This window comes from Limnobaculum allomyrinae (genome assembly GCF_016649425.1).
GTDB classification, from domain to species: Bacteria; Pseudomonadota; Gammaproteobacteria; order Enterobacterales; family Enterobacteriaceae; genus Limnobaculum; species Limnobaculum allomyrinae.
Window position 1 is genome coordinate 173014 of the sequence record NZ_JADRCR010000009.1, and the last position, 44305, is coordinate 217318.

The 44305-nt window shown below is 43.4% G+C and carries 43 protein-coding genes, 1 other RNA gene and 1 riboswitch (1 of these 45 cut by a window edge); of the genes, 17 read left to right on the forward strand and 27 right to left on the reverse strand.

The annotated features are described in order from the left end of the window. The 6 genes from gspL to iagB all read left to right on the forward strand — a co-directional run. Nucleotides 1–507, forward strand: partial view of a type II secretion system protein GspL gene (gspL, locus tag I2494_RS16265; RefSeq protein ID WP_218467897.1) — the 3' portion only. 651 nt of this gene lie to the left of the window's left edge; the window shows 507 of its 1158 coding nt (coding positions 652–1158); its start codon lies beyond the left edge, outside the window; its stop codon occupies nucleotides 505–507. Then, entirely contained in the window at nucleotides 504–980 is a 477-nt protein-coding gene (gspM, locus tag I2494_RS16270; RefSeq protein ID WP_218467898.1) for a type II secretion system protein GspM, read from the forward strand. The genes gspL and gspM overlap by 4 nt, the downstream gene beginning before the upstream one ends. Next, entirely contained in the window at nucleotides 977–1792 is an 816-nt protein-coding gene (locus tag I2494_RS16275) for a prepilin peptidase (RefSeq protein ID WP_218467899.1), read from the forward strand. Before gspM ends, I2494_RS16275 begins: the two co-directional genes overlap by 4 nt. Before the next feature lie 503 nt (nucleotides 1793–2295). Beyond that, a complete protein-coding gene (locus I2494_RS16280; protein WP_218467900.1) occupies nucleotides 2296–5004 on the forward strand; it encodes a glycosyl hydrolase family 18 protein in 2709 nt (902 codons plus the stop codon). A 104-nt stretch (nucleotides 5005–5108) separates the two neighbouring features. Beyond that, nucleotides 5109–7685 carry a chitinase gene (locus I2494_RS16285; RefSeq protein WP_218467901.1) on the forward strand — a complete coding sequence of 859 codons (2577 nt, stop codon included), beginning with the start codon at nucleotides 5109–5111 and terminating at the stop codon, nucleotides 7683–7685. 76 nt (nucleotides 7686–7761) lie between these two features. Then, the gene (gene iagB, locus I2494_RS16295; protein ID WP_218467902.1) at nucleotides 7762–8196 is read left to right on the forward strand and encodes a type III secretion system invasion protein IagB; all 435 of its coding nucleotides are present in this window, start codon (nucleotides 7762–7764) and stop codon (nucleotides 8194–8196) included. Nucleotides 8197–8215: 19 nt separating this feature from the next. On the opposite strand, the gene I2494_RS16300 is transcribed toward iagB, so the two are convergent. The 5 genes from I2494_RS16300 to I2494_RS16320 all read right to left on the reverse strand — a co-directional run bounded on the left by I2494_RS16300 (nucleotide 8216) and on the right by I2494_RS16320 (nucleotide 12503). After that, the gene (locus I2494_RS16300) at nucleotides 8216–8869 is read right to left on the reverse strand and encodes a winged helix-turn-helix transcriptional regulator (RefSeq protein WP_218467903.1); all 654 of its coding nucleotides are present in this window, start codon (nucleotides 8867–8869) and stop codon (nucleotides 8216–8218) included. Between the two features lie 262 nt (nucleotides 8870–9131). Next, nucleotides 9132–9710, reverse strand: a complete 579-nt coding sequence (dolP, locus tag I2494_RS16305; protein WP_179038526.1) for a division/outer membrane stress-associated lipid-binding lipoprotein — start codon at nucleotides 9708–9710, stop codon at nucleotides 9132–9134. Between the two features lie 13 nt (nucleotides 9711–9723). Then, a complete protein-coding gene (gene diaA, locus I2494_RS16310; protein WP_218467904.1) occupies nucleotides 9724–10314 on the reverse strand; it encodes a DnaA initiator-associating protein DiaA in 591 nt (196 codons plus the stop codon). A gap of 45 nt (nucleotides 10315–10359) precedes the next feature. Continuing rightward, the gene (locus I2494_RS16315) at nucleotides 10360–10761 is read right to left on the reverse strand and encodes a YraN family protein (protein WP_130592686.1); all 402 of its coding nucleotides are present in this window, start codon (nucleotides 10759–10761) and stop codon (nucleotides 10360–10362) included. Then, nucleotides 10719–12503 carry a penicillin-binding protein activator gene (locus I2494_RS16320; RefSeq protein WP_218467905.1) on the reverse strand — a complete coding sequence of 595 codons (1785 nt, stop codon included), beginning with the start codon at nucleotides 12501–12503 and terminating at the stop codon, nucleotides 10719–10721. The genes I2494_RS16315 and I2494_RS16320 overlap by 43 nt, the downstream gene beginning before the upstream one ends. 63 nt (nucleotides 12504–12566) lie before the next feature. Here I2494_RS16320 and rsmI point away from each other — a divergent pair, with 63 nt between their 5' ends. From rsmI to I2494_RS16345, 5 genes are all read left to right on the forward strand, one after another. Continuing rightward, nucleotides 12567–13448, forward strand: coding sequence for a 16S rRNA (cytidine(1402)-2'-O)-methyltransferase (gene rsmI, locus I2494_RS16325; RefSeq protein ID WP_218467906.1), 882 nt, complete (start codon nucleotides 12567–12569; stop codon nucleotides 13446–13448). Between the two features lie 86 nt (nucleotides 13449–13534). Next, nucleotides 13535–13911, forward strand: an RNA gene (gene rnpB, locus I2494_RS16330) — RNase P RNA component class A. A gap of 289 nt (nucleotides 13912–14200) precedes the next feature. Further along, entirely contained in the window at nucleotides 14201–15625 is a 1425-nt protein-coding gene (locus tag I2494_RS16335) for a tyrosine-type recombinase/integrase (protein WP_218467907.1), read from the forward strand. Nucleotides 15626–15715: 90 nt separating this feature from the next. Beyond that, a complete protein-coding gene (locus I2494_RS16340) occupies nucleotides 15716–16321 on the forward strand; it encodes a hypothetical protein (protein WP_218467908.1) in 606 nt (201 codons plus the stop codon). After that, nucleotides 16318–17403 (forward strand): DUF262 domain-containing protein, encoded by a 1086-nt coding sequence (locus tag I2494_RS16345; protein ID WP_218467909.1) that lies wholly within the window; start codon nucleotides 16318–16320, stop codon nucleotides 17401–17403. Before I2494_RS16340 ends, I2494_RS16345 begins: the two co-directional genes overlap by 4 nt. Nucleotides 17404–17440: 37 nt before the next feature. Here I2494_RS16345 and I2494_RS16350 read toward each other — a convergent pair whose 3' ends face one another. Then, nucleotides 17441–18046 carry a recombinase family protein gene (locus I2494_RS16350; protein WP_218467910.1) on the reverse strand — a complete coding sequence of 202 codons (606 nt, stop codon included), beginning with the start codon at nucleotides 18044–18046 and terminating at the stop codon, nucleotides 17441–17443. Nucleotides 18047–18770: 724 nt separating this feature from the next. On the opposite strand from I2494_RS16350, the gene I2494_RS16355 reads away from it, so the two are divergent. Further along, nucleotides 18771–20036, forward strand: a complete 1266-nt coding sequence (locus I2494_RS16355; protein WP_218467911.1) for a hypothetical protein — start codon at nucleotides 18771–18773, stop codon at nucleotides 20034–20036. Nucleotides 20037–20863: 827 nt separating this feature from the next. On the opposite strand, the gene I2494_RS16360 is transcribed toward I2494_RS16355, so the two are convergent. Together I2494_RS16360 and I2494_RS16365 are read right to left on the reverse strand one after the other, a co-directional pair. Further along, nucleotides 20864–21013, reverse strand: a complete 150-nt coding sequence (locus I2494_RS16360; protein WP_218467912.1) for a hypothetical protein — start codon at nucleotides 21011–21013, stop codon at nucleotides 20864–20866. A 98-nt stretch (nucleotides 21014–21111) separates the two neighbouring features. Continuing rightward, a complete protein-coding gene (locus I2494_RS16365; protein ID WP_218467913.1) occupies nucleotides 21112–21333 on the reverse strand; it encodes a hypothetical protein in 222 nt (73 codons plus the stop codon). 493 nt (nucleotides 21334–21826) lie between these two features. On the opposite strand from I2494_RS16365, the gene I2494_RS16370 reads away from it, so the two are divergent. Then, complete coding sequence (locus I2494_RS16370) at nucleotides 21827–22189, forward strand: hypothetical protein (protein ID WP_218467914.1); 363 nt, start codon at nucleotides 21827–21829, stop codon at nucleotides 22187–22189. 155 nt (nucleotides 22190–22344) lie between these two features. Here the strand turns inward: I2494_RS16370 and I2494_RS16375 are convergent, their stop codons facing one another. After that, nucleotides 22345–22752: a hypothetical protein gene (locus I2494_RS16375; RefSeq protein ID WP_218467915.1), complete on the reverse strand. Its 408-nt coding sequence runs from the start codon at nucleotides 22750–22752 to the stop codon at nucleotides 22345–22347. Between the two features lie 44 nt (nucleotides 22753–22796). Next, nucleotides 22797–24269: a PstS family phosphate ABC transporter substrate-binding protein gene (locus I2494_RS16380; RefSeq protein WP_218467916.1), complete on the reverse strand. Its 1473-nt coding sequence runs from the start codon at nucleotides 24267–24269 to the stop codon at nucleotides 22797–22799. Nucleotides 24270–24796: 527 nt separating this feature from the next. On the opposite strand from I2494_RS16380, the gene I2494_RS16385 reads away from it, so the two are divergent. Continuing rightward, complete coding sequence (locus I2494_RS16385) at nucleotides 24797–25684, forward strand: DUF1266 domain-containing protein (RefSeq protein WP_218467917.1); 888 nt, start codon at nucleotides 24797–24799, stop codon at nucleotides 25682–25684. Between the two features lie 290 nt (nucleotides 25685–25974). On the opposite strand, the gene torA is transcribed toward I2494_RS16385, so the two are convergent. The 5 genes from torA to I2494_RS16410 form a co-directional block, all read right to left on the reverse strand. Then, entirely contained in the window at nucleotides 25975–28494 is a 2520-nt protein-coding gene (gene torA / locus I2494_RS16390) for a trimethylamine-N-oxide reductase TorA (RefSeq protein ID WP_407657919.1), read from the reverse strand. Between the two features lie 12 nt (nucleotides 28495–28506). Next, nucleotides 28507–29622: a NapC/NirT family cytochrome c gene (locus tag I2494_RS16395; RefSeq protein WP_228350994.1), complete on the reverse strand. Its 1116-nt coding sequence runs from the start codon at nucleotides 29620–29622 to the stop codon at nucleotides 28507–28509. A gap of 270 nt (nucleotides 29623–29892) precedes the next feature. Next, nucleotides 29893–30177 carry a heavy-metal-associated domain-containing protein gene (locus I2494_RS16400; protein WP_130592669.1) on the reverse strand — a complete coding sequence of 95 codons (285 nt, stop codon included), beginning with the start codon at nucleotides 30175–30177 and terminating at the stop codon, nucleotides 29893–29895. Beyond that, nucleotides 30174–30536, reverse strand: coding sequence for a mercuric transporter MerT family protein (locus I2494_RS16405; RefSeq protein WP_218467919.1), 363 nt, complete (start codon nucleotides 30534–30536; stop codon nucleotides 30174–30176). The genes I2494_RS16400 and I2494_RS16405 overlap by 4 nt, the downstream gene beginning before the upstream one ends. Further along, nucleotides 30508–31650 carry a transglutaminase-like domain-containing protein gene (locus I2494_RS16410; protein ID WP_218467920.1) on the reverse strand — a complete coding sequence of 381 codons (1143 nt, stop codon included), beginning with the start codon at nucleotides 31648–31650 and terminating at the stop codon, nucleotides 30508–30510. Before I2494_RS16410 ends, I2494_RS16405 begins: the two co-directional genes overlap by 29 nt. A gap of 239 nt (nucleotides 31651–31889) precedes the next feature. On the opposite strand from I2494_RS16410, the gene I2494_RS16415 reads away from it, so the two are divergent. Then, on the forward strand, nucleotides 31890–32549 hold the full coding sequence (locus tag I2494_RS16415) for a DUF4136 domain-containing protein (RefSeq protein ID WP_218467921.1): 660 nt from the start codon (nucleotides 31890–31892) through the stop codon (nucleotides 32547–32549). 67 nt (nucleotides 32550–32616) lie between these two features. Here I2494_RS16415 and I2494_RS16420 read toward each other — a convergent pair whose 3' ends face one another. The 3 genes from I2494_RS16420 to I2494_RS16430 are packed head-to-tail and all read right to left on the reverse strand — an operon-like array spanning nucleotide 32617 to nucleotide 35875. Continuing rightward, a complete protein-coding gene (locus I2494_RS16420; RefSeq protein WP_218467944.1) occupies nucleotides 32617–33771 on the reverse strand; it encodes an ABC transporter permease in 1155 nt (384 codons plus the stop codon). Between the two features lie 2 nt (nucleotides 33772–33773). Then, on the reverse strand, nucleotides 33774–34922 hold the full coding sequence (locus tag I2494_RS16425; protein WP_218467922.1) for an ABC transporter permease: 1149 nt from the start codon (nucleotides 34920–34922) through the stop codon (nucleotides 33774–33776). Further along, nucleotides 34904–35875 (reverse strand): HlyD family secretion protein, encoded by a 972-nt coding sequence (locus I2494_RS16430; RefSeq protein ID WP_218467923.1) that lies wholly within the window; start codon nucleotides 35873–35875, stop codon nucleotides 34904–34906. Before I2494_RS16430 ends, I2494_RS16425 begins: the two co-directional genes overlap by 19 nt. Before the next feature lie 549 nt (nucleotides 35876–36424). Between I2494_RS16430 and I2494_RS16435 the strand changes: the two genes are divergently transcribed. After that, nucleotides 36425–37318, forward strand: coding sequence for a LysR family transcriptional regulator (locus tag I2494_RS16435; protein ID WP_218467924.1), 894 nt, complete (start codon nucleotides 36425–36427; stop codon nucleotides 37316–37318). A gap of 39 nt (nucleotides 37319–37357) precedes the next feature. Beyond that, nucleotides 37358–38212 (forward strand): DMT family transporter, encoded by an 855-nt coding sequence (locus tag I2494_RS16440; RefSeq protein WP_218467925.1) that lies wholly within the window; start codon nucleotides 37358–37360, stop codon nucleotides 38210–38212. Between the two features lie 56 nt (nucleotides 38213–38268). On the opposite strand, the gene I2494_RS16445 is transcribed toward I2494_RS16440, so the two are convergent. The 9 genes from I2494_RS16445 to I2494_RS16485 all read right to left on the reverse strand — a co-directional run. Then, a complete protein-coding gene (locus I2494_RS16445; RefSeq protein WP_218467926.1) occupies nucleotides 38269–39126 on the reverse strand; it encodes a pirin family protein in 858 nt (285 codons plus the stop codon). A gap of 14 nt (nucleotides 39127–39140) precedes the next feature. Beyond that, nucleotides 39141–40130 carry a glutathione S-transferase family protein gene (locus I2494_RS16450; protein ID WP_218467927.1) on the reverse strand — a complete coding sequence of 330 codons (990 nt, stop codon included), beginning with the start codon at nucleotides 40128–40130 and terminating at the stop codon, nucleotides 39141–39143. Between the two features lie 141 nt (nucleotides 40131–40271). Continuing rightward, on the reverse strand, nucleotides 40272–40667 hold the full coding sequence (locus tag I2494_RS16455) for a DoxX family protein (RefSeq protein ID WP_218467928.1): 396 nt from the start codon (nucleotides 40665–40667) through the stop codon (nucleotides 40272–40274). 298 nt (nucleotides 40668–40965) lie between these two features. After that, complete coding sequence (locus I2494_RS16460; protein WP_218467929.1) at nucleotides 40966–41250, reverse strand: YqjK-like family protein; 285 nt, start codon at nucleotides 41248–41250, stop codon at nucleotides 40966–40968. Continuing rightward, nucleotides 41247–41642, reverse strand: coding sequence for a phage holin family protein (locus I2494_RS16465; protein WP_228350995.1), 396 nt, complete (start codon nucleotides 41640–41642; stop codon nucleotides 41247–41249). Before I2494_RS16465 ends, I2494_RS16460 begins: the two co-directional genes overlap by 4 nt. A gap of 2 nt (nucleotides 41643–41644) precedes the next feature. Beyond that, nucleotides 41645–41956, reverse strand: a complete 312-nt coding sequence (locus I2494_RS16470) for a DUF883 family protein (protein ID WP_130592659.1) — start codon at nucleotides 41954–41956, stop codon at nucleotides 41645–41647. Nucleotides 41957–42167: 211 nt separating this feature from the next. Further along, entirely contained in the window at nucleotides 42168–42842 is a 675-nt protein-coding gene (locus I2494_RS16475) for a DedA family protein (RefSeq protein ID WP_218467931.1), read from the reverse strand. Nucleotides 42843–43263: 421 nt separating this feature from the next. Continuing rightward, the gene (crcB, locus tag I2494_RS16480) at nucleotides 43264–43650 is read right to left on the reverse strand and encodes a fluoride efflux transporter CrcB (protein ID WP_218467932.1); all 387 of its coding nucleotides are present in this window, start codon (nucleotides 43648–43650) and stop codon (nucleotides 43264–43266) included. Nucleotides 43651–43779: 129 nt separating this feature from the next. Continuing rightward, nucleotides 43780–43862: riboswitch (Fluoride riboswitch) on the reverse strand. Between the two features lie 163 nt (nucleotides 43863–44025). Next, the coding region (locus I2494_RS16485; RefSeq protein WP_322091291.1) for a transketolase-like TK C-terminal-containing protein at nucleotides 44026–44305 on the reverse strand (280 nt) is incomplete at its 5' end.

Below are 44305 nucleotides of genomic sequence, written 5' to 3' on the forward strand. Positions count from 1 at the left end.
CTAAATGTACTGCATGGTGTGTTTAGTCAGACGGATAACCGCGCTGAGATTTTAAAACGCTGGAAAAAACCACTGATTTTTTCTGTGATTTTGGCTTTTTGTTTGAGTCTGTTTCCTCAGTTTGCCGTGTTGTGGAATGTTAAAAGCCGCCAGAACGATCTGGCTCAGGAAACTCAGCAAGTATATCAACGTTACCTCCCCGGAGAGGTGCCGCCCAGCAATCTTAAATATCACTTTGAAAAAGGCATCAATAAAGCGAAAAGTGGATTTTTTACTCAATTAGAACAGCTGGATATGATGAAACAAGCCTATCCGGATATTGAGGTACGATCGGTGAAATATGACGGTAAGAGTGGAGCATTGACGTTGGATGTCAGCTCAATGGAAAAAGATCGGATCTCCGCATTTGTTACCCAAACTCAACCGATCTTTGGTTTTACTTTACAGCCGGGTTCGACAAATCCGCCCTATACCGGCGTCCTGACTGGGGGAGATGTCGCAAAATGAAAGAGAAGCTAATAGCCTATTTTAATGCTAAAGCCCCGCGGGAACGGGTATTGATGGTTTTAGGTGTGATAACCCTGCTTTGGGGACTACTGTTTTATGGTTTATGGATCCCTCTGCAGAATGCAGTACAGGATGGCTGGCAGGCTATCTCTCGTTCTCAGGATACCATTACCTGGATGCAGGAGCAGGCGGAAGAGCGTGATTTACCTGCTTATCAACTGATTGCTGACGATCCTAAACAGGCAATTGAACAGAGCGCTGCTCAGGCGAAAGTGACGCTGGCACAAATGCAAATGGCTGCCAACAGTGCCGATATCATCATTGATAATTTGCCTTTTGCTTCGTTAAAAAGCTGGCTGACAACGTTAAACAGCACCGCGGGTATTCGAATTGAGAACATCACCATGGCACCGGCAGATAATGCTGGGGGGGTGAAAGTTCAATTGAAGTTAGCCTGGGGCCCAAGAGGATGAATTCCACTGAGCAGCTATTTTTTCTACTGCGAGGGGAATATTTATGGCTGTTTTGTCTGCTAAGTCTGGTGCTGGGTGCCATTGTCGGTAGTTTCTTGGGCGTAGTGATAGAGCGTTTACCCTTGATGCTTAACCATCAGGAAGGAGAACCGGAGTTAAACCTGGCTCTGCCTCGCTCCCATTGCGCGCAGTGTTTGCACGTGTTGTGTTGGTGGGAGAATGTTCCCATCGTTAGCTGGTTGGCATTACGTGGGCGTTGCAGCCAGTGTAATAGTGTCATACCCGCCCGATTATTATGGATAGAGGTAATAACGGCACTGTTATTTTGTCTGATGGCCATATTAATGCCATCGCCGGAACGATTGCTATCGGCGTGGATACTGGTCAGTTTTTTATTGGCGCTTAGTCTGATTGATTGGTGGCATATGCTATTGCCGGATGCATTAACTCAACCACTGCTTTGGCAGGGGTTGCTGATTAATGCTTGTAGTGGTGCGGTCAATTTGTCTGATGCGGTGTATGGTGCCGTTGCCGGCTATCTGTGCTTGTGGCTGGTTTACTGGTTGTTTCGGTGGCTGACGGGAAAAGAGGGGCTGGGATATGGTGATTTTAAATTGCTGGCTGCATTGGGAGCATGGCTGGGATGGCAGGCTCTACCCTTTTTATGCCTTATTGCTGCCCTGTTGGGCATGGTTATTGGTGGCTGGAAAACCTGGCGGGCAGGAAAACAGATACCATTCCCCTTTGGCCCCTATTTAAGTATTGCCGGAGCAATATTATTTATATTTTATAATTCGCATATATATCTTTAACTTAATAAAAATAACACTTTTATTTTTTAAGTTTCAGGAATAAACAGATATTCATTGCTATTGTTTTAAGACTGGTGGAATTATTTTTTTATTAATGAATAAGTATGAGGGAATTATTATTTGAGATAATTAATGGCATTTTATCTGATAGTTGATTTTCACTATTCTCGCATAATGGTCGGTGCTTTTGTTTAAAAAAAGTACCCTGCAAGAATATGTATTTTTTTTCTTCGGGTATTCCCGAGGCGGTTCTGTATTTTTCATGTAGCTGAAAAATAATCGTTTTAATGGTTATTGTGTCTCATAAAAATAATGAAGAAAATATATCTGACTATTTATTATGAGGAAATCGATGTTTAATTAATTTCAGAGGAGTCTTTTTAAGTCTTTTTGATTAATTGAGGTCTGCTTTTTAATGATTTTTTAAGATTTAATGAGTGCTTTTTGTGTTTTTATTTCAGCATAAGGCAAGGTGTTTATTTTACTGATAAAGGTATTCATAAATGAAATTAATGAAACCCAATATTTTGGCATTAATGATTGCCACTCTGGCCGCGCCTGCATGGGCTGCTGTCCCTGGCAAACCGTCATTAGATAGTGGTAATGATAAGTTTGCCATTATTGAAGTCGATCAGGCCGCTGCATCCTATAAGGATCTGGTGAAGGTTCACGATAGCGCTACTGTTACAGTCGCGTGGAATATCTGGAGTGGCGATACCGGAAAAACAGCTAAAGTGTTGTTTGACGGAAAGGAAGTTTGGAGCGGTTCTGCCGGTGGTAGTACTGGCAAAGCCACCTTTGCAGTAAAAAAAGGTGGTCGTTATCAGGAACAAGTTGAAATCTGTAATGACAGCGGTTGTACCAAAAGCGACAGCAAGCTAGTGATTATTGCAGATACCGACGGCAGTCATCTGCTGCCACTCACGCCAGCATTGAAAGAAAAGAATAAAGCCTTCAGTAAACATACCGATAAAGTCGTCGGTGCCTATTTTGCTGAATGGGGTGTTTATGGCCGCGAATTCACGGTAGATAAAATTCCCGCAGCGAACCTGAACCATATTCTGTATGGTTTTATTCCGATTTGTGGCGGAGATGGCATCAACGACAGTCTGAAAAGTATCAGCGGTAGCTTTGAAGCACTACAACGTGCTTGTGCTGGTCGTCAGGATTTTGAGGTAGCCATTCACGACCCTTGGGCGGCGATTCAAAAACCACAAGCCGGCGTTACTGGCTGGGATGACCCCTACAAAGGTAACTTTGGCCAGTTAATGGCGTTGAAACAAGCCTATCCAAATCTGAAAATATTGCCTTCCGTTGGTGGTTGGACGCTGTCTGACCCATTCTACAAGTTAGGTGACAAAGCAAAACGCGACCGTTTTGTTGCGTCAGTCAAGGAGTTCCTGAAAACCTGGAAATTCTTTGATGGTGTGGATATCGACTGGGAATTCCCTGGCGGTGGCGGTGAAAATGCCTCTCTGGGTAGTCCTGAAGATAAAGCAACCTATACCGCATTGATGCGTGATCTACGCGCTATGTTGAATAGTTTGAGTGCCGAAACAGGTCGTACTTATGAGTTAACTTCTGCCATTGGTGTTGGTGGCGATAAGATCGCAAATGTGGATTATGGTACTGCTCAACAGTACATGGATCACATTTTCATGATGAGCTATGACTTCTATGGTGGTTGGAGCATGACCGATCTGGGTCACCAGACTGCTTTATATGCGCCATCCTGGAAACCTGACACTAATTACACGGTGGATAACGGCCTGAAAGCGATGCTAGCCCAGGGTGCCGATCCGAAAAAACTGGTCATAGGTGCGGCAATGTATGGTCGTGGTTGGACTGGTGTGCATGGCTACACGGCGGGTAATCCGTTTACCGGTACAGGAACCAATAAAGTTAAAGGGACATGGGAAGCGGGCATTGTTGACTATCGTCAAATCGTTAATGAGTACAAAGGTTCTGGCTGGACTTATACCTATGATGCGACTGCCGAAGCGCCTTATATCTTCAACGCTTCAACTGGCGATCTGATCACTTATGATGATGAACGTTCAGTTAAAGCGAAAGGGCAGTATGTTCTGGATAAAAATCTGGGCGGTCTGTTTGCCTGGGAAATTGATGCCGATAACGGCGATATCCTTAACGCAATGAATGAAGGTTTGCTGGGTACCAGCTCTGGCGGCGGCGGCGGTGGTGAAGTTACACCTCCGGCTCCGGTTAACCAACCTCCGGTAGCAACAGCAACCGACCAAAATGTAACCGGCCCGGTACAGGTTACTCTGGATGGCTCAGCCTCTATGGACCCTGAAGGAGGCAAGTTAACCTATCTGTGGAGCAAAGTGTCTGGCCCAACAGTCACATTAACCAATGCCGCAACTTCAAAAGCGAAGTTCAGTGCACCGGCAGTGACAACGGATCAATCCTATGTATTCCAGTTGAAAGTGACTGATGACAAAGGGCTGAGTAACACGATTGAAGTGAAAGTCGTCAACAAAGCACCTAAGCCAAATCAGGCACCGGTGGTTAACCTGACCGATAGTATTACTGTTGCGTCGGGTGAATCTGTCGAGCTGCATGCACAGGCAGGCGATCCAGATGGTGATAAGCTGACCTATCAATGGACAGTGCCGGGAGAACTTTCTCCGGGTGCAACCAATGCCAGCGATTTGACAGTCAAAGGACCAACGGTCGCTTCTGATACAACTTATAACGTATCTGTGATGGTCAGTGATGGTAAAACCAGTACTCAAGCCAGTACTCGCGTTACCGTAACGCCTCCTCCTGCCCCGGAACCAACTCCGGAGCCAGAACCAACTCCAACACCGAATCCGGATGAAGGTAACACTGGCGGCGGCGGAAGTGGTGGCGGTGCAACAGGTAGCTGTTCTAACCCTGTCGATCCGGCAGCAGCAAGTCAACCAGCGTGGTCAGCCTCTAAGGTATACAACGGTGGTGAAACAGTGAGTTTCAACAATCTGATATGGAAAGCGAAATACTGGACTCAAAACAACCAGCCTGGATTTGGTGCTGAACAGTGGGAATTGGTCAGTAAAGTCAAATTGTCCTGGCGTGCAGATATCGTCTATAACGGTGGTGAAACCACTTCCTTTAATGGTTCCGAGTGGAAAGCCAAATGGTGGACCAAGGGTGACGAGCCTGGCAAAGGTGACGTTTGGGTTAAACAAGGCGCTTCTGATTGTAAATAATCGTTGAGTCATCGGGCGTGCAGTACCAAAAGTATTGCACGCCATTTCCCAACCGATCGTTTTTGATGATGGTTAAAGAACCATTCTTAATCGGAGCTTTTATTATGAAGATGACGTTGCTATCGAAAACATTCATAGTGTTGGGTTTTTGTAGCATGGCCTCATCGGCCATGGCATTAGAAGCCTGGAGCGGTCAGGAAGGGAGTGATAACTTTCAGGTCATTTATTCCGGTAATGTTTATGCCAATGCATGGTGGGTCGGAGCAAGTGATTGTCCTGCCAGCTCAATTCAGAATCCTGATAGCAATGCGTGGCGTTTCGTTCGGGCAGCTACTGAGCCGGAAATAAAACAGTACGGTAATCCAACGACTTGTGATGTCTCTAATGGTGCGGGTGCCGTTGTTGCCCCAGGTTTTGATAATACACTAGCTTATACCAAGGACACTGTTGTTGCATCAGCAGGTGCTACCTATAAAGCCGTCGCAGATATTGCCGATCATACTTTTGAACCAGGAAAATCTAATCCCTGGAAGGCATATGTAGCAGCTCCGGGATGGGCAGCAGATAAAGTTTATGATGCCGGGGCTATTGTCATAGTTAATAGCCAGGGCTATTTGTCATTGTTCTATAACATCGGGGATAACCCCGCCAGCGTTGATAACCAAAGTCCGGATGGTAATAACGGTCGTCCATGGCAGCCATTGGGGCCATTAACTAACTTTACCGATCAGGAACTGGCTAAAGCACCAACGTTGAATCTGGAAACCACTTATGCAGCAGGAACCTTGGTTAAATATCAAGGTGTTCCTTATGTTGCCCAGTCGCAGGTTCATAAGGTGAAACCTGATGATAAAACCCTGTGGGAAATTTTCATTGACTGGAGCGGGACTAAAGAGTGGGTTGGTAAGCCAAATTCCACATGGCCAAAACATGTTTATGCTCCATACGTGGACTTTACCTTAAACAGTATTCCAGACTTAGCCTCACTGGCGAAGAGTCAAAATATAACCCACTACACGCTGGCCTTTATCGTGGCTAAAGATGGTAATACCTGTCTGCCAACCTGGGGTACAGCCTATAACATCAACGATTATACTCAATACAGAAAGATTAAAGAGCTGCGCGAAGCTGGCGGTGATGTAATGGTGTCTATTGGTGGGGCAAATAATACCCCGCTGGCAGCGGCCTGTAAAAACGTAGATGACCTACAGAAACAATATTATGACATTGTTGATAACCTGAATCTTAACGTTCTGGATTTCGATATTGAAGGTAACTGGGTTGCGGATAATGAGTCAATTCAACGGCGCAATGAAGCAGTGAAAAAAGTACAGGATCGCTGGCGTCAGGAAAGCCGCAAAGTAGGTATCTGGTATACCTTACCGATTCTGCCAACCGGATTAACTCAGGAAGGGATCTATGTACTGAATGATGCGAAAGCCAAAGGTGTGGATTTGGCGGGCATTAACGTAATGACCATGGACTACGGTAATAGCATTTGTCAGTCAGCCGGCACTGAAGGTCAGAATATTCACGCTAAGTGTGCCACATCAGCGGTGGATAATCTGTTTTCTCAGGTAAAAGCCATTTGGCCAGACAAAGACGATGCTGCGGTGAATGCCATGTTAGGCACGACACCAATGATCGGCTATAACGACGTTCAGGGTGAAGTATTCTTTATGTCCGATGCGAAAGTCGTTTATCAGCAGGCGAAAGATCGCAACATCGGTATGATTGGTATTTGGTCATTGTTCCGGGATCAACCGGGTACTGCCGGATACGTTGGGCCAGAAAATAGTGGTATGACCGAACAACAGGCGCCGATATATGCTTATAGTAAGGTTTTTGCTCCGTTTACTACTGCCAGTGATGGTCAACCAGTACCTCCGGTTAGCGGAAATGTTCCTCCGGTTGTCAATGCCGGAATTAACCAGACGGTGGATGGTGCACAAACTATCACGCTGGATGGTTCTGGTTCTACCGATCAGGATGGGGATGCATTAACTTATCAGTGGGAGCAAACCGGTGGGCCTGCGGTGGCTCTGAACGGTGCTGATGCGGCACAAGCAACCTTTAATGTCGAACAACCGGTACAGCACGCAACCTATAAGTTCCGTCTGACGGTTAAAGATCAAGAGCACAGTGCTTATGCGGATACCAGCGTCTCTGTGGTTAACGCAGCGCAGCCAATTGCACCAACGTTAACATTGTCACCAAGTTGGCAGGTACAAAGTGGGAGTCAGGTGGTGATTACTGCTACAGCGACCGATCCTGATAGTGTTGGTAATCAGCTAACCTGGAGTTGGACTATCCCGAGTGAATTAGCTCAGGTTACCGGACAAGGCACCAATACGCTGACGATTACGGCACCATCGGTCACCACAGTGAAGAGCTATCAACTGACGGCACGGGTTATCGATCAAAATAACCTGAGTGCAACGGCTAATACGGCGCTACAGATAAATCCTGTGGTACAACCAGCGCCAACACCGTCAGGGGATTATCAATATGTTTATCCAAAAGCTATCAGTAAATACGCTGCCGGAACTCGTGTATTAGCGAAAGATGGCAGCATTTATGAGTGTAAACCATTCCCATATTCTGGCTGGTGTAGTCAGGCGGCATGGTCTTACGAACCGGGTAAGGGCGTTAACTGGAAAGATGTCTGGGATAAACGTTAACTTTTGATTAAAACCAGTTATCGTCAGGGTTGGCGATAACTGGTAAATAGTAAAGCCCTATACCGGAGAGCCCATTATGAGAATTACAGCTTTCTTTGCATTTATGGCAATCAGCACCACAAGCTATGCAACCTGCTGGGATGAAGCCGCCGGGTATTTCAATATCGATCCCCGTCTGTTAAATGCAATAGCGCAAGTTGAGTCCGGTATGAAAGCCGATGCCTATAATTCCAATAACAATGGAAGCTATGATGTTGGGCTGATGCAAATTAACAGTTCCCATTTTTCTCGCCTGAAAAAACTGGGTGTGGATGAACATATATTGGTAAACGACCCTTGTATTTCTGTGTTGGTCGGCGCTTCCATTTTATCAGAAATGATTGGCCAATATGGCTACACTTGGGAAGCGGTAGGCGCTTACAATGCCGGAATGGGTGAAAAACGTCACGATTTGAGAATGAAATATGCTTATCGGGTATGGCAGCGTTACCAAAAGCTGAAAGAAAGATAATGGATAATCCTGATAGTGTTTAAAACCGTTCTGGTAACTTGCCAACGTGCTGTAATTTTCCATTTTCAATTTTGATATATCCCCCCTGCTTAAGTGCAGACAAGATATTCATAATGCGGCTGCGGGAAAAATTGGTTCGCTCCTGAATGTAGGTGTAGGCACTGGTGTTTTGGCGAATCCCCTCCGGTTCATGCATTAGCTGTAACAGGTGCAGGCATATTGATTCGTAAATAGAGATACCCGGCAGATTGAACTCTCTCTCTCCCAGAACCCGGATATAATAGGCTTGCAAATTAATTAGTTCTAATAATAAATCATTCTGGCGGATACTATCCACTGCCAACTCTACCGGTAATGAGCCCAACATAACGTTGGTTTCTGTACGTATAAAAAATTCATCCTCGCGCATATTAAAAGTAGCAATGCCTAGTATTGCGGGAGCATACATATTAGTTAATATCATGCCATCTTTATGTCGACATATAGACGCGCTGCCTTCCGTTAATAAAAGACAGAGTTGTACGCTTTTATCCGTAAGTTGAATTGTTCGATATTGTTTATAGGATTTAAAGGTGGCAAGTGGTGCTAAGACCTCCATCAACTTATTGATATGTTCTGTGGGTTTACCCTCCCGAGCTTGAAGATAGGTTGTTTTATCATTATCGGAATTCATTTTATGCCTTATATCATTATGTTTATGGGTAAATTAAGCATAAGCAAGAAACGGTAAATTTCACAGAAAACTGGACCGAAAAGTCTGAAATTTCAGTAATAGTGGGAATTGTTTGCGGTTGAACGCAGTGGCAGTTGATGGGTTTCGGTTTTCTTATGGATAATTCGACTGATACGCATGATTTAATAAGGCATCACAACGGACATTGATCTCTGCTGTGATGCCTTATAAAGACCGAATTAAATAATTTCAGGCCAGGTAATTACTTAACGTACTGGAATACGGTAATAACCTGTTTTACACCGCTCACTTCGCTGGCAACTTTCGCGGCTTCTTTACCCTGGGCTTCAGTCACCAGACCTAACAGGAAGACCTCACCATTTTCCGTTACTACTTTCACATTGCTGGATTTCACTTTGTCGCTGGTCAGCAGCTGTGAACGAATTTTAGTGGTGATCCAGCTATCGCTTGAAGCGGTACCGATTTCAACGGGTTTACCTTCACGGACTGCGTTATGAACTTCCTGAGCGCCATCTACACCGACAGCAATATTTTTTGCGCGTTCAGCCAGCTCTGCTTTTGGGGTTTGGCCGGTTAGTAAAACGCTGCCGTGGTAAGCGGTAGTGACGATACGGGCTTCTTGTTTAATTTCTTGATCTTTCGCAATAGCATTACTGACCCGGGCTTCTAATGTCACATCATCTACCTGTGTGCCTACAGTACGTGGGTCGGTTGCTGTTTTAGTGGCCACAGCTGCACTACCGGCGACAACAGCCACACAGCCGCTTAGCATAGTGGTACTCAGTAACATAGCCAACACGGTAAGGTTACGGATTTTCATTCAAAAAGCTCCTTCAGTCATCCTGGTGAGGGAATAGGGTGTAATCAATAAGATCGCAAAGACAGTTGATAATCAGCATATGCATTTCTTGTATTCGAGCTGTCCGATGCGAGGGAATACGGATTTCAACATCCTGCAGACCCAGTAAACCAGCCAGTTCACCGCCATCAGACCCGGTTAGCGCAACAATAGTCATATCCCGGGTTACTGCGGCTTCAACGGCTTTGATGATATCACGGCTGTTACCACGGCTTGAAATCGCCACTAAAATATCACCGGCCTGTCCCAGCGCACGTACCTGTTTAGCATAACCTTCGTCTTTTATGCCACCATTATTAATGGCGGTGAGGGTGATGGTGTCGGCACTGAGGGCTAAAGCCGGTAAGCTGGGACGTTCCGTTTCAAAACGATGGATGAGCGTAGCGGCAAAATGCTGAGCATTAGCGGCGGAGGCGCCATTTCCACAGGTCAGCACTTTATTACCATTAAGTAATGACTGGACGATGCTCATTGCCGCGCGGGATATGGAGTCTGGCAGGGCTTCTGCTGCTGCAATTTGTGTTTGGATGCTTTCGGTAAAACAGCCTTTAATTCTTTCTAACATAGTATGAGTTCTGCTTTCGTTTTGCTTGTTAGGCCGAAGAGGGCGCTAGGTCTCACCATCGGCATTGAACGCGTTCGGCAACCATTGTAACTGATTACCGGTAATGGCTAAAACATCGAACCGACAGTTTGTTGTTTCCAGACATAATTGGTGTTGTGCTAACCAGCGGGAAGCAGCATAAAGCAGACGTTGTCGTTTATGCCAGGTAATAGAATCGGTGGCGTGACCAAAGTGTGAATTCTGTCGATAGCGCACTTCCACAAAGACCAGAATATCGCCATCCTGCATAATCAGATCCAATTCACCACCGCGAAACTTAACGTTGGCGGTGACAAAACATAACCCCGATCGTTCCAGATGGCGACGCGCTATGGCTTCATAGCGCGTACCAACCTGATAGTGGGTTATTTTACCGGAACCAGTTGTCCCTGACGGTATTGTATCCATGGTAATTGACGGTGAACCACGCAGTTAGTGTCTGCACTGAGTATGCCTGTGGAACCCGTAATTTTGAAGTCAGGTAACTGACTAATTTCTGAGAAATGGTTCGCAAGTTCCCAAGCATCAGCTCCCATACCGTAAAGGCGAGCCAGAGTATAGTCGCTGCTATATTTGCTTGCTGCTTGTGAAATCGCCGGGGAAAGTCCTACCAGCATTGGAATTTCACTGAACTGAAGACCTTCCATTTCGAAACGGAAATCCGGACCGGCACCCGCCTGATAACTGCGTGAGCTGGCGTACAACCCTGCGGTTTTAGAGGCTTTAGAGATATCTAACATCGGCTTAATCAACGCCAGTTCTGGCTGTGTTGCGACAATATAGATAGCATCCACCGGGCCACTGATGGTGCCGGTTACTCCTGACGAAAGGGTAATTGGCTGACCTTCAGCACTCATACCGCGACCACCGCTCAGCGCTTCTCTCAAACCAGCCTGATTAGAGAAGAATTGAACGCGAGCCGCGTTACCACCAAACTGACTCCATTGATCGGCAAAGGCACGTGCGACGCGATCGCCAAGATTTCCACGTGGTGCGATAATCAGCGGAGAGGTTTTACCCTGAGCATTGATATGGCGGGCGGCATCAGCAGCTTCATCTTCCGGAGACAGGGCGAAATAACAGATGTTCGGGCGATCTGAAATAGTACTTGGTTGGTTCAGCGCCAGCATATTGAGTGTTGACGGTGACTGCGCCAGTTTTTCTACGTCAGTTTTGATTAATGGACCAACGATAACTGAAGCACCGTCTTGTTCAGCTTGTGCCAGAAGTTCTTCTACAGGTTTACTGCCGGTATCGTAAACTTTGACCTGGGTAGTGGCACCGGTAGGGCTTTGTGATTTCGCCGTATTAAAACCTTCCTGAATTGCCGGGCTGAACTTACTGCCGGAACCGGTCAACGGTAGTAATAACGCGATATTAGCGGTGGAAGAGTCTGCTTTTTGGAAACCTAATGCGCGAGCCAGTGGTGCCGGTAACATTTTGGATGCCGGATGGCTGCTGTAGCGACCTTGCCAGTCTTTAACCGCAGACTGAAGCATGCTGTTGTCCGCTTTATTGTTCTGGTAGGTTTGCAGTAATTCCAGCCACTCGCTTAGCGTATTTTCATTAGCATCAACATTTAGCGCGGTGAGCATCGGCATGGTAAACCGGTTTAACAAGTTCCAGGTCTGATCGATAACCTTCTGCTTTTCATCTTCGGCTACCAGCGGTTCCAGATTAATATAGGCGCGCAGTTGAGCAACCGGGTCACGACCCTGATTAGCCTGGATCTCTACCCGATAATAGCGGGCTTTCTGTACGTCAGATAAGCCGTTGAGGTTAATGTTTTTTAGCCACTGGAACATACCTTTGCTATCCTGTTGCTTTGCTGCCAGTTCGGCACGTAACAGGAGTCGCTCCTGATCCTGATCAACAGTCAGCATCTCGGGTAGTTCTTGTAGTATATTCAGCGCCTGTTTGGTGTCATTTTCCATAATCAGTGCGCGAACGGCTAACAGCTTCCAGTTTATCTGAGCTTCGCCATTGCTTTCAGCGGCGAGTTGCAAGTAGTGAGCTGATGGTTGAGTCAGTTCACCCTGAATACTGTTTTGTGAGTTATTTAAACTTAGGCATCCTACCAAAAACAGCGTAGCCAGTACTACTGGCAGAGCCTGGCTTGCCTTAGTACGAAGGTATGTAGTTAAACGCATGCTGTATCCAATTTATTGATAATCTTGAGATCGTTAATATTAAACGGCCACCCGGATGAAACCATGAGTCAACACAATCAAGTCGCTATTCTACCCTCGACCCTTTACGTGGTGCCCACTCCCATCGGTAACCTTGGCGATATTACTCAAAGAGCGCTGGATGTACTGGGTAGCGTCTCCCTTATTGCGGCAGAAGATACCCGACATACTGGTCTGCTATTGCAGCATTTTGCCATTAATGCACAACTTTTTGCACTGCACGATCACAATGAGCAATCTAAGGCAGACATTTTAATCACAAAATTGAAAGATGGACACAGTATAGCGCTTGTTTCTGATGCTGGTACTCCATTAATTAACGATCCGGGCTACCATTTAGTGCGTCGTTGTCGGGAAGAGAATATCCGGGTAATCCCTCTGCCAGGGGCTTGCGCCGCGATTACGGCGATGTCGGCAGCGGGTCTTCCTTCCGATCGCTTTTGTTATGAAGGTTTTTTACCGGCAAAAACAAAAGCACGTTGTGATGTGTTGCGTGATTTAGAAAATGAGCCCAGAACGCTGATTTTTTACGAATCGACACACCGCCTGCTGGATAGCCTGCAAGACATGATCACCGTTTGGGGGCCGCAGCGCTACGTGGTATTGGCGCGAGAATTAACCAAAACCTGGGAAAATATTAATGGCGCACCGGTGGGTGAGTTATTGGCCTGGGTGAAAGAAGATGAAGTGCGCCGTAAAGGCGAAATGGTATTAATTGTTGAAGGCTATAAGGCAGAAAATGAGAATGAGCTTTCTGCGGAAGCGTTGCGTACGCTGGCGCTGTTACAAAAAGAGTTACCGTTAAAAAAGGCGGCGGCTCTGGCAGCTGAAATTCATGGTGTGAAGAAAAATGCGCTCTATCGCCACGTGTTGGATCAACAGCAAGGTGAAGAGGAAGACGAGTAGTTTTGGGGCGTTTCCAGCAGGGTTTAACCAAACCGTGTTGGTTTGTGTTCTGGCTTATTGTGGCTATCACGGGTATACTCCGCGCCGGAGTCGGCCAGACAGTCGCCGTTTCACCGTAGTCCCTTTGGGGAGACGGGTGGAAGGGAGGAAAGTCCGGGCTCCATAGGGCAGGGTGCCAGGTAACGCCTGGGAGGCGCAAGCCTACGACCAGTGCAACAGAGAGCAAACCGCCGATGGCCCACGCAAGTGGGATCAGGTAAGGGTGAAAGGGTGCGGTAAGAGCGCACCGCGCGGCTGGCAACAGACCGTGGCACGGTAAACTCCACCCGGAGCAAGGCCAAATAGGGGTTCACATGGTACGGCCCGTACTGAACCCGGGTAGGCTGCTTGAGCCAGTGAGCGATTGCTGGCCTAGATGAATGACTGTCCACGACAGAACCCGGCTTAACGGCCGACTCCAATATCTTTTAAAACAAGCGGTTGATGTGTTTTCTACCGTATCTCAGATAATGGGATACATGGTGGGATACATCAACCGTTGTTGTTTTAGTCAAAACATTCCTTATACCCTTCAGAGAAATGGGATTTTCTATCTCTATTTTCGCCTGCCTGATAATCGGTTTTTTAAAGCATCATTAGCCTGTGATAGTTTCAGGAGAGCCAGATTCATAATATCTCGGCTTATATCTTATATTTCATTGGTTAAGCTTGGTAAGATGACCTGTAAACAACTACAGCGGATTGTGGCGGGAATGAGAAAGCTAACACAACAGGATATTGATGATTATTTGCAGGCGCTTCAGGCAGAGGTCTATGAAAGTGCTGAAGGCATACCAGTAGAAGCCAGAACAACTAAATTATCTGGATTAAATCCGCTGACTCTGGATGAAGGTAAAGCTTTTGCTGAGTTTATCAGTGAGCATTTGGAAGCCCCAATCTACAATGGTAGTGAGTCCTTTACTGAAAATTACCTGACTAAATTTTTCTCTCAGCATTTTGATATTGCAGGTATGGAAAACCAGATTGCATCTGCTGGGATAAAGCATGATATGCAGTTAATGCAAGTGCAAAAGGCTAGAGTTGCCTTTTTTAATAAGAATCTTGAAGAATATCAGAAGATTGTTGACTCGCTTAAGCCTGCGGTTGTTCCTAATCCGCTAATTGTGAATTCTCCTGTAAATACTCAGACTGTACCTCAACTTCAAAATAATAATATTCCAACACTGGCTGAGGCTTGGGTTGATTTTGTTAAATACAAATCTGACTGGACACCGATATATAAAAAAGAGATGGAAGGACAGTTTGTTTTTATTGAGCTGATATTAGGTGCAGATACGCCAGTTACTCAGATCAATAAATCTGACATTAAAAATATGCTGGAAGTTGTTGAAAATTTACCTAAAAGAAATAAAAATCCGTACAAAAAAATGAGTGCTCAAGAATGCATTGATTATGATGACATTGAAGAGGATGATTTTATAGCGTCAAAGTCTGTTGCAGGGTATTTAAAACTTTGTCAGTCACTATTTTCTACATATTTAACTAATGAAAGAGAGATATATACAGTATCACCAACTCATGGTGTGAAATATGACGTTGTTAGTAAGCCTTATGGCGCTTATTCTAAGACCGAAATGAAGAAGTTAGTGACTTACTTTGTTTCGTTATCTGATTGGAAGAGGTGGGTGTTTCTGTTACTTGCTTATACAGGTGCACGTAGGAAAGAAATAGCTACATTAACCGCCGAAGCTGTTCGTTTAGATGATGACTCAGGGCGTTATTATTTGATGGTTGAAGATAGTAAGACTGAGGCGGGAACAAGGCAGATTCCACTACATAAAAAGTTAGTTGAACTTGGATTCTTAGACTTTTCTAAGCCAAAAGACAAAGGATTACTATTTCCTGAAATAACATATAACAATAAAGTTACTAAGGTTTTTCATGATATTAGGGAAACATTAGATATACCTTACCTGAATGATTACAACGAAAGACGAATTGTTCATAGCTTGCGTCATACATTCATTACAGCAGCTCAGGCTAATGTATCTAATACAGTACTTGTTCAGCAGGTTGTAGGACACGAGCATTCTAATATTGGTCAAACTCAGAGATATACGCATAGATTGACTGTATCTGAATTGTTGTGTGTGGTGGATGGGATTGAATGGATTTAAAATCTATATGATTTTAATGAAAAAATTCTTGCCTACGTCCTTTTTTTATAGTTCTATATACTCGCTGAGTAATTTAATTAGGTGTGACTCATGGTTGATTACGATGATGGAATTAAAAAAGGCATTTCCTCTCAAACACCGCCCACTGAAATTGCTAGAAAAATGTTTTTCTGTTACCCAACGCATTTCTTTATTGATAACTTGGAAATGCAATATGAAATACTTAATGATATAAGTTGCTTTTTTGATGTGCCTATATCTTCAGTGCATATCATTGGTTCGGCTAAGTTTGGAAAAAGCTATTATAAAAAGAGATTGTTTTCTTTGAAACAATCTGATTTGGATGTGGCTATTATAGATAAAGATTTATTTATTAGTTATATGGAGTTAGTAAGTAATTTAACTGATAATTATACAAAAAGACAAATTTTTCCTAGAAATAGAAGTGATTTATCTGTTGCTGATTCATATATTTCTTATATTTCAAAAGGAATGTTTAGACCCGATATGATGCCATATTCTGATGAGCGAACTAAATGGAATAAATATTTCGGAAACTTATCTAATAAATATAGAAATTACTTTAAAAATATTAATTGTGGGATATATCTATCAGAGTCATTTTTCGAACTAAAACAAGCGAAATTGATTGAGCACTATAATGATAGCATTACAATTCTTGAGGGCTTGAAATGATTAATAATGTTGACTATAAGGTTAGATCAATATCTCTATTGAATCTTATATCTGATATGAGAGCAGGAAAATTAATTCCTGACGCATATTTTCAGAGAAATTTGGTTTGGCGTGAAATTCATAAAAAGGAATTTATTGAAACTATTCTTTTAGGTTTTCCATTTCCTCAAATTTTTGTTTCAAAGGGCAAAGTTGATGTTGCTTCTATGAAAACAACATCTTGTATCATTGATGGGCAGCAAAGAACAAATGCAATATTAGATTTTATAGCAAATAAGTTTTCAGTAAATGGAAAAACTTATAATGATTTAACGGATGATGAAAAAGCTATATTTTTAAAATATGAAATTGCAGTGATAGAGCTAGACTTAGAAAACGATGATCTACGCGTTGTTGAAATATTCAAAAGAATTAACAGAACATCTAACTCATTATCTACTATTGAAAGATATGCGTCTGAATATTCAACTGTCGAATTTATGTTAGTTGCAAAATTATTAACAAATCAAATTGATCTTGATTCCATATCAGATAGCGATAATGATAATTGGACAATAGATCCTAATATACCCGAAGACTTCATAGCTTGGGCAAAAAAACAGAAAGTAAATAACTTTCCTAAGTTGATTATAGAAAAAGGGATCTATTCATCAAGAGATTTAACCCGAAAAGCCCATTTAATGCATGTTCTAAATATGATCGCTACTTATATATATTCATTTTTTAATCGAAATGAAAAATCCTCAGATATGCTGAATGATACATCTGTAAGCTTCAATGAAAAAGATGAAGTTATTCATATTTTTGAAGAGGCTGCTACATTAATTTTGAAAATGAAATTACCCGTTAAGTCTTATTGGTTAAATAAAGCAAACTTTTTTTCACTATTTATTGTTATCGCAAATGTTCTTAAAGCAGGAAAAACGATAGATCTAGATAAATTCAAAAGGGATTTAGGTTTATTTTATGACCAATTACCTGATGACTATCGTTTATCTGCTAGTGAAGCTGTTAATAATAAGAAGGAAAGATCGATTAGGGACACTTATTTGAATAAAATTGTATCTAATTCAATTATTTAAGTTTCTACTAACCAATAGAACTAATTATATCTTAGTTCTATTGGTTTTTTAGTTGTTTTTTTATTCTGTAAACTGTTGCAACCCCACATCCTTCAAGTTTAGCAATATCCTCAACACTAATATTATTCGCAGCTAGCCGTTTTGTAACTCTTTCATGTAATTCTTCGTTAATACCTCTGCCGCCAATACGCTTACCTTGAGCTTTAGCTCGTTCCTGACCTTGCCTAATTCTCTCAACTCTCTTCTGTTGATCTAACCGAGCCATTGTAGCCATCAAATCAATAAGCATATTATTGATAACATACATGATTTCAGATTCGATTCCTTTCTTGGCTATCTGCTGGTGAGTTGTTGGCATATCCAGAACAACAAGTCTCAACTTCTTATCATTGATTTTAGATTTTAATGTTTCCCAATCATCCAAAGATAGGCGGCTTAATCGGTCTACAGACTCAACTAGCAAAATGTCATTAGGAAGTGCATCTTCGAGTAGTTGATTAAGGATAGGGCGATTGAGCATCGTTCCTGTATGGTTTTCTATGTACCACTCAGCAGGAGAATCAGAAATAAACTCTTCCAGAATAGTTTTTGCTCTTTCTGCATCTTGTTCTGTAGTACTAGCTCTTAAGTAGCAGCGGAACATGTTAACCTCACTATCATTTAGTTTAATCAATCAATAGCTAAATGATAATTTATCAATTAGTATTTGTAAATAGGTAAATGATAGTGAAAGGGAGTATTCAGGAAGGTAATTATCATTTGTCATTAGCCTATAGGTAATTGATAATTACTTTAGGGGGAACTGTCACTAATATTAAAATTCTGGTTCATGATTTTTTATTAATTGCAAGTTTTTTATCTTGAAATATTGACAATTAGGGCTTTTAATGAAAGAATAACTAAGCACAGATGTAGAGCTTACATAAGAACCACGAACTAAAAATCAGTTCCTAATACCTCCTGCAATTATTATCTCTTCTGAAGATAGATCTATTAATTGGAATAGAGCAGCTCATTTCAGCATCTGTGATGCTCAATGCTCTAATCGATTATGATATTTGCAAAAGATAAAATTTAATGTAATGGGGTATGTTAAAAGCGCTTAATATCTATACTCTAGAAACTTAAGTACCAACATATGTATTCTAATTTTAATTTAGTTATCTACAAAAATATAAATTCAATAATTTAAAATAACTAAATTAAGCTACAAGTATAGCTACTCCTGAGTTTCAATAAAAATAACTCCCCAATTTGCTATTATAATGAAGAGAGATGTCTCTATATCTCATCATACAAGACTGCTTAAAGATGAATTATTTTTATATTAATAATATGATTTTAACTGTTCTATTAAAAGAGGGATAATGTATAAATTTGAAAAAAGTGTTAAGTATTGCCGTTCTCTAACTAAAATGATTAGTGATGTTGAAATAAAATTCATAGAAAGATATCAAGATAAACAAAGTTATAAAATAAATAAAAAGAAACTAAGGGTAGTAATAAATTATATTCTAGCAAATTGTTTTAATCTTTATCTTAATGGTGAGAGTAAAGGAATAATCTCACTTAATAATAAATTATATGATAGCTATATAGAAAATGGTAAAAAGACTAAAAGTGCAGTTTCATTCCGATATTTTTCCAAGGTAAAAGACCTGCTTATTGATGAAGGCTATATCGAAATTCAATGCGGTGAGTTTGTTCCTAATGAATACTGTGAAAGTTATATAAAATTAACTCAATATATTAAAGATAATTTTAAAAATACCACAGGTACTTCAAGACCAGAATTTACAGATAATAGTATAATCTTAAGGAAAAATGGTAAAGATAAAGAGTTTCGTTCAAATAAATATGTAAAAGACGTACTTAATAACATGAATAATTTAAATATTTTATTTGGAAAGAATACTGTTTATTATCCAATAAAAGATGTGAATTACGCTTTAAAATTTAATCGAATTTATAATGATAGCTTTGAGTATGGTGGTCGATTCTACGAACAACATAGTCAAGTTCAAAGTTTACGGTCATGTGAACGATTGAAGTTGCTGATAAATGAAAATAAAGTAACTGAGGTTGATTTTTGTAGCTTGCACATGGCCTTACTATATGATTTGGCAGAAGAAAATATGCTTAATGGATTTGATCCTTATGAGATAGATCCTTGTCAGTTAGGATTAGTCGATAATCTTCAGACAAAGAAACAACTAAGATCATTAGCGAAGCTTGCAATATTAATTGTTATTAATTCAGGTAAAAACTCTAAGCCAGCTATAACATTAAAAAGAAAGTTGGAAGAAGATAAGAATAAAAACTCATCAGAACAACGATATAGTTTAATTCCTAAAGATATAGATTTAACATCAGTTATAGAAGAAATAAAAAAGAGAAATCCTAAAGTAAAGAAATTCTTTAATAGTGGAATTGGTTTGGTTCTGCAAAGAAAAGATAGTGATATCGCTAATCAGGTAATACAATATTTTGTTAACAGGGGGATTGTTATTATCCCTATCCATGATAGTTTTATTGTAGAAAAGCAATATGAAAATGAACTAATTGAAGTTATGAAAAACTCCTATAAAGAAGTTATGGGTAATAATTTAAATTGTAGAGTTGAAGTAAAATAGTAATTTCAGGAGAAGAATATTGAGTTAATGAAAATGTTTAACCTGATATCTTCTCCTGACTTGATTAATTATGCTATTATTTTAATTAATTATTCTATTTTTAATTGTTATTCAATAACTAATTGATAATAGAGTTAATTTATAATTCAACACTATAAAATAACTAAATTATGTATCAGTTTAATAGTACATTAAATAATCAATAAATACAGAATAATTGCCTTTCTTTTAGGAGTTATTAATTTAATACCTATTAAAACTCTCTACAATCAATTTTGAGAGGTTTTTAATGATTATTAATACAACTTAGTCAATTAAAATAGAAACACCTTAAAATGGCTTACAAGAAGCTATTCAAATAATATAGATTATATGTTTAGGGCAGGAGAGTGTTGTTTTGCCATCTTTAACTCTTGTTTACCGTTCCCTCTGAGGGAACTAAGTAATACATATACATCTAATATTATCTCTCGTTCGTTCCACTCACAACGATTTGAGAGATATTAATTATATTGCTAAAGCAATAACTTTATAGCATCGTCAAGAACTCCGTTCTACCAGACTGCTATATTAATTTATTTTAATTTTATTTATTTTTAACAAAACAAATAACCCCTAATATTATAGCTCAGATATAATATACCAATCGGAACTATAATATTGCTTAATTTAAAATTAAACTTATTGTATGTTTTATCCTATAAACGCTGTTTTATTTTAAAGTATTTAATAAATGATCAATTAAAGAACAATTTCAAATATAAAGGGCTATAAGCTGTTCTGAGAGGATTTTAATTAAACCTATACTCGTGTATAGGTTGTATATATTATTCTGTTTTAGCTAGTTCTGGTTTCGATTTTTTAACGTTTTCAAACTTAGTCCATAAGGTATTAATTGCAATTATAATAATATAGATTTTTAAAACTAATTTAATAGCTAAAGTGCCTACATCATGACCAGCATCTTTTAATTGCATTACTTCTACGATGCATGTGAGACCCATATTGATAGCTATAAGAATACAGATTACATAGAATATTTTAAGTAAGTAATACATCATTTGTTGGGTTCCTTCTATTTGTTAAAGATTTCCAGCCTTTCTTTGAGCAAGTTGTCATCAACTTCTAAGTATTGAAAGCTGATCTGGTTATGCTCATTTTGCTTGTAGAACTCTCTGAGAGTTTCAACGAGTTCTTTAGCTTCTTCTTGTGAATTCCTAACAGCAAGGAGCCTCAGCCCATAATCTTGTCTGTGGATGTAGTTAACTCTTTCAATTACTACAAATTGCCTTGCCATAAGATCAAATCTTCTTCCTTGCTCATTATGAAATGTAGTTCTACAAGACTACATAAATTGATCTGTTTTATCTATTAATAATTAAATTATGATCGTTTAAATCGATCAATTCTATCAATAGTTGGTTAATCGATCGGTAAAAGCGATCATAGAAAAGTAGTTATTACTATTTGATGACGAAGAGTTTTTGTTCTGATAAGGTGGGATACAGATCGAGTTACATTAATAAACACACGAGTGTGGGTACGGTAGAAGCAATAGCCATGCGGTTTTGATAGAGTCAGCTTAACGGCCGACTCCACTATCTTTTATAAAGGCACTTTATTTAAAATAAAGTGCCTTTTTCTTTTCAGGTTGTTCTTGATAATAAGTTAAATAAATTTAATATAGCAGCGCAATTATGTAAAAGTTAATTTGAAACTTATTTAATTAAAACAATAAATTAAATCATTTCAGTGATGTTGTTTATATGAATGGATATCAAGGAATCATAATGAAAAAATTATCTCTTTTAGCATTGATCGTGCTGGCTATAGCAGGATGTGCATCGAAATACTCAATTCTGACAAAATATCATATGCGATGTGATACCGTGAATCCGAGTGCTGATGCTTTTGTCGGGTATGTTGATTGCATGAATTCACTGGTTGATGCGGATGATAAAGTAAGCCAGGGTAGTGGAACCATTAATATTATGGCTACAGCTAACAAGTATAAAGTGCAGGTTTTAGAGAAAAAAATGACCAGTAAAGAAGCCAAGCAGGCTTTCCAAAATCAATATAAAAGATTCACCTTTGCTTCCAATGTTCAACCTGCGCCTGATGCCGTGGCTCCAGTCGCTGAACCAGCTAAATAATTATGCGAGATTTGATGCCTGACCTGTAATGGATATGGCGATGTGAAGACACATTGCGATTACGTTGGGTTTATCAGCATTATTTTAGTTTGTTATATCATTGAACATGCACCCCATCAGTTGGAATCAACGATGGGGTGTTTTTATATCAGGCGTTACCAAAATCGATACCAGGGTTTTTGGGCGGGTTTCTTGAGTGGCAAAACCCGATGTATTTCGTTGCTTTGAGCATCAGCAACAATGATATTGAGAGCAAGCGCCGTTTCAATGATAAAAGGGACAACCTCCTCAACCCATGAGAATGAAATGGCCAGCATTCCCATTTCATGATTGAAATTATTGATCATCGGCCCGTCAGCCCATGGGCAGTCATCAACTTCATCATCACTGCAATCACATAAACAGGGGTAGCGCGCAGTTAATATTTTATGCAGTTCCAGAAGGACTGGGGCTTTTTCTCTTTTATCATCATAATACTCTTCTCTGAGCTGAAAGATTTTCTCCCAGGCCTGTTTGTCTGCATCGGGTAGTGGAACGCAGATTAATTCGACGGTATAACTCAATTTAAATAACCTCCATTGTTTTGATTCGATAGCACCACTCTGAATCAGTGAGTTGCTCCGATTGGTACATATCCTACATCTTCTGTTAACTTTTGCCCTTGTGGGCTGAGAAACCAGTCCATCAGTTTTTGAGTATTTGCCGTGGGTTGACGGGCTGTCACCATATAAACATTAACACTAAACGGATAACTGCCATTGCGAATATTTTCCGCCGTTGGAGCAATATTGTTAACCGATAATAGTTGTAACTGGTCATTATGATTCATCTGGCTGGCGTAATAACGAAATGAATAACCGAGGGCATTACTGGTGTTCTGGTAATTAGCTACCCGACGAATAATACCGCCCATTCCTTCCGCTATCTCTGATTCCAGCGGTTTACGCATGGCAGTATCTTGCATTACTTTAGCCAGCATGGTGGTTTGACTACCGGAACCTTCAGGGCGCTGGTAGGGAATGATATTGATATTTTGACCACCGACTGCCTGCCAGTTAGTTATCTGACCAGAATAGATATCGCGTATTTGCTCAACGGATAAATTCTTCACGGGGTTATCTTTATGAGCGATAAATACGAAAGCTTCCCGCGCAAAAGGGATCATAGTTAGCGTCAGGCCATTATCGGCTGCCAGTTTCTTTTGCTGATCTGACGGTTGGGCTACAAAAATTAAGTCAGTCTCACCGGCAATCAGGGCGTGGTAAGCTTCCGGAGTTCGGCGGCTGTGGATATAAGGGCTAACAGAGTTCTCATCCAGCCCTTTATACAACGCCTGAACGGCTGAGGCATATACCGGATAGGCGGCAGTGGCGCCATCAATTCGCGGCCAGTCTTTGTCGATGGATATTGTGGCTGGTGAAGAGAGAGACGTTAGCCGGTTATCTTCGGTTTTAAAAGGCGCGTAATCCCACAGGCTAATGGTTTCGTTAACGGTCAGTTCGCGATTTTCTGTGACTAAATGGGTTTCACGCTGATAGCCCTGAAAGGCGATAATAATCAGCAAAATTCCACTTAAAATCAGAGCGGGTAATCGACCCCGGCAGTTGGTAACGACACTCTCCGATCTTTTTGCACCAACGGTAAGGCCCAAAGCAAAGCTGATATAGCAAACCACAGGCGTCAAAAGTAGTATCCATAAGCTTCCGGTGAAAAAAGCAATAATGTTTGTTGCCATAAAAGGGATAAACAGACCCATCAGATCGCCAAACGATGAATGGGTAAAGTCACCTTTGCTGATAGCCATGACAATAGCCCAGGCTAATAAACTGTATATTAATGGAGCCAGAACGGGCAGATAGCGAGGTAGAAAGCAGGTTGGTAAGTTTTTTTTCCGTGCCCACCAATATCCTACAGGAAAGATAACCAGTGAAGCGAGAGCGATAGCAGCCAGAAAATTCGGAATCAGCATACCGATTGCGATACTCGCCACCTGAATCAGAATGGGGAGTCCAATCAAGGTAAGCAATAAGGTTTCTATGATATAGCGTTTATTACTGATATTTTTTTCCTGACTATTCATGGAAGATGTCCGTGTGGTGGTTTTTGAGATATTACCATTTAACGATATTTATACATCGTATTATGTTGAAGCTATGTTGTTCATCAGCCAAGCCGGTGCATAGCCAGCTGTATAATGCTAATTTAGTGAACTGAAGAGAAACAGGTAAAGATGTTATTTTGTGAGTTTGCCGATCTCAGTAAATGGGTGTTTCTATCCGGAATTATAGAAAGTTAATTATTAGGTTTAAATATTTTTTTTGATGAGTAAAAGTAATCCCCAGCCTCTTCCACTTATTTCTCTATATTTAACATTTTGTTTATCTGACTTTTTCACATGAATTATCATCAGTATCAACCGGGGGTTGTACGTATTTTATACTACTAAATATTTCGCTTTTGGGATAACAGAGTATTGAGATGCTAGTGTAAAATTTATCTCTTATTAGATTCACGAGTGATTTTATTAAATCTACTTAGTTAGCATAATTATTGGGATTGAATTTTAAATACAATCTTATTATTAGCATATTTAATGGAGTAAATATTATGTTGAAAAGAATACGGATTATTATTGTATTTATCATTTTTCTCATTGCTCATTATCAATACAATTTTGTTGATAATGACTGGGCTTTCTATATTGTCGCTGGCGTTTTATTAATTGGTTCTTTATGGGAAATATCTAAATTCTTTCTGGCGCAGAAGCTTAAACGTACCGAACCTGAATTTGACCTTAGTAAGATGAAAAATGATACGGTAAATTTTCAACTTATTACGGAAGGCGAAATTTTTGCAGCACTGGCTGAATCATTTTATATGATCACTGAAACCACCGGGGCAACAGGCGAATGCTATATTAACTCATTGGAAACACTGGATCTTGATAATAAGGATGCAGTAAAAAACTTGAAATATAGCATAGCGGCATCGTGGGACATTGAGAACGCTAAAAGCGCGGTAAGCCAAATAAAGGCGTTGATTCATTCAGCAGAGGAACAGCCATATTTAACACTTTCGGATATAAAAGAGCCTGCAGAAATTGCGGCTTATAGCGACTATTTATCCCGTTATAATCTGAATGTATCCCTGAAGGGGAGTGAATCTATTTCGATATATAACCTTATACGGGCATCCTGGTTAGCAAGATCCTCATTTTCTTGTGGTTATATTGATGAAAGTCAGGCACGAGAATACCTTATAAAAATAAGTGGCCTTATTCGTCAACAGACTAACTCGTGGGAAGAGCTGGCCAAGTCTTATTTAGTTATGTATCTGGATTGGAATGGCGGTTTGAGCGGTACTATTGGTCATATAATGAAAGACTATATGGCGAAAGAGCGTATTCTTGGTGCCAAACTTCTGCTTGAAAGTATAAATAGCCCAATAAATGGTTATTCATTTCAACCACAAAAAATGAATCAATATAATAATTAATTTGATCCTTTTCAGACCGATCGCCGGATTTTTGCGTAAATCTGGCGATATTATTACTGAGATTTTGTCAGCGACTGTTGTCATATTTTTGTCCGGATTGGACTATGCGGTGTAAGCTAACGAAGCGCCCCAGGGGAATCCAGGCCCGGAGCGCTCCTTAGTTAAGTACAGATGGTTTTCCGGCCGGAATATGCACTGTTGCTGATTGATTAAGTTTGTTCGCAGTCTCACACCGGGCAAAGCCCGGTGTTTCCATAGATAAACTCAGTAAATTAGCATCCGACTATCGACTATGCCCCCATCGGCACATCATGAGCAGTATTTTTAAGTACCGGCCCGGTATATTTCTCAATTTCCAGTTGTGCCATTTGACCACAGTTACCTTGCGCCAGACTGGATGAACCAATATCAAAAGTCAGGCAGTTGACGTTACCGTTTTTACACAAGGATTTATCTTCGCCAGGCTCCGCCGGATCGAACCAGGCACCTTCACTGATCCGTACGACGCCACTGCGAATATCTTCGCTGACGATAGCCCCCACCAGAATTTGCCCACGATCGTTAAATGCCCGAACCAGATCGCCATTTTTGATGCCGCGTTTCTCGGCGTCTTGCGGGTTAATCATGATAGCTTCCCGATCGGCTACAGCATGCTTTTCACGCAGTGGGGTGTTGTCTAATTGGGAGTGCAGTCGGTTGGTGGCGTGAGCGGTATTCAGCGATAACGGGTACTTTTCCGCAATCTCTGCTTTATACCACTCGTGTGGAGGCATCCAGCTTGGATGGCCTTTGCAGTCCGAATAATTCATTTTGGCGATGGTATCAGAGAAGATTTCTATTTTACCCGATGGCGTACCCAGCGGGTTTAATAATGGATTTTCCCTGAAATCGGCAAAACGTACCCATTGGGTATTAGCTTCCGGCACCGGGAAACGCACATAGTTGTTGGATGCCCAGAACATATCAAACGGCGGCAGAGCCACCCGGGCGTTTCGGGCTTGCAGCTTCATGTCGTCATACATGCCTTTTAGCCATTGGGTCTCGTCTTTACCTTCGGTAAAGGCATCATGTACCCCCAGACGATCGGCTAAACCGGCAAAAATATCAAAGTCATTGCGCGACTCGAACTGTGGTGGAACGCATTGGTGCATCGGAAACACATACAGTTGGGAGTAGTCACCGCCCATCTCCAGGTCGTTACGCTCGTAGCTGGTGGTGACCGGCAAGACGATATCAGCATGTTTCGCTGTAGCGGTCCAGTAAGGTTCATTAACCACGACCGTTTCTGCGTGACTGTATGCCTTACGCAGGTTATTGGTATCCTGATGCTGGTGGAATGGGTTACCGCCGGAAACATAAATCATTTTTACTTCCGGATAGGTCACTTTATTACCGTTAAAATCAACGGTTTTTCCCGGGCTGGTTAAGCACTCGGCAATACGCGCTACCGGAATTGGCGTCGGTGAGTTTTTCGGTGCATTACCCGCTGAGATACCTGCGACGATACCGCCTTTAGCGGTTGGGCTACCACCGGAAGAGTAATGGTAGCTAAAGCCAAAACCGCCGCCCGGTAAGCCAATTTGCCCCAGCATAGAGGCCACGGTTACCAGCATCCAGTGAGGTTGCTCGCCGTGATGCTGACGCTGAATGCCCCATCCCCCCATAATCATGGTACGGTTTTTGGCCATATCGCGTGCTAACTGACGTAAAGCATCCGCCTTAATACCACAAATGGCTTCAGCCCACTCGGCGGTTTTTTCTTCACCGTCGGTTTTTCCCATTAAATACTGCTCAAACTTATCGAAACCAACGGTGTAGGTTTTGATAAAGTCCGGATTGTGCAGCTTTTCTGTCAGCAACGTATGGGCAATACCCAGTAACATGGCGCTATCGGTATAAGGGCGAGGCGCAATCCACTCGGCGTTAACAAATTTCGCGCTGTCGTTATGTACCGGATCGATACTGATAATGCGGGTGCCTTTCTTTTTCAACGCTTCGAATCCGGTCTGACCGTAGTGATCCGGCACGTTCCAGCTGTTCTTCAACGTGACCATTGGGTTACAGCCCCACATAATCACTAACTGACTGTTTTCGATGACGTTCGGCCATGCAGTTTGCTGTTCATACACTTCCATAGAACCCACTACATGAGTCATGATCACCTGCGCTGCACCCGTTGAGTAGTCACCGGCATAACCAAGGAAGCCACCACTCAGGTTCATCAGACGCTGTAGTAACGTTCGGGAATTGTGGAGCATGCCGACGCTTTTCCAACCGTAAGAACCGGCATAAATTGACTGCGGGCCAAACTCTTTTTGCAGGCGGGAAATTTGTCCACTGACTAAATCCAGCGCCTTGTCCCAGCTAACCCGTACCCATTCATCATTGCCCCGCAGTTCAGGATGGCTACCCGGGCCATGTTCCAGCCAGCTTTTACGCACCATGGGATATTTGATACGGTTTTTAGCATGAACCTGATAAGGCGCCATAGTAATCAATTCATTAGGATAGGGATCGTCACTCACTGGCTGGACACCCACCATCTTGCCGTTTTCTACAATCGCTTCAAATGCGCCCCAGTGAGCCGCAGTGAGAATGCCTTTTTGTGCCTGACGCAGAGCCACAAATTGCGGTAGAGCCTGGCTGATAGCCTCTGCCAATGCTGATTTCGGCCACAGGCCGCTCAGTAGTGGTACCGCCGCCATAGCACTGGTACCCAGTAAAAAGCGGCGGCGGCTTAGTTTCAGCGGTTGTTGCTCAAATACGGTCAGCTCATCAATGCGGTGATCTTCAGAATCATATTTTTTCATTGCTTTTATTCCTTAAGATTTAGCCGGTTGAGCGCTTTGCATATCGCTGGCGTGTTTCTGAACGTATTGGGTTAACAGGCGTAGCTGCTCCTCAGTCAGAGAAGTTCTCGGCGCCATGCCTTTAACCACCCCAATCCACTGGTTGGCGTTGAAGCGGTCGAGAGCAGTTAAGCCGTGACAGCCAGTACAGTTGGTGGACATCATGGTTGAGGCGTATTGCCAGATTTTTTCCTGATCGTCGATCAGCTGGTTTTTAGCTACCCACACCTGAATGGCCGCCTGATGCCATACCAAACCGGTTTCCGGATCGGTTACGGTGTTTTGTGTCTTCAGGCTGGTGCGGGCTTCATCTCCCAGTAATACGCTAAGAATACGTTTGCCCTCTGCCGCATACAGTACTTCATTCACTCCGTCTTGCTGCCAGCCGGTGACGTTAACCAGTACGCGATCCCCATCGCGTTTGACTACCGTTACTTCGGTGGAAGGCATCAGGTTACCGGCATTGTGCTGTTCACCCGGTTGTAAGTAGAAAGGCTGAGTACCGATGGTATAGAGCTTAGTGGCGCTTTCCGGTGTTTTAGCGGCAGCGTCAGACAGTTCGGAAGCGCCGGCAGCAGCAAGAGAACTCATATCCGGCAGGATATGGGCAACCCCTTTATGACAGCTGATACAGGTTTGTCCCTCTTTAATGGCGACCGGATGTTGTATCCGGGCTTCCGGCGTTTGAGCAACAATATCCATGGCGTCAAAGCTATGGCAGGAACGGCAGGTGGCAGAGTTATTGGCTTCAAACTCTTTCCAGACCTTTTGGGCCATCTCCAGTTTATGAGCGTTGTATTTTTCTGGTGTATCGATCTTTCCGGTCATTTCACCGTAAACATCTTTTAAGGCTGCGACTTTGGTCAGAAGGTAATCGACCGGTTGATGAGGAACGTGGCAATCAGAACATTCAGCCCGAATACCTTTGGTATTCTGAAAGTGTACGCTGCCCTGATATTCTGCCAGTGGCTGCTGCATGGTATGACAGGATACACAAAATGCGGTATCGCTGGTTTTATGCATCACATATGCAGAGCCGCCCAATAAAACCGCACCAAGAATAATGCCTATGATTAATATCCATAGCACACTCCAGAGGAATTATCCGGGTCTCACCACCTCAGAAATTACGGAAAGGAAACGTAATATCTCTCCGATAAGCTAAAGTGTAGACCATAATTTTCGAAGGGAATTGGCATGACAGCCCCATTGTGTGGGGATGGAGAGAAAACAGACAATTTTGATATCAAATGGATAAAAAACCGTCGGATAACCAAAGAAAAACAGAGCGTATCGGTAAAAAATAACTAAAAAAAAACCGCCATTCTGAAGAGAATGACGGTTGATAATGGAAGAAGATCAGGACTGCTTAACGACCTTATTGATGCTGCCTTTGTAACCGGTTTTATCAACGGACTTCAGCAGTTCATCGGTATTAAATCCTTCCGGCACTATGACTTCAGCCTGCTGGGTTTTCAGCGAAGCTTTAGCCTTAATCACACCGTCAGTCTTACGCAGCGCCTGATTAACCGAGGAGACACAAAGCGGGCAAGTCATGCCTTTCACATCAATGGTGACCTGAACATTTTCTGCCCAAATCAAAGGGGAAAACAGAAACAGAGCCAGAAACATTAAGCGTTTCATTCCAATACCTCCAGTAACCACGGCAAAACAAAAGGATAAAGCTGAAAAGCCAGTACGATGGGAACAGCAATCCAGTACATACAAAGCATCTGAAAGCGGCTAATGGAGCCACTGCAAAATGGCTTGCGGGAAAAATAGAGCCGCCAGAAGCCCATGACGATCAGCACGGTGGAAACCGCAATCATCGGGAACTGCAACCAGCCCAATTTTTCAATACCCGACAGTCCGGCAGCGGAAACGCCAAATACCAGATAAATTAATGGTCCGATACAACACAGGCTTGAGGCCACGGCAGCAGCGATAGCCGCTGCCAGCGTGGCCAGAAAACCGTTAGTGTTGCTCTTTTGACTGGTAGTCATAAGCAAAGACTTTTGGCTCATAATAGTTTAACGGATCGCCATCGACTTCCGCATACGGATAACCGAAGTTGTTAATCGGTGCCTGTTCTGCTTCCGGAGACAAATCGAAGTCGCGGCCATAATTAAAGCCGACCCAGTTCATTTCCCAGTTACCAAACAGGTAGTCGTTGACCGCCTGAACCGCAGCATCGCTATGCTCTTTCTTCTCTGTCAGGCGCATTTTGGTGACGTCTGCCGGATCTGCCGGTAACCAGCCATAGCCCGCCAGATAGAACATCGCACGGCAGTGTTGGCCGCCGCTGATTTTAGCAATGCCACTTTCATCTGCGCTGCCAAAGGCGGTTTTGGAATATTTATCCAGCTTGATGGATTTACCTAAACGAATACCAAACATTTCGCGGGCGGGGATGCCGGCGGCGCGAGCCAGAGCAACGAATACTGAGTTAATATCGGTACATTTACCGCCCAGTTTGCCGCTTTCCAGGATGGTTGCCACATCACCGGTACCGCAACCAATTACGCTGTTATCACGGAACATATTGGCGCTAACCCACAGATAAATCAGATGGGCTTTTTTCAGCGGATCGGTTTCAGAACCAACGATTTTATCGGAAGTTTGCTTAACAATGCCGGTAGTTGGCATATGTTTGGTGGATTTCAGGTAGTGTTCAACATCCACCGGGTAACGAATATCTTTTGGTGCACGATAGGTTTTCAGATCGCCATTTTTCATCGGCTCCCAGTCGAGGGTTTCAATATCCATCTCGACGGTCATCTCCATTTTGCTTTTGGCATCAGGCCAGGTAGCAAACAGGGTTTTAGCACCGTAGCTGTTGTCTGCGGTGATCCACGCGTCTTTGTAGTTGCCTTTGAAGGTTATCTTACGCAATTGTTGAAAGTGCGTATCTTCCGGAACCGGGATCCAGACTTTTACTACGCCCTCAGACCCTTCTGGTGCAATCACGTTATAGGTTTGGGTCATAGTAAAACGGCGACGACCGTCACTGGCACACTGCTCTGCTGACGGAGTGGTGGTGGTAGAGGCCATAACCGGAGTAATTAACCCCGCGGTAGATAAGATAGCTGCACTTTTAAGAAAATTGCGTCTTTCCATTATTCGATAACCTTACGTGTATTTGATGTAGTGCCTGAAAGAGATAATGTCGTCAGACTTGATGCGGTGTTGCATTATGAATTGTAGCAAATCAGTCTACAAGGTTTGTTCTGTAGCAAATTATGAGAAGTTCTGGCTAATATTTCATCATCTATTTATAAAGACAACGATTCATTTCCCCATTTTGTTGTCATAATAAACAAAGACGTTTTAGTCATCTATCAGTCGGGAGCCTGTCTATGAACTGGAAAATGGTTTTTACCCTGTTATTGGTCGGCGTACTTTCTGGCTGTGCCCATACGGAATACGTTCAGGTCAGTGCGATTAAAGCGAAAGATGCGACAACCCAGTATAAAAAGTTTGCCATTGTCTCCGACCGCTATCAGCCGGTTAATGATGACCTGAACTTTGCAGAATATGCCCGTCAGGTTGCCATCGTGCTGAATCAACAAGGCTATATACAGGTGAAAAATCAGCAGGATGCTGAAGTGTTGATTTCTCTGAGCTATCGGGTTAGTGAGCCGCAGGTTCATACCGAGATTGTGAATACCCCTGTTTACCCGCGAGTCGGGCCGTTCTACGGTTCTCGTTTCGGTTATTATCCTTATCCAATGCTGGGGTATCCGGCTTACGAACCCATGGTTTATCAGTCTATTGTGTACAGAAAGCTGATCCGTTTACAGTCCATTGATGCTGGCATCTATCGTAAAGATAAAACGGTAAAACCGCTGTGGGATGTGTTGATTGTCAGCAATAATGATAATGGCGATTTACGCTACATGTTCCCGTATATGCTGGTGGCAGCCGAACCCTATATTGGTCAGGATTCCCAACACAGCATAACCGTGCCGGTGGATGAACAGGATCCGGCAGTGCTTAATTTGAAAGCCATTAAGTAAGTTAAGGGTTATGACAAGTGACCGCAAAAGTAGAATAGTCAGCTTTTGCGGTCGCTTCAGGCAGAGATTATGATTTTTTGTGCGAACGATGCCGCATGTGAGTAATGAAACGTCTCAGATGGCCATCTCTCAGCGCCCCTACCAGCCAGCCAAGCGTGGCATAGCTGGCACCCAGCACCAATAGCATCACGACATCACCCCCCACTTCCGTAATGGAAAGTCCCATCTGGTTTACACTGGCAATGGCATTGGTTGCCCAGGTTGATGGCAGTAGATGGGTAATAAACCACACCCATTTGGGCATCAACTGCAATGGCCAGATAGTGCCGGAAATATAGAATACAGGTGTAGTCACCATGGCTAACGTCAGGTAAATCAGCTCAACGCTACGTAAGCACTCGGTGATCAGTTTGGCAAAGCCTAACGTTGCCAGAATAAACGGGAAGGTAAGCAACAGGATCTCGGGTATGGTGGCAGTCTGTCGATAACCCAGCAGCATTGGCCAACCGACAAAGAGAATCACGGATAAAAATAGCCAGATAGGGATCAGTGCCGACAGGCAGCCTAAATAGACCGGCAGCGGTGGTTTTCCCTGCGGAAGGGTATGCAACACAATGCTGGTACGTGTACCGGCAATAAGCAGCGTATGCTGTAACAGCATCACCATCAGACCTGGGAAGGTGATGGCCGCAAAACTGATACCCGGATTAAATAAATCGATACTTTGAGCATTGATCGGCGAAAGAATGCGCTGGATCTGAACCGGAGTAAACCCATTGTTCATCAGGATCTCGCTGTTATAAGAGAGAGTCATGGAACGATAGGCGCTGATAACATCCTGCTCTATCTGGCCGTTAGCCAGCCGGTTGGTGGCATCGCCATAGGCAGGAATAGTGACGTTTTCTCCATGCAGGATACGTTTTTCCATATTGTGGGGCAGCACCACGACAGCAAACAGTTTACGGGCGGCTAAATCCCGCTGTGCTTCGTCAATGGTGGTGTAGCTTTGCACCGCAATTTTCGAGCTGGCATCCAGGCTGCGGGTGACCATACGGCTGGCTGAACTGTGGTCGAGATCGACTACGGCGACCGGTAGATCCCAAACTGAATGGTTAACATAGACCAGGCTCATAATACACAATGAAAAGAGCAGCAGCATCCACATCGGTTTTTCCAGCATACGGTTCATGATCATCATAAAGCCGCGGAAATAGGCTTTTATCATTATCGAATGTCCCCACCCTGAAGGCGCTTAGGTAAGCGTTTTCTTACCAGAAACGCGGTAATTAGTGGATAAACCAGCAAGAGTACACAGACATACAGCAGTGATGATGTTGGCACCCCACGCAAGAACACATCAAACAAGGCGTACAGGGCATGGGTTAGTGGTTCAATGTTGGCGATGATCTGAGCAATCAGCGGCATGGAGAGTTCCGGCACCGCAGTACCTGAATAGGTCATAGCAATACCCACCAACAAACCGATCAGTGTGTAGGCGGTAATAATATCTTTGGTGAAGGTAAACAGTAGCAGGCCAATACTTTGAGCCGCCATAATATAGAAGAAACCAATAGCCAGCATAAAGAGTGGATTACCATTGATCCTTCCTCCGGAGTAGGTGACCAGAGCGGCAATTTCTACCATCAGTAATATCGTATAGATAATGGTATATGGCGCCAGCTTACCTATCAGTGCCAGACTGAAAGGACGGGCATTGAGCAGTACTTTTCGCCGGCTCAAAACATAAATAGTACAGGTGACTACAAACAGCTGAAGAATATGGATAGTTGCTGCAAATAGTTGATAGTAAATAAAATTACCGCTGGCGTTAAACAGGCTTTCATAAGAAAGACTGACCTGAGCTAAAGGCGGTAATGGACGGCCAATCGCCGCCGCAATAATTTGCGAATAGGTTTGATTCAACTCTGCCGTCAGGCCGGGAAAGTCCTGAGTAGAGTAAAGGCCAGCACCGTAATACAGGCCATTATAATAAAGTGCCGGAGTTGGCTGGCGAGCCGCCAATACGTCCGCTTCAAAATTATGGGGAATGTACAACAGCGCGTATATCTTAGCCGAACGCAGTGCCACCAGCGCCTGTTGCAGGTCATTATACTGGGTTATCTGGGCATGAGATCCGGCATCCAGATCGCGAATAATGCGTCTGGACAGCGTGCTGTGGTCGTTATCAACCGCAGCAACCGGTAGCTCCAGCATGGTTCCGGCAGAGAAGTTAGCGCTGATAACCGTAAACAGCAGCAGGGGAAATATCCACGTTAACCAGTGGAGCACAACGCTGCGGGAGCCAGCCTTGGCTTCTACGTTAAATGAGCGGTTAAAGCAGCGCCAGCCGGCTTTTAATCTTCCCATTTCCATAATGCGCTCATCCCCGGACGCAGCCCTTCAATCGGTTTAACCGGATAGAGCCGCACTTCGAAAGTTCTTAAATCAAAATCGCCGGTCGCGCGGGTAGCCCGTTTGGTTGCGAAATCGCCCATTGGTGAAATAAAGCGTACTTCAGCTTCAATTTGCTGATTTTTTAATGCCGGCACTTGCAGCATGATTTTGTCGCCTTTACGCACATTAGCCAGAATGTCTTCACGCAGGTTATAGACAAAATAGGCATCCGGCAGGCGAATAATGGTTAACAAAGGACTGGCTGCGTTCAGCAACTCCCCTTGTTCTGCGGGAATAGTTCCGATTTCGCCATCTACCGGAGCTTTAACCTGTAAGTCATCTTGCTGAACTTTTATTTGAGCCAGATTTTCTTCAGCCTGATGGAGGGCTGCAACAAAAGCATCTTTCTGCTCACTGCGATCGCCATGTTGCGCTTCATCCAGCTGTGCCCGAGCGGCATTGACTTGATGAAATGCGGTATCCCGGGCTTTGAGTGAGGCATCCAACATAGTGGCAGAAACATAGCCTTTAGGTGCCATGCTCTGATTACGGCGATAGTCTTTTTCTGCATTCTGGTAGACTGCTTCAGCTTGTGCCAGCGAGGCTTTCAAATTACGAATACTCTCTTCCCGGGTACCGTGCATTGACTCTTCCAGACGGGCTTTAGCCTGATCTCTGGCGGCTTCCAGCGATTTAACCTGGGCATCCAGCTCCGGGCTGTCCAACTTCATTAACAGTTGACCGGCTTTAACGTCGTCGCCGCGTTCAAAATAGCGTTCGACCACACGACCTTTGGCTTTAGAGGTGACTAATACCTCCGGAGCATCTACTTCCCCCTGAAGTAGAATATATTGGTTATGTGCGCGGAATAATATTACCAACGCAATAACAACAATGATAAACATCAGGGTAATAATCGATTGTTTCTTCATATCAAATATATCGTTGTAATCATCGTTTAATTAATAAAACAGATTAACGCCGGGCATCACAAAAAATAGTCTGAAGAATCAGGCTAATAAAAATGTCATCGGGTCATTGTGCTGCAAAGTGATGCATGAGGCATCGGTTTGATTCTGGCGCCTGTTCTCGGATGGAGTTGGCATTGATATCGTCTCTGCGCGGACTGTAAATTCTACCTTAATATGGCCTTCAGACATAATAATCCCTTAGCATAAAGTGCTAAACAGTCCGCTTAAATTGCCAGATACAACAGCCTTATTGCCGGAAATATTGAAAATGTTAATTATGGCAATCCGTGTTATTCGTTTTCCGATATTTAATGGCCAGCCACAAAAAGGATAAAGGTAATAATTTTGACAGGCGTTAGTGCCGGATAATTTATTCCGTTTATATTGATGTGAGGTATGGCATAAAAAACAGGCAGTAACATTGAATGATACTGGACGATTATCGATTCGCGGGTTAGTCTGACACACAATATTGTTATCAACAATCCGGCCAATCATTCAGCGATTATTATGAATAAAGACAGGGCACTAACACTCGAAGCACTAAGAGTCATGGATGCAATTGAACGCCGTCGTAGCTTTGCTGCTGCCGCAGAAGAGCTTGGCCGGGTTCCTTCAGCATTAAGTTATACCATGCAAAAGCTGGAGGAGGAGCTGGATGTGGTGCTGTTTGACCGCTCCGGTCACCGCACTAAATTTACGCCTGTCGGTCGTTTATTGCTGGAACGGGGGCGTATCCTGCTGGAGGCAGCAGATAAACTGACTTCCGATGCAGAGGCGCTTTCCCGCGGTTGGGAAACCAATATAACGATTGTCACTGAAGTGCTGGTTCCTGCCTGGAGCCTGTTCCCGCTGGTTAACCGTCTGGCTGAAAAGTCGGATACCCAAATCGCTATTACTACTGAGGTATTGGCTGGTGCCTGGGAGCGTCTGGAACAGGGGAAAGCCGATATAGTGATCGGGCCATCCGATTATCTGAGGCAATCTTCCGAAATTAACTCGGTTCGTTTGTATAACATCACCAGTTTATATGTAGCTGCGCCGGACCATCCTATCCATCAGGAACAAAACCCGCTGGATGAGAGTACTCGCCTGAAATATCGTGGTATCGCTATCGCTGATACCGCTAAAGAACGCCCAATTTTGACGGTAAAAGTGCTGGAAAAACAGCATCGCTTAACTGTTAGTTCGCTGGAAGATAAACATAAAGCACTGTTGGCAGGATTAGGCATCGCCACCATGCCTGTGGATATGATTCAGGATGACCTGAAAAATGGCAAACTGAAGGTCATTGGTGACGATCCGGGTAGTGAGGTGGAAATCATTATGGCATGGCGTCGGGATCAAATAGGTAAAGCAAAAGCCTGGTTACTGCGTGAAATACCTAAACTGTTTTCAGCCTGATTTTAGTCATCATCAATTTCTTTTCTCTTCGGTGGCATCATGACCCGTGGTAGTGCTTTGTGGCAAATGCATGCCGCTGCCGTTCTGTTTGGTATTTCCGGCATTTTTGGTAAGTTAATTATCAGTGGTGTTGCGGTGCTGGTCTTTGGTCGGGCAGTTTTTGCGGTTCTTTCCCTCTCATTATTGTTGGTGAAATCTCGCCGCCTGCCCTGGCAGGGAATGACTACTCAGCGCATTTTTAACCTGTTGGCGATGGGCTTATTGCTGGTGGCTCACTGGGTGACCTTCTTTATTGGTATCAAAGTAGGCGGTGTTGCCGTGGCGACACTGGGTTTTGCCTGCTTCCCGGCGTTTGTGGCAATGCTGGAAAGCGTGCTGTATCGGGAACAGTTAACCAAAACAGAATATACCCTGATTGGCCTGGTATCTTTAGGATTGATATTAGTTACGCCCGGCTTTGATTTTGCCAATAACGCCACTGAAGGGCTTATTTGGGGAATATTGTCCGGATTCACCTATGCGTTACTCACCATTGGTAACCGTAGCGTGGCGGCTAAAATGTCAGGGGTGCAGGTAAACTGGTGGGAAAATCTGTCAGTGATGCTGTGCTTACTGCCTTTTGCCTTTGCAGACATTCCGCAGGTACCCTGGCTGGATTGGGTATGGATAGCTTGTCTTGGTTTATTGTGTACCGGTCTTTCTTATAGCTTCTTTATTAATGCGTTGAAGGTGATTAACGCCCGAACCGCTGCCATGATTATTGCTCTGGAGCCGGTGTATGCCATTTTGGTGGCCTGGGTTTTGTTTCATGAACAGCCGGGGCTTCGAATGGTGGCTGGCGGTGCCCTGATTATTTTTGCCGTGGCCTGGTCTACCCGACAAAAGTCGGGCTAGTTAACAGGGTGAAAGCATCCGTCTGACTTTCACCCCAAAGCCCTTATACAATCTGACTAAGCGGTAAATTTTCCGCTGTTATAGTCATTTATCGCCTGTTTAATTTCATCGATGCTATTCATTACAAAAGGGCCATACTGCACTACTGGTTCATTCAGTGGTTTACCGGCTAACAGCATGGCTCGTCCACCCAGAATATCGGCTTTTAAGTGCAGCATATCGCCATCGGTCAGAATAGCCGTCTGGTCAAATTGCAGCGCTTCATTGCCTACCTGAATCTCACCCTCAAACAGATAGAGTAGGGCGTTAAGTCCGGCAGGAACCGGAATATGTACTTCACCATTAGGTTCCAGACGAATATCAGCAATCAGCGGTTGAGTGGCATGAGCCTGTACCGGACTGGTGTAAGTATCACCGTCCAGCGTCAGGGAACCGGCGATTAAAATGATTTGTCCCTCTTCTAACAGAGAAATATCAGGCAGTTGTTCAGCATCAAAGTTTTGATAGCTGGGATCTTTCATTTTGTCGGCTGCTGGCAGGTTAAGCCAAATCTGGAAGCCCCGCATTTCACCATCTACTTGCTGCGGCATTTCAGAATGAATGATCCCCCGGCCAGCGGTCATCCACTGGATTCCGCCGGTTTTCAGTTCTCCACGATGACCTACATGGTCTTCGTGTAACATATTGCCTTCCAGCATATAGGTAATGGTTTCAAATCCACGGTGTGGATGGTCAGGAAAACCGGCAATATAGTCTTGCGGATCGTCAGAAAAGAACACATCCATCATCAGATAGGGATCCATTCTCTGGCTGTCACTTTGACCTAAGGCGCGTTTGAGGCTCACCCCGGCACCATCCTGAGTTGCCATCGCCGGAAATATCTGGCGAATAGCTCGATATTGTTGATTGCTCATCATTTTCTCCTTACTTATTCACCAAAATGCCGATCGCGATGGTGTGGAGCGTTGAGATCTTGTTTTGGCCCGATAGAGATAATTCCGGTCGGGTTAATGGTTTTATGGCTACGATAATAGTGGTTACGTATATGTGGAAAGTTAACCGTCTCATGAATGCCAGGAAGCTGATAAATATCCCGCAAAAAGCCATATAAGTTCGGATAATCGCTGATCCGCTGGTAATCACACTTAAAATGGGTGACATACACTGGATCGAAGCGAACTAAAGTAGTCCACAGCCGCAGGTCGGCTTCGGTTAACTGGCTGCCCGTCAGATAGCGTTGTGAACTGTGAATCTCTTCCAGCTTGTCCAGTGCATTAAAAACATTTGCCACTTCTTCACTGTAAGCATCCTGTTGGGTGGCAAAACCGGCTTTATAAACACCATTGTTAACATTTGGATAGATCCAATCGTTTAACCGATCGATCTCTTTGCGCAGTGGCGCCGGGTAATAATCTGCCGGCGTTGCTCCCTGATTATCAAATGCGCTGTTAAACATACGAATAATCTCAGAGGATTCATTGCTGACAATGGTATTCTTTTGCGTATCCCACAGTACAGGTACTGTTACCCGACCGGTATAGTCAGGGATTGCTTTCAAATAGAGCTGATACAGGTAATCCAGACCAAAAAGCGTATCGCCGGTAGCCGCTTCAAAATCAGTGGCAAAAGTCCAGCCATGCTCCAGCATCAAAGGATGTACTACAGAAACTGAAATCATTTGCTCCAGCCCTTTTAGCTTACGCATCAATAAAGTGCGGTGGGCCCAAGGGCAGGCTAGGGATACATACAAATGATAGCGACCTGCTTCAGCCTTAAAGCCGCCTTCTCCGGTTGGACCTGGTTGACCATCGGCAGTGACCCAGTGGCGAAACTGAGGCGCGGTTCGTTTAAAATGACCATTACTTGATTTAGTGTCGTACCAAACATCCTGCCAGATTCCATTAACTAACTGTCCCATTTTTACCTCCGCAGATAAGTTGGTTATAACAGGTATAGCTCAATTTTGAGCTAAAGGCTTTTCCTATATATTTAACTATATGAAAAGATAGAAAAATAAAAAGCTGCGCCTTGAGAGCGCAGCTTTTCAATTATCGATGGATTACCATTTTTTGTTTAACAGTCTATCGATACTGAACGCGCCAGGGCCGCTCACCGCCAGTAAGATATAACCACCAGCAATGGTCAGATTTTTCATAAACATTAACTGGTTTACGCCTTCAGCAAAGTTGCTGTGGAAAATAAAGGCGGTTAACAGCGTGAACAGCGCGGTGAAAATTGCTGTGGTACGGGTCAGTAAACCGAATAACACCGCCAGACCACCACCCAGTTCAAGTAAAATTGTCAGCGGCAACAGGAAGCCAGGGACACCCATGGCTTGCATATATTGTTGTGTTCCGGCGTAAGCATCACCTAACTTACCGTAACCAGCCACAATAAACAGAATTGGCATTAAAATACGGGCGATTAGTAATGCGACATTATTTAAATTATTCATTTCTACTCTAACTCCTGAACACAGTTTGATAATGGTTTGTTTGTCCGTGATAGTGACGTACAAACATTGTTTCGTTTCGATGTGCTTATCCTAGTTCAGGTGATGAAAACTTGTTAGCGAGAAGAATTGCATAATTAATTCAAAAAATCTGAATAACTGAATATGCCTAATGGTTATGATATATAACGAAATTATATATATCATAAAATGTGGTTGTTAATTCTTTAAGCAAAGGCTCAGAATTATTGTTGAATTAATCAGCAGTATGAAACAGAGGGGAAATCCGAATAGAAAAAGGTTATTTCGAGTTTAGACTATTTTTGACGAAATTCACGGTACTCCAGACACCGAGAGCACGGCGGCCCCAAAGTATTAGCTTACGAGGATGGCGTAAACCATATACGGCAGCAATACCCAAGCCGGTGGCAGTAATGATGGGATACTGAGTCAGTGCCAGCCAGCCCCGGTCAAAGGATTGGGTTTGTTCCAGCCAGTCTTGACGAGTTTGTGCTAAATCGGAACGCTGCCGGGCAATATTTTGCAGCAGCAGGCTCTTTTTTAGTTCCCGTTGCTGCTTATTCACTTTTCATCCTCAAGCAGGATGCGATCCAGCTTCAGTTGATGGCGAGTTTCTTTCAGGAAAGTGGAGCGTTTAACCCGCACCATAGCCCAGATACCCGTGATAACCGCCAACAGAAACAGAATTCCGGTAATCAGGGATAAGGCGAGTACCCGATTAACAGGGTCGATAGCCAGACAAACCAGAATAAACAGCCCCATCAGGCAGAAGCCAGTAAAAACCAACGTCAGGCCAACCAGCATCAATAATTGAAATAGATTGGCCTTCTCTTCTTCCAGCTCTACGGCAATCAGTTCCAGACGGGTTTGCACCATTCGATGCAGTAAAGTAAAGATTCGCTGGATAGTGGCCAGGGCACCCTTGCCGGGGCCCTGAGCGGAGGTGCTATTTGACATAATTAGCGACGAGTTAACAGTACGCCAAGCACCAGACCAACCGCAGCACCGATACCTACACCAGCCCATGGTTTTTCATGCACATAGGTGTCAGCTTTATCAGCAATCTCTTTGGTTTGGTCAACAATTTTGCCTTTGGTTTCGGTCAGGCGAGTACGAGTATCTTTTAACAGACCTTCGGCTTTGGCGCGCATTTTGTCCAGTTCGGCCTTAGGTTTATCGCCAGAGGAGTGTAGGATCTCTTCCAACGTATTTGCCAGTGTTTCGAGCTCTTCACGAAGTTGTTCTGAAGTACTTTCTTTTTGCTGTGCCATTGGATCTACTCCTTAATATATGAGCGAAATGCAATATTAACCATAGACCATTATTCAATGTTATTAAAGGAGAAATTGTGCTGTTTTGTCAGGAAATGCAAAGGAATCTGGCAAAGGGAAAGATAAATTTCTACCAACGAATCAACAAAATAAAAGCCGAAATGGCGGGCATTTCGGCTTTTATTTAACGGTATTTGGTAAAATTTTGGTGTTAAAGGCTCTTATTGGCGTTATGAGCACGCTTTTTGCGCCAGATAACGATGATCGAACCAATCAAGCCAGCAACCAGCAAAATGATTGGCAATAACACCAAGCCTTTCATCAGTTCATTTTCATAACGGTCGAAAATTTTGGTACTACCCAGAGCATAGCCCAGGCTGGTCAGAATAGCCACCCACAGGAAACCGCTCATCCAGCTGAAGAACTGAAAACGCTTGCTGTCCAGGCCAGAAACCCCTGCCAGAGTAGGTAACAGAGTACGAACAAAAGCCAGAAAACGACCGATAAACAGTGCCGCCAGACCGTGACGATGGAACAGATTGTGGGCACGCTGATGATAATGAGGAGGAATATGGGAAAGCCAGTTTTGTACCAATGCGGTATTGCCCAGCCATCGGCCTTGCAGGAAACCAATCCAACTGCCGATGCTGGCACCGGCGGTAAGGATTACAATGGCCAGCGGATAATTGATGGCTCCTTTAGCGACTAAAACACCCACCAGCAGCAACAGGCTATCACCGGGCAAAAATGCCGCGGGAAGAACCCCATTCTCCAACAACAGAATAGTAAAAAGTATGCCGTACAGTGTCCAGGTAAGGGACGGGTTAGTCAGCATTGCTATATCGTGGTGCCAGAGCGCTTGCCAGAGCGTGTGTATTACATCCATTTCGTATTCCTAAACATCGGTGTAACCGGAATATATCCCCGGGGATTCAATGGTTTTGCTAGAGATCTCTGCTGCTAAAGTAAGGCTGGTATCTGGCGTGTGCCCTGAACATCTACAGACTTCTTTTGACGCTAAGTAATCTACAGCTAAATTGGTGAAACCTTTGGAAGGTTAAGGCTTCTGATATCAGTTTAGTCAACATGTGTTGGACTATGTGTTGCCGTCGCTGATTAATATCTGTTATCCATAAACAGGGAGCAAACAATGTTGTCACTCTAACAAAGTTCACTATGTCGAAACAGTAAAAAATCAGGATTTCCGCTGTTTCTGAGAATTCTTTTAACATCTTTACAGAAAAGCAGGGCGGAGATTATCACGCCCTGAAAGAATGATTATTGACGAAGACCAAAAACCAGCGAATTCACTGCACTTTTATCAATAATTGATAACCGATAGCGACGGCAAACAGGCATAACAGCACATTAGCGATAATATTTAGTGCGGCTTTTAACCACTCTCCTTGAGTAAATAACATTAACGTATCAAACGAAAAGGTTGAAAAGGTAGTTAACGCCCCTAAGAATCCAACGCCAATCAGTGGACGCCAGTGGGGAGAGATTAATGTGCCATGGGTCAGAGCCGACATTAAAGCCCCCATGATGAAAGAGCCACCTACGTTTACGGCAAGGGTTGCGTAGGGGAAACTGGTGCCAAACCACAGAGTAAACCAGTTAGTAATTTGAAAGCGACTGACTGCTCCAACGGCTCCACCGAATGCAACAACAAATAGCGTTATGCTATAGCTCATTTTCCTCTCCTGCTATGCACGTCAATGGCTGCACAGGTTAAGTTTAATTAATTGGATTTAAATGGCTCTCGGCGGTACTGAGTGGGTAACAAAAACACCTGACGCACACAGACCTCCATGACGGAGTCATTTTTGTCAGGTGTCATCAGCCTTTAATATCAGGCGGTTTATAACCGAAAGGTTAAAGGTGGAACGCCATCACCGGTTATTAGTATAGCGAGAAATGAAATGACATGTGAGTACTGATTGTCTTCCGGCCGGGCACGTTAATGATATGGGGATTTGGTTTTGACGGACGGAATATCCGCTGAGGTATAAATAGATGAGGTTACTGTTTTAAGCCCCGGAAATTTCCGGGGCTTGCATTATACAAACTTACTTCAACAACTCACGGGCATTCGCCACTACGTTATCAACCGTAAAGCCAAACTCAACAAACAGTTGTTCTGCCGGTGCAGATTCGCCGAAGCTGCGCATGCCTACAATGCGACCGTTCAGACCGGTGTATTTGAACCAGAAGTCCGCAATACCCGCTTCCACCGCCACACGTGCCGTTACGCCTGATGGCAGCACCGATTCACGGTAAGCCGCATCCTGACGGTCAAACACTTCGGTACAAGGCATCGATACCACGCGAACTTTACGGCCTTCCGCC

Coding starts and splice junctions, on each gene's coding strand:
- I2494_RS16405 (WP_218467919.1), bottom strand. CDS start 30,536: ATGACTACCAGTCAAAAGAGCAACACTAACGGTTTTCTGGCCACGCTG.
- I2494_RS16350 (WP_218467910.1), bottom strand. CDS start 18,046: ATGTTCCGCTGCTACTTAAGAGCTAGTACTACAGAACAAGATGCAGAA.
- I2494_RS16465 (WP_228350995.1), bottom strand. CDS start 41,642: ATGTCAAATAGCACCTCCGCTCAGGGCCCCGGCAAGGGTGCCCTGGCC.
- torA (WP_407657919.1), bottom strand. CDS start 28,494: ATGAAAAAATATGATTCTGAAGATCACCGCATTGATGAGCTGACCGTA.
- I2494_RS16385 (WP_218467917.1), top strand. CDS start 24,797: ATGTTGAAAAGAATACGGATTATTATTGTATTTATCATTTTTCTCATT.
- I2494_RS16345 (WP_218467909.1), top strand. CDS start 16,318: ATGATTAATAATGTTGACTATAAGGTTAGATCAATATCTCTATTGAAT.
- gspM (WP_218467898.1), top strand. CDS start 504: ATGAAAGAGAAGCTAATAGCCTATTTTAATGCTAAAGCCCCGCGGGAA.
- I2494_RS16320 (WP_218467905.1), bottom strand. CDS start 12,503: ATGCGTTTAACTACATACCTTCGTACTAAGGCAAGCCAGGCTCTGCCA.
- I2494_RS16450 (WP_218467927.1), bottom strand. CDS start 40,130: ATGGGACAGTTAGTTAATGGAATCTGGCAGGATGTTTGGTACGACACT.
- crcB (WP_218467932.1), bottom strand. CDS start 43,650: ATGAGCTATAGCATAACGCTATTTGTTGTTGCATTCGGTGGAGCCGTT.
- I2494_RS16315 (WP_130592686.1), bottom strand. CDS start 10,761: ATGGATACAATACCGTCAGGGACAACTGGTTCCGGTAAAATAACCCAC.
- I2494_RS16335 (WP_218467907.1), top strand. CDS start 14,201: ATGAGAAAGCTAACACAACAGGATATTGATGATTATTTGCAGGCGCTT.
- rsmI (WP_218467906.1), top strand. CDS start 12,567: ATGAGTCAACACAATCAAGTCGCTATTCTACCCTCGACCCTTTACGTG.
- I2494_RS16470 (WP_130592659.1), bottom strand. CDS start 41,956: ATGGCACAGCAAAAAGAAAGTACTTCAGAACAACTTCGTGAAGAGCTC.
- I2494_RS16360 (WP_218467912.1), bottom strand. CDS start 21,013: ATGCAATTAAAAGATGCTGGTCATGATGTAGGCACTTTAGCTATTAAA.
- diaA (WP_218467904.1), bottom strand. CDS start 10,314: ATGTTAGAAAGAATTAAAGGCTGTTTTACCGAAAGCATCCAAACACAA.
- I2494_RS16370 (WP_218467914.1), top strand. CDS start 21,827: ATGAAAAAATTATCTCTTTTAGCATTGATCGTGCTGGCTATAGCAGGA.
- I2494_RS16355 (WP_218467911.1), top strand. CDS start 18,771: ATGTATAAATTTGAAAAAAGTGTTAAGTATTGCCGTTCTCTAACTAAA.
- I2494_RS16440 (WP_218467925.1), top strand. CDS start 37,358: ATGACCCGTGGTAGTGCTTTGTGGCAAATGCATGCCGCTGCCGTTCTG.
- dolP (WP_179038526.1), bottom strand. CDS start 9,710: ATGAAAATCCGTAACCTTACCGTGTTGGCTATGTTACTGAGTACCACT.
- I2494_RS16425 (WP_218467922.1), bottom strand. CDS start 34,922: ATGGAAATGGGAAGATTAAAAGCCGGCTGGCGCTGCTTTAACCGCTCA.
- I2494_RS16400 (WP_130592669.1), bottom strand. CDS start 30,177: ATGAAACGCTTAATGTTTCTGGCTCTGTTTCTGTTTTCCCCTTTGATT.
- I2494_RS16280 (WP_218467900.1), top strand. CDS start 2,296: ATGAAATTAATGAAACCCAATATTTTGGCATTAATGATTGCCACTCTG.
- I2494_RS16475 (WP_218467931.1), bottom strand. CDS start 42,842: ATGGATGTAATACACACGCTCTGGCAAGCGCTCTGGCACCACGATATA.
- I2494_RS16285 (WP_218467901.1), top strand. CDS start 5,109: ATGAAGATGACGTTGCTATCGAAAACATTCATAGTGTTGGGTTTTTGT.
- iagB (WP_218467902.1), top strand. CDS start 7,762: ATGAGAATTACAGCTTTCTTTGCATTTATGGCAATCAGCACCACAAGC.
- I2494_RS16445 (WP_218467926.1), bottom strand. CDS start 39,126: ATGAGCAATCAACAATATCGAGCTATTCGCCAGATATTTCCGGCGATG.
- I2494_RS16410 (WP_218467920.1), bottom strand. CDS start 31,650: ATGGAAAGACGCAATTTTCTTAAAAGTGCAGCTATCTTATCTACCGCG.
- I2494_RS16455 (WP_218467928.1), bottom strand. CDS start 40,667: ATGAATAATTTAAATAATGTCGCATTACTAATCGCCCGTATTTTAATG.
- I2494_RS16415 (WP_218467921.1), top strand. CDS start 31,890: ATGAACTGGAAAATGGTTTTTACCCTGTTATTGGTCGGCGTACTTTCT.
- I2494_RS16275 (WP_218467899.1), top strand. CDS start 977: ATGAATTCCACTGAGCAGCTATTTTTTCTACTGCGAGGGGAATATTTA.
- I2494_RS16340 (WP_218467908.1), top strand. CDS start 15,716: ATGGTTGATTACGATGATGGAATTAAAAAAGGCATTTCCTCTCAAACA.
- I2494_RS16365 (WP_218467913.1), bottom strand. CDS start 21,333: ATGGCAAGGCAATTTGTAGTAATTGAAAGAGTTAACTACATCCACAGA.
- I2494_RS16300 (WP_218467903.1), bottom strand. CDS start 8,869: ATGAATTCCGATAATGATAAAACAACCTATCTTCAAGCTCGGGAGGGT.
- I2494_RS16435 (WP_218467924.1), top strand. CDS start 36,425: ATGAATAAAGACAGGGCACTAACACTCGAAGCACTAAGAGTCATGGAT.
- I2494_RS16380 (WP_218467916.1), bottom strand. CDS start 24,269: ATGAATAGTCAGGAAAAAAATATCAGTAATAAACGCTATATCATAGAA.
- I2494_RS16430 (WP_218467923.1), bottom strand. CDS start 35,875: ATGAAGAAACAATCGATTATTACCCTGATGTTTATCATTGTTGTTATT.